57 protein-coding genes and 1 tRNA gene (2 of these 58 cut by a window edge) are annotated in these 56,155 nt (G+C 45.6%); 30 read left to right on the top strand and 28 right to left on the bottom strand.

Annotated elements, in window-relative coordinates; all coding sequences use genetic code 11:
- Positions 1 to 1,389: the 5' portion of a cytochrome c biogenesis protein ResB gene (locus WHS43_06685; protein MEJ5339324.1), read on the bottom strand. The gene continues 279 nt to the left of window position 1, outside the view; the window shows 1,389 of its 1,668 coding nt (coding positions 1-1,389); it begins with the start codon at positions 1,387 to 1,389; its stop codon lies off the left edge, out of view.
- A 33-nt stretch (positions 1,390 to 1,422) separates the two neighbouring features.
- Here WHS43_06685 and gcvPB point away from each other — a divergent pair, with 33 nt between their 5' ends.
- Positions 1,423 to 2,859 (top strand): aminomethyl-transferring glycine dehydrogenase subunit GcvPB, encoded by a 1,437-nt coding sequence (gene gcvPB, locus WHS43_06680; GenBank protein MEJ5339323.1) that lies wholly within the window; start codon positions 1,423 to 1,425, stop codon positions 2,857 to 2,859.
- Here the strand turns inward: gcvPB and dnaN are convergent.
- The gene (dnaN, locus tag WHS43_06675; GenBank protein ID MEJ5339322.1) at positions 2,840 to 3,925 is read right to left on the bottom strand and encodes a DNA polymerase III subunit beta; all 1,086 of its coding nucleotides are present in this window, start codon (positions 3,923 to 3,925) and stop codon (positions 2,840 to 2,842) included. The genes gcvPB and dnaN overlap by 20 nt on opposite strands.
- Positions 3,926 to 3,961: 36 nt before the next feature.
- Here dnaN and WHS43_06670 point away from each other — a divergent pair, with 36 nt between their 5' ends.
- Genes WHS43_06670 through hisB form a run of 5 tightly spaced genes read left to right on the top strand, consistent with a single transcriptional unit; the run spans position 3,962 to position 9,094 of the window.
- Entirely contained in the window at positions 3,962 to 4,861 is a 900-nt protein-coding gene (locus tag WHS43_06670) for a radical SAM protein (protein MEJ5339321.1), read from the top strand.
- Between the two features lie 24 nt (positions 4,862 to 4,885).
- Positions 4,886 to 6,238 carry a tRNA uridine-5-carboxymethylaminomethyl(34) synthesis GTPase MnmE gene (mnmE, locus tag WHS43_06665; protein ID MEJ5339320.1) on the top strand — a complete coding sequence of 451 codons (1,353 nt, stop codon included), beginning with the start codon at positions 4,886 to 4,888 and terminating at the stop codon, positions 6,236 to 6,238.
- A gap of 15 nt (positions 6,239 to 6,253) precedes the next feature.
- A complete protein-coding gene (gene rho / locus WHS43_06660; GenBank protein ID MEJ5339319.1) occupies positions 6,254 to 7,540 on the top strand; it encodes a transcription termination factor Rho in 1,287 nt (428 codons plus the stop codon).
- A complete protein-coding gene (holA, locus tag WHS43_06655) occupies positions 7,540 to 8,580 on the top strand; it encodes a DNA polymerase III subunit delta (protein ID MEJ5339318.1) in 1,041 nt (346 codons plus the stop codon). Before rho ends, holA begins: the two co-directional genes overlap by 1 nt.
- Positions 8,516 to 9,094: an imidazoleglycerol-phosphate dehydratase HisB gene (hisB, locus tag WHS43_06650; GenBank protein MEJ5339317.1), complete on the top strand. Its 579-nt coding sequence runs from the start codon at positions 8,516 to 8,518 to the stop codon at positions 9,092 to 9,094. Before holA ends, hisB begins: the two co-directional genes overlap by 65 nt.
- Here the strand turns inward: hisB and WHS43_06645 are convergent, their stop codons facing one another.
- The 6 genes from WHS43_06645 to malQ are packed head-to-tail and all read right to left on the bottom strand — an operon-like array spanning position 9,095 to position 16,171.
- Positions 9,095 to 10,228 carry a tetratricopeptide repeat protein gene (locus tag WHS43_06645; GenBank protein MEJ5339316.1) on the bottom strand — a complete coding sequence of 378 codons (1,134 nt, stop codon included), beginning with the start codon at positions 10,226 to 10,228 and terminating at the stop codon, positions 9,095 to 9,097.
- The gene (locus tag WHS43_06640) at positions 10,225 to 10,797 is read right to left on the bottom strand and encodes an SPOR domain-containing protein (protein MEJ5339315.1); all 573 of its coding nucleotides are present in this window, start codon (positions 10,795 to 10,797) and stop codon (positions 10,225 to 10,227) included. The genes WHS43_06645 and WHS43_06640 overlap by 4 nt, the downstream gene beginning before the upstream one ends.
- A 22-nt stretch (positions 10,798 to 10,819) precedes the next feature.
- A complete protein-coding gene (locus WHS43_06635) occupies positions 10,820 to 11,752 on the bottom strand; it encodes a UDP-glucuronic acid decarboxylase family protein (protein MEJ5339314.1) in 933 nt (310 codons plus the stop codon).
- Positions 11,749 to 13,050, bottom strand: coding sequence for a UDP-glucose/GDP-mannose dehydrogenase family protein (locus tag WHS43_06630; protein MEJ5339313.1), 1,302 nt, complete (start codon positions 13,048 to 13,050; stop codon positions 11,749 to 11,751). The genes WHS43_06635 and WHS43_06630 overlap by 4 nt, the downstream gene beginning before the upstream one ends.
- A 23-nt stretch (positions 13,051 to 13,073) precedes the next feature.
- Positions 13,074 to 14,729 (bottom strand): arginine--tRNA ligase, encoded by a 1,656-nt coding sequence (gene argS, locus WHS43_06625; protein MEJ5339312.1) that lies wholly within the window; start codon positions 14,727 to 14,729, stop codon positions 13,074 to 13,076.
- An 11-nt stretch (positions 14,730 to 14,740) separates the two neighbouring features.
- Positions 14,741 to 16,171 (bottom strand): 4-alpha-glucanotransferase, encoded by a 1,431-nt coding sequence (gene malQ / locus WHS43_06620; protein MEJ5339311.1) that lies wholly within the window; start codon positions 16,169 to 16,171, stop codon positions 14,741 to 14,743.
- A gap of 107 nt (positions 16,172 to 16,278) precedes the next feature.
- On the opposite strand from malQ, the gene WHS43_06615 reads away from it, so the two are divergent.
- From WHS43_06615 to WHS43_06605, 3 genes are read left to right on the top strand one after another with little or no spacing between them, the layout of a single operon-like run.
- Positions 16,279 to 17,691 (top strand): cytochrome C, encoded by a 1,413-nt coding sequence (locus WHS43_06615; protein ID MEJ5339310.1) that lies wholly within the window; start codon positions 16,279 to 16,281, stop codon positions 17,689 to 17,691.
- A 12-nt stretch (positions 17,692 to 17,703) separates the two neighbouring features.
- Positions 17,704 to 19,026 carry a hypothetical protein gene (locus WHS43_06610; GenBank protein MEJ5339309.1) on the top strand — a complete coding sequence of 441 codons (1,323 nt, stop codon included), beginning with the start codon at positions 17,704 to 17,706 and terminating at the stop codon, positions 19,024 to 19,026.
- 42 nt (positions 19,027 to 19,068) lie between these two features.
- Positions 19,069 to 20,100 carry a mechanosensitive ion channel family protein gene (locus tag WHS43_06605; protein MEJ5339308.1) on the top strand — a complete coding sequence of 344 codons (1,032 nt, stop codon included), beginning with the start codon at positions 19,069 to 19,071 and terminating at the stop codon, positions 20,098 to 20,100.
- Here WHS43_06605 and WHS43_06600 read toward each other — a convergent pair.
- The 6 genes from WHS43_06600 to murC form a co-directional block, all read right to left on the bottom strand.
- Positions 20,077 to 20,757 carry a YggS family pyridoxal phosphate-dependent enzyme gene (locus tag WHS43_06600; GenBank protein ID MEJ5339307.1) on the bottom strand — a complete coding sequence of 227 codons (681 nt, stop codon included), beginning with the start codon at positions 20,755 to 20,757 and terminating at the stop codon, positions 20,077 to 20,079. The two genes, WHS43_06605 and WHS43_06600, sit on opposite strands and share 24 nt — an antisense overlap.
- A 30-nt stretch (positions 20,758 to 20,787) precedes the next feature.
- A complete protein-coding gene (locus WHS43_06595) occupies positions 20,788 to 21,267 on the bottom strand; it encodes a TlpA disulfide reductase family protein (GenBank protein ID MEJ5339306.1) in 480 nt (159 codons plus the stop codon).
- A 109-nt stretch (positions 21,268 to 21,376) separates the two neighbouring features.
- Complete coding sequence (locus WHS43_06590; GenBank protein ID MEJ5339305.1) at positions 21,377 to 21,931, bottom strand: Maf family protein; 555 nt, start codon at positions 21,929 to 21,931, stop codon at positions 21,377 to 21,379.
- Positions 21,932 to 21,934: 3 nt separating this feature from the next.
- Positions 21,935 to 22,426 carry a metal-binding protein gene (locus tag WHS43_06585; protein MEJ5339304.1) on the bottom strand — a complete coding sequence of 164 codons (492 nt, stop codon included), beginning with the start codon at positions 22,424 to 22,426 and terminating at the stop codon, positions 21,935 to 21,937.
- Complete coding sequence (locus tag WHS43_06580; protein ID MEJ5339303.1) at positions 22,427 to 24,082, bottom strand: DHH family phosphoesterase; 1,656 nt, start codon at positions 24,080 to 24,082, stop codon at positions 22,427 to 22,429.
- Positions 24,049 to 25,407, bottom strand: coding sequence for a UDP-N-acetylmuramate--L-alanine ligase (gene murC, locus WHS43_06575; protein MEJ5339302.1), 1,359 nt, complete (start codon positions 25,405 to 25,407; stop codon positions 24,049 to 24,051). The genes WHS43_06580 and murC overlap by 34 nt, the downstream gene beginning before the upstream one ends.
- 22 nt (positions 25,408 to 25,429) lie before the next feature.
- On the opposite strand from murC, the gene WHS43_06570 reads away from it, so the two are divergent.
- Positions 25,430 to 25,503: transfer RNA gene (locus tag WHS43_06570), tRNA-Arg, on the top strand.
- A 1-nt stretch (position 25,504) separates the two neighbouring features.
- Here WHS43_06570 and amrS read toward each other — a convergent pair.
- Entirely contained in the window at positions 25,505 to 26,515 is a 1,011-nt protein-coding gene (amrS, locus tag WHS43_06565; protein MEJ5339301.1) for an AmmeMemoRadiSam system radical SAM enzyme, read from the bottom strand.
- 18 nt (positions 26,516 to 26,533) lie between these two features.
- Here amrS and amrB point away from each other — a divergent pair, with 18 nt between their 5' ends.
- Entirely contained in the window at positions 26,534 to 27,310 is a 777-nt protein-coding gene (gene amrB / locus WHS43_06560; GenBank protein ID MEJ5339300.1) for an AmmeMemoRadiSam system protein B, read from the top strand.
- Here amrB and sppA read toward each other — a convergent pair.
- From sppA to WHS43_06520, 8 genes are all read right to left on the bottom strand, one after another.
- Positions 27,300 to 28,145: a signal peptide peptidase SppA gene (sppA, locus tag WHS43_06555; protein MEJ5339299.1), complete on the bottom strand. Its 846-nt coding sequence runs from the start codon at positions 28,143 to 28,145 to the stop codon at positions 27,300 to 27,302. The two genes, amrB and sppA, sit on opposite strands and share 11 nt — an antisense overlap.
- Complete coding sequence (gene lgt / locus WHS43_06550) at positions 28,129 to 28,941, bottom strand: prolipoprotein diacylglyceryl transferase (GenBank protein MEJ5339298.1); 813 nt, start codon at positions 28,939 to 28,941, stop codon at positions 28,129 to 28,131. Before lgt ends, sppA begins: the two co-directional genes overlap by 17 nt.
- Positions 28,942 to 28,943: 2 nt before the next feature.
- Positions 28,944 to 29,489, bottom strand: coding sequence for a hypothetical protein (locus WHS43_06545; GenBank protein MEJ5339297.1), 546 nt, complete (start codon positions 29,487 to 29,489; stop codon positions 28,944 to 28,946).
- 2 nt (positions 29,490 to 29,491) lie between these two features.
- Entirely contained in the window at positions 29,492 to 30,772 is a 1,281-nt protein-coding gene (hisD, locus tag WHS43_06540) for a histidinol dehydrogenase (GenBank protein MEJ5339296.1), read from the bottom strand.
- Between the two features lie 24 nt (positions 30,773 to 30,796).
- On the bottom strand, positions 30,797 to 31,240 hold the full coding sequence (locus WHS43_06535) for a class I SAM-dependent methyltransferase (protein MEJ5339295.1): 444 nt from the start codon (positions 31,238 to 31,240) through the stop codon (positions 30,797 to 30,799).
- Between the two features lie 124 nt (positions 31,241 to 31,364).
- On the bottom strand, positions 31,365 to 32,528 hold the full coding sequence (locus WHS43_06530; GenBank protein ID MEJ5339294.1) for a type II secretion system F family protein: 1,164 nt from the start codon (positions 32,526 to 32,528) through the stop codon (positions 31,365 to 31,367).
- The gene (locus WHS43_06525; protein MEJ5339293.1) at positions 32,525 to 33,556 is read right to left on the bottom strand and encodes a hypothetical protein; all 1,032 of its coding nucleotides are present in this window, start codon (positions 33,554 to 33,556) and stop codon (positions 32,525 to 32,527) included. Before WHS43_06525 ends, WHS43_06530 begins: the two co-directional genes overlap by 4 nt.
- A gap of 39 nt (positions 33,557 to 33,595) precedes the next feature.
- Positions 33,596 to 34,354 carry an ABC transporter permease gene (locus WHS43_06520; protein ID MEJ5339292.1) on the bottom strand — a complete coding sequence of 253 codons (759 nt, stop codon included), beginning with the start codon at positions 34,352 to 34,354 and terminating at the stop codon, positions 33,596 to 33,598.
- Between the two features lie 102 nt (positions 34,355 to 34,456).
- On the opposite strand from WHS43_06520, the gene WHS43_06515 reads away from it, so the two are divergent.
- The 4 genes from WHS43_06515 to wbaP are packed head-to-tail and all read left to right on the top strand — an operon-like array spanning position 34,457 to position 38,899.
- Complete coding sequence (locus tag WHS43_06515) at positions 34,457 to 35,419, top strand: PIG-L family deacetylase (GenBank protein ID MEJ5339291.1); 963 nt, start codon at positions 34,457 to 34,459, stop codon at positions 35,417 to 35,419.
- The gene (locus WHS43_06510; protein ID MEJ5339290.1) at positions 35,412 to 36,350 is read left to right on the top strand and encodes a GNAT family N-acetyltransferase; all 939 of its coding nucleotides are present in this window, start codon (positions 35,412 to 35,414) and stop codon (positions 36,348 to 36,350) included. Before WHS43_06515 ends, WHS43_06510 begins: the two co-directional genes overlap by 8 nt.
- Positions 36,343 to 37,479, top strand: a complete 1,137-nt coding sequence (locus WHS43_06505; GenBank protein ID MEJ5339289.1) for a glycosyltransferase — start codon at positions 36,343 to 36,345, stop codon at positions 37,477 to 37,479. Before WHS43_06510 ends, WHS43_06505 begins: the two co-directional genes overlap by 8 nt.
- Positions 37,457 to 38,899: an undecaprenyl-phosphate galactose phosphotransferase WbaP gene (gene wbaP, locus WHS43_06500; GenBank protein MEJ5339288.1), complete on the top strand. Its 1,443-nt coding sequence runs from the start codon at positions 37,457 to 37,459 to the stop codon at positions 38,897 to 38,899. The genes WHS43_06505 and wbaP overlap by 23 nt, the downstream gene beginning before the upstream one ends.
- A gap of 4 nt (positions 38,900 to 38,903) precedes the next feature.
- On the opposite strand, the gene WHS43_06495 is transcribed toward wbaP, so the two are convergent.
- Positions 38,904 to 40,082, bottom strand: coding sequence for a polysaccharide ABC transporter ATP-binding protein (locus WHS43_06495; protein MEJ5339287.1), 1,179 nt, complete (start codon positions 40,080 to 40,082; stop codon positions 38,904 to 38,906).
- A 2-nt stretch (positions 40,083 to 40,084) separates the two neighbouring features.
- A complete protein-coding gene (gene gspG / locus WHS43_06490) occupies positions 40,085 to 40,528 on the bottom strand; it encodes a type II secretion system major pseudopilin GspG (protein MEJ5339286.1) in 444 nt (147 codons plus the stop codon).
- A 109-nt stretch (positions 40,529 to 40,637) separates the two neighbouring features.
- Between gspG (WHS43_06490) and WHS43_06485 the strand changes: the two genes are divergently transcribed.
- From WHS43_06485 to WHS43_06445, 9 genes are all read left to right on the top strand, one after another.
- Positions 40,638 to 41,639: a type II secretion system F family protein gene (locus WHS43_06485; protein MEJ5339285.1), complete on the top strand. Its 1,002-nt coding sequence runs from the start codon at positions 40,638 to 40,640 to the stop codon at positions 41,637 to 41,639.
- Positions 41,640 to 41,668: 29 nt separating this feature from the next.
- On the top strand, positions 41,669 to 42,070 hold the full coding sequence (gene gspG / locus WHS43_06480) for a type II secretion system major pseudopilin GspG (GenBank protein MEJ5339284.1): 402 nt from the start codon (positions 41,669 to 41,671) through the stop codon (positions 42,068 to 42,070).
- Positions 42,071 to 42,139: 69 nt separating this feature from the next.
- Positions 42,140 to 42,436 carry a type II secretion system protein gene (locus tag WHS43_06475; GenBank protein MEJ5339283.1) on the top strand — a complete coding sequence of 99 codons (297 nt, stop codon included), beginning with the start codon at positions 42,140 to 42,142 and terminating at the stop codon, positions 42,434 to 42,436.
- Entirely contained in the window at positions 42,433 to 42,915 is a 483-nt protein-coding gene (locus WHS43_06470) for a type II secretion system protein (GenBank protein ID MEJ5339282.1), read from the top strand. Before WHS43_06475 ends, WHS43_06470 begins: the two co-directional genes overlap by 4 nt.
- A gap of 10 nt (positions 42,916 to 42,925) precedes the next feature.
- Positions 42,926 to 43,681: a PDZ domain-containing protein gene (locus tag WHS43_06465; GenBank protein MEJ5339281.1), complete on the top strand. Its 756-nt coding sequence runs from the start codon at positions 42,926 to 42,928 to the stop codon at positions 43,679 to 43,681.
- Positions 43,678 to 45,663 carry a type II secretion system secretin GspD gene (gspD, locus tag WHS43_06460; protein MEJ5339280.1) on the top strand — a complete coding sequence of 662 codons (1,986 nt, stop codon included), beginning with the start codon at positions 43,678 to 43,680 and terminating at the stop codon, positions 45,661 to 45,663. Before WHS43_06465 ends, gspD begins: the two co-directional genes overlap by 4 nt.
- On the top strand, positions 45,644 to 46,285 hold the full coding sequence (locus WHS43_06455; GenBank protein ID MEJ5339279.1) for a hypothetical protein: 642 nt from the start codon (positions 45,644 to 45,646) through the stop codon (positions 46,283 to 46,285). The genes gspD and WHS43_06455 overlap by 20 nt, the downstream gene beginning before the upstream one ends.
- A 28-nt stretch (positions 46,286 to 46,313) precedes the next feature.
- Positions 46,314 to 46,490 (top strand): hypothetical protein, encoded by a 177-nt coding sequence (locus WHS43_06450; protein MEJ5339278.1) that lies wholly within the window; start codon positions 46,314 to 46,316, stop codon positions 46,488 to 46,490.
- Positions 46,447 to 47,427: an RluA family pseudouridine synthase gene (locus WHS43_06445; protein MEJ5339277.1), complete on the top strand. Its 981-nt coding sequence runs from the start codon at positions 46,447 to 46,449 to the stop codon at positions 47,425 to 47,427. Before WHS43_06450 ends, WHS43_06445 begins: the two co-directional genes overlap by 44 nt.
- Here WHS43_06445 and lpxB read toward each other — a convergent pair.
- A complete protein-coding gene (gene lpxB, locus WHS43_06440; GenBank protein MEJ5339276.1) occupies positions 47,389 to 48,495 on the bottom strand; it encodes a lipid-A-disaccharide synthase in 1,107 nt (368 codons plus the stop codon). The two genes, WHS43_06445 and lpxB, sit on opposite strands and share 39 nt — an antisense overlap.
- Complete coding sequence (locus tag WHS43_06435) at positions 48,492 to 48,908, bottom strand: hypothetical protein (protein ID MEJ5339275.1); 417 nt, start codon at positions 48,906 to 48,908, stop codon at positions 48,492 to 48,494. Before WHS43_06435 ends, lpxB begins: the two co-directional genes overlap by 4 nt.
- Positions 48,909 to 49,081: 173 nt before the next feature.
- Between WHS43_06435 and WHS43_06430 the strand changes: the two genes are divergently transcribed.
- Both WHS43_06430 and WHS43_06425 read left to right on the top strand, forming a co-directional pair.
- The gene (locus tag WHS43_06430) at positions 49,082 to 50,353 is read left to right on the top strand and encodes a hypothetical protein (protein MEJ5339274.1); all 1,272 of its coding nucleotides are present in this window, start codon (positions 49,082 to 49,084) and stop codon (positions 50,351 to 50,353) included.
- On the top strand, positions 50,350 to 51,678 hold the full coding sequence (locus tag WHS43_06425; GenBank protein MEJ5339273.1) for a GTP-binding protein: 1,329 nt from the start codon (positions 50,350 to 50,352) through the stop codon (positions 51,676 to 51,678). The genes WHS43_06430 and WHS43_06425 overlap by 4 nt, the downstream gene beginning before the upstream one ends.
- On the opposite strand, the gene WHS43_06420 is transcribed toward WHS43_06425, so the two are convergent.
- Positions 51,640 to 52,671, bottom strand: a complete 1,032-nt coding sequence (locus WHS43_06420) for a zinc-binding dehydrogenase (GenBank protein ID MEJ5339272.1) — start codon at positions 52,669 to 52,671, stop codon at positions 51,640 to 51,642. The genes WHS43_06425 and WHS43_06420 overlap by 39 nt on opposite strands.
- A gap of 21 nt (positions 52,672 to 52,692) precedes the next feature.
- Here WHS43_06420 and WHS43_06415 point away from each other — a divergent pair, with 21 nt between their 5' ends.
- The 4 genes in view from WHS43_06415 to WHS43_06400 are tightly spaced (at most 43 nt apart) and all read left to right on the top strand, a layout consistent with a single transcriptional unit that may run on beyond the window.
- Entirely contained in the window at positions 52,693 to 53,496 is an 804-nt protein-coding gene (locus WHS43_06415) for a methyltransferase domain-containing protein (protein ID MEJ5339271.1), read from the top strand.
- Positions 53,497 to 53,510: 14 nt separating this feature from the next.
- The gene (locus WHS43_06410) at positions 53,511 to 53,942 is read left to right on the top strand and encodes a hypothetical protein (protein MEJ5339270.1); all 432 of its coding nucleotides are present in this window, start codon (positions 53,511 to 53,513) and stop codon (positions 53,940 to 53,942) included.
- A gap of 43 nt (positions 53,943 to 53,985) precedes the next feature.
- Positions 53,986 to 54,702, top strand: coding sequence for a hypothetical protein (locus tag WHS43_06405; protein ID MEJ5339269.1), 717 nt, complete (start codon positions 53,986 to 53,988; stop codon positions 54,700 to 54,702).
- A gap of 12 nt (positions 54,703 to 54,714) precedes the next feature.
- Positions 54,715 to 56,155, top strand: the 5' portion of a protein-coding gene (locus WHS43_06400) for a choice-of-anchor D domain-containing protein (GenBank protein MEJ5339268.1). Its footprint extends 272 nt past the window's final position; the window shows 1,441 of its 1,713 coding nt (coding positions 1-1,441); it begins with the start codon at positions 54,715 to 54,717; its stop codon lies off the right edge, out of view.

Genomic DNA, 56,155 nt, shown 5'->3' with positions numbered 1-56,155 from the left:
GAAAAAAACATAGGGGAAATCTGAAAGCTCTGAAAGCTGAGACTGGGCAAAGACTGTAAGTTCAGGCGAATAGACAACGGGAACATCGTAGGCCTTTCCATCCGTTAGAACCTTTACCACAAGGGCAGGCTTTAGCTCTCCCTGAAAGCCCTTCTGCTCATCCTCTATGTTGAGGGTTGACCTGTCTATGGAAAGGAGCATGTTTCTGAACTCGGAGACTTTTCCGGCTCTGAGTTCCACATCTCCCACAAAAGCCCTTTGCGGGTCTTTTGGAGCCAGCTTTTTGTCAAAGATGGCTATCTTCGCTCTTCCCGCTTCACCAGTTAGCCCGTAAGTAGCCTGAAATATCCTGTAGGTGCCAAAGTCAAAGGGGGAGTTTACCGCGGTCATGCCGCTCGCAACCGCTTTTCCATCCTGAATTATCCTTATGTCGCTCTCAAAGCTGGCTATAGCGTCCTTGAAGGGTGTTTCTCTGGTCTTTCCCTTCCTCTGAAACTCCTCTTCATAGCTTACAATCCTGAAGTCTTTTAGTTCTATCTGAAAGGGTAGCTTTATTGCTTTTTCCTTGGCGGGTATGATAAGAGTATCGCTTCTTGAGCCCTCAGGGATTATAACAGAACCCCTTATGCCCCATATGGCATCAATAAGAGCACCTGCCATTATGACAAGAAGGCCGATATGCACCACATAGACACCAAGACGCGCATACCTTCCCTTCTCCCCGTAGAAGTAAGTCCTCCCACCTTCCTCTTCCATGAATACCCTGAAGCCCATACTGCCAAGGAGGCGGGCAACCCTTTCCTTTGAAGGGTTTACTTCCACAGATATGGGCTTGAGGTGCCTTTCCATGTGTTCGTCAAGCTTCTGGAACCTCTCTTTTGTAAAGGTCTGAATCCATACCCTTGGAAGCCTCTTAAAGGAACAGGCTATGAGGTTTATTGCAAGAAGCACTATAAAACCAATGTAATACCAGGAACGAAACACATCGGTTATCCACAGCCTCCATAGCCAGTAGCCTATATCTGCACCAAATCGGTCAAGATAGAACTCTATGGGCTGGTTCTGTTGCACGTAGGTGGAGCCCAGCATGGAAAGAATGGCAAGCACCAGCATTATAAAGATGGCGAGCCTCAGGTCCGCAAGAAAGTCAAAGAGGAAAGACCACAGGCTCCTTTTCCTTGAATACTCTTCCCTCAGAAACTTATAAACGCCCACTGCATAAGAGAACAGGGCAAAGCTAAAAAGGGCAGAGGTGCCACCAAGGAGGGCAAAATAGAAAAGTCCTCTTTCCTCAAGATGGAAAAGCCCCACAATAACAGCGGCAGTAAAGAGAAGAAAGGAAACTACCAGAAATGCATAACCCCTGAAAGCATATCCTGCATCAGTCATAGCTAATAAAAATATAAGGTGTATAATTTCTGAATGCTAATCTTTGAGCTCTCTTCAAAGGGCACAAGAGGCTACCGCCTGCCGGTGCTCGATGTGGAAGAGGTTGACCTTAGAGAGTATCTGGGTGAACACTTCAGGGAGGAACTCAGGTTTCCTGAGGTCTCACAGTTGGATGTGGTAAGGCACTACACGAGACTTTCCCAGCTCAACTATGCCATAGACACCACCATGGTGCCCCTGGGCTCATGCACAATGAAACACAACCCAAGAATAAACGAGGAGCTTGCAGGTCTTGAGGGCTTTCTTAACCTGCACCCCATGACACCAGAGGAGCACGCCCAGGGAACTCTCAGGCTCATGTATGAGCTAAAGGAGCTTCTCAAGGAAATAGGAGGTTTTAAAGAAGTATCCCTCCAGCCCGCTGCGGGAGCTCAGGGGGAGCTTCTGGGGCTTTTGATGATACTCTCTTATCACAGAGACAGGGGAAACCTTCATAAAAGGAAGGTGCTGGTCCCCGACACATCCCATGGGACAAATCCAGCAACCGCAGCTCTGTGTGGTTTTGAGGTGATAACGGTAAGGAGCAACCAAGATGGAGAGCTTGACTGGGAGGACTTTCAAAAAAAGCTGAGCGATGACGTGGCATGCCTCATGATAACAAACCCCAACACGCTGGGTATATTTGAAAGAAGAATAAGAGATATGGCAGGGGCTCTTCATGAGAAGGATGCCCTTCTCTACATGGATGGTGCCAACATGAACGCCCTTGTGGGCATGGCAAGACCGGGAGATTGGGGTGTGGATGTAATGCACTTTAACCTCCACAAAACCTTCTCAACGCCACATGGTGGCGGAGGTCCGGGGGGTGGTGCGGTAGGGGTTTCAGAAAGGCTTGAGCCATATCTTCCCGTGCCACAGGTGGTTTTTGAAGATGGAGTATACAGGCTTGACTGGGAAAGACCAAAGAGCGTGGGAAAGCTACTTGCCTTCTACGGACATGTGGGGGTCTTTGTAAGGGCTCTGGCTTACATACTCTCTTACGGCTCTGAGATAGACCAGGTGGCAAAGTATGCGGTTCTGAACGCAAGGTATCTGAGAAGCTTACTTAAAGACCTTTTTGTTGACCCCTACGGGCATGTTCCCTGTATGCACGAGTTTGTGCTTTCTGCTCAGAACCTGTTGAAGTTGGACATAAAAGCCATGGACATTGCAAAGGCGCTTTTAGACAGGGGCTATTATGCACCCACCGTATACTTCCCCCTGACGGTGAGAGAAGCCCTCATGATAGAGCCAACGGAGACAGAAAGCCCCCAGACCCTTGAAGGCTTTGCCAGGGCAATGAGAGATATAGTAGAGACTGCCCTCAAAAATCCAGAGTATCTGAAGGCTTCGCCTACCAGAACTCCAGTAAGAAGGATAAAAGAGGCTGAGGCTAACAGAAAGCCAGTTCTCAGAGCCTCATGGGCATAACAACGCAGAGATAGGGGTCTTTCTCTGCGTCATCAGATTCTATTACCACTGCGCTGTCGGGGTCCACGATCTTTACCCAGACCCTTTCTGCGTCAAAGCTGTCAAGTGCTTCTATGAGATATTTGCCATTAAAGCCCACTTCCACAGGCTCACCGCCATAATCCACATCCACCTCATCCCTTCCCTCCCCATACTCGGGGTCAGAGATCTCAAGAAGGGCAAGATGGTCTGAGAAGTTTATCTTTACAGGAAAGGCAGAGGATTCTGCTATGGCGGAGAGCCTTTTTAGGCTCTCAAGAAAGTCCTCCCTTTTCAGGAGCACCTCATGGTTGAAGCTTCTTGGTATAACCGCCATGTAGTCTGGATACTCACCTTCCAGAAGCCTTACAGAAAGGCTCCAGTCCTCGCCTGTGAAGTGGGCAAAGGACTCATCCTTGCCAGAGTAAACAGGACCGATATAGTCCTTCATGAGCCCCTGAATTACCCTGAGGCTCTTTCTTGGTATTAGAAGTTCCACAGGAAAGGGGGAGTTTCTCCAGAAAAGGGCAAGCCTGTGCCCATCTGAACCCACAAAGTGAGTTTTCCCGTTCACCTCGTGAACATAAAGACCCTGGAGCGCATACCTGGCATCATCCTTTGATATGGCGTATTCCACCTTTTCTATCGCCCTCAAAAGGTCCATGGCAGGGAGTTCTGCAGAGGTTTCTGGCTGAGGAAACTCAGGGAAATCCTCCGGGTCAAGGGTTGTAAGCCTGAAAGTGCTCCTTCCTCCCCCTAAAACCAGCTTGTCCTCTTTCAGTTCAAGGGATACGGTAGCACCTGGAAGGCTCTTAACTATACCTGTGAGCTTGTCTGCGTTGACCGCAGTCCTTCCCTCCTCATCAATTTCAGCCCGGACTTGCAGGGAAAGGAAGTTTTCAAGGTCGGTTGCCTTCAGGCTCAAAGTCTCGTTTTCTGCACTCAGGAGGAAGTTGTTGAGTATGGGCAGGGCAGACTTCTTTTCTGTGGCGTTCTTCGCCTTCTGAAGAGCGGACAGAAACTCTCCCCTGTCAATTTTTAGTTTCATGGCTTATATTATAACTCAGTTGGCACCTCAAAAAACATGAAAAGAAAACATCCCTCATACCTGAATCTGAGTGAGGAGGAATGGAAGGAGCGTATAGGTAAGGCTCTTGAAATGCTCTCCCACTGCGAAGTATGCCCTCACATGTGCGGTGTAAACAGACTGGAAAATGAAACAGGATACTGCAAAACTGGTAGGTATGTGGTGGTGGCGGACTACTTCCCCCACAGGGGCGAGGAAAAGTCCATAAGAGGAAGGAGAGGCTCCGGAACCGTGTTCTTCTCCTACTGCAACATGAGATGCGTCTACTGTCAGAACTACACCATAAGCCATCTTGGAGAGGGGGAAGAGTTAAGGCCTGAAGAGCTTGCAGAGGTATTCCTCAGTTTGCAGAGGCTTGGTTGTCATAACATAAACCTGGTAAGTCCCTCCCATGTGGTGCCCCAGATACTGGAATCCCTCTACCTGGCGGTGAAGGGCGGGCTGAGAATTCCCATAGTCTACAACACATCCTCTTACGATAGCTTAGAGAGCCTGAAGCTCCTCCATGGCATAGTGGACATATACCTTGCAGACTTCAAGTATGCAGACGACCATGCAGGTAAAAAGTATTCAAAGGTGAGAGATTACCACACAGTAGCCCTCTCCGCCATAAGGGAAATGCACAGACAGGTAGGCGACCTTCAGCTAAACGCAGAAGGCATAGCCATAAAGGGCCTCCTGATAAGACATCTCCTTCTCCCAGGCAGCATAGCGGGAACACGGAAAATAATGGAAGAGCTGAGGGCAATCTCTCCGCGCATGGCTGTCAATGTGATGGAACAGTATATGCCCTACTATCAGGCTCACAAATACCCTGAGCTTTCAAGGAGAATAGACAGAAGGGAATACGAGGAAGCCCTTGAGTATGCAGAGGGCTTGACGCTGGTTATGGACTGAATATAGTTATTCCCTGAAACCTCCATGGTCAAGCAGAGAGAACCCATAGTGGCAATAGCTACACCCTTTGGTGAAAGTGCCATAGGAGCCATAAGGCTGTCGGGTCTGGGCGTGATGGAGAGGATAAGGGACCTGCTGGTTCTGAAAGGAAAGGTAAGGCCCAGGTATGCCCATCTGGTGAAGTTAAAGGATGCGGACTCAAGCGTGCTGGATGAGGGGATTCTCATATTCTACCCTTCACCAAGGAGCTACACGGGCGAGGATATGGTGGAGCTTTTCCTGCACGGAAACCCTCTCATTCTAAAGAGAGCCCTTGAGCTTTTCCTCTCAAGAGGTATAAGGCTTGCACAGCCCGGGGAGTTTACAAAAAGGGCATTTCTAAACGGAAAGCTGGACCTCCTTCAGGCTGAGGCGGTAGGGGACCTCATAGGTGCAAGGTCTGAACTTGCACTCAAATCTGCACAGAGACAGCTTCAGGGCGAGCTATCCTCGCTCATAAATTCTCTCAGGGAAAGACTACTTGAACTCCTCGCCTACATAGAGTCAGACATAGAGTTCTCCGAGGAGGATATACCCACGCTGAGCAGAGAGCAGGTCTTAGAGCTTCTTGAAAGTTTCATGAGAGACGTGGAGCTACTTCTCTCCACGGTAAAAACGGGAGAGTATCTCAGAAAGGGCATAAACCTTGCCATTGTAGGAAAACCCAACGTGGGAAAGTCCTCCCTTTTTAACGCCCTCCTTGGCAGAGAAAGGGCAATAGTCACCGAAATTCCAGGCACAACCAGGGACTTTCTTCAGGAAACGCTTACACTGAAGGGCGTGCCGGTAAACCTTATAGACACGGCAGGCATAAGATATACAGAAGACCCGGTGGAAAGGATAGGGGTAGAGAGAAGCCTGCAAAAGCTAAAGGAGGCACATATGGTGCTCTTCGTGGTGGACGCCAGCAATTGGCTGGAAGAAGAAGATATGGAGATATACTCCATGGTAAAAGGGCTGGAGCATATGGTGGTGGCAAACAAAGTGGACAGGGGTATTAAGCACAGTGTGCTGGAGACCTTTCCCGGGGCTATAAGGGTGAGCGCACTTTCCCATCACGGAATTGAGGAGCTGAAGGAAACAATATTACAGAAACTTGGCCTTCACATAAGCAACGGTCTACAGGTTTACATAACAGTCAGACACGAAAACCTCTTGAAAAAATCCCTGGAAGTGTTAAAATCATTAGTATACAGACTGAAGAGAAAAGACATATTTCCAGAGATAATCATGCTTGATTTGAGGGAAGCCCTTAGCTACTTGGAAGAAATTCTTGGGGTTATAAGCACTGAAGATGTGCTGGGAAGTATATTTTCAAGGTTCTGTATAGGAAAATAAAGGAGGTTTTTGAGTATGGAGCAGGTGCAGGAAAAGAAGGTCTATAATCTTGAAGAGCTTAAAAAGCTGTCCCTTCAGGAACTGCAGAAAATAGGCAGAGACCTTGAGCTTTCAAGGGTAACAGGGCTCAGGAAGGAAGAGCTCATAGAGAAAATACTCACAGTGCAGGCAAAAGAGGAAGGCCTGAACTTTGTAAAGGGCGTGCTTGAAATATTGCCAGAGAGTTACGGCTTCATAAGGAGCTCAGAGAACAACTACATGCCAAGCTATACGGATGTTTATGTGGCTCCCTCACAGATAAAAAGGTTTGGCCTGAGAACCGGGGACACCATAATAGGTTTTGCAAGACCACCTCAGGAGAAAGAAAAGTATCAGGCTCTTATAAAGATTGAGTCTGTCAATGGCCTTCCGCCAGACCCTGAAGTGCTCAGGGCAAGACCTCAGTTTGAAAAGCTCACCCCTTACCATCCAACAGAAAGGTTCAACCTTGAAACATCCCCAACAGAACTCTCTACCAGAGTCATAAGCCTCATTGCCCCCATAGGCAAGGGGCAGAGGGGTATGATAGTGGCACCGCCAAAGGCGGGTAAAACCGTCCTTCTTCAGAAGGTGGCAAAGGCCCTCATAGAAAACCACCCTGAGGTGCACCTCATCATTCTTCTCATTGACGAAAGGCCAGAAGAAGTCACAGAGATGCGGAGGATAGTGGGAGAGGGTGCGGAGGTGGTTGCATCCACCTTTGACGAGCCTCCAGAGAGACACATGCAGGTGGCAGAGCTTGTGGTAGAAAAGGCAAAAAGGCTCGTGGAGCTCAAGCAGGATGTGGTCATACTCCTTGACTCTATGACGCGTTTTGGAAGGGCTTCCAACGCGGTGACTCCCCCAACAGGAAGGGTGCTCACCGGCGGTATAGAGGCCACAGCCCTTCAGAGACCCAAGAAGTTTTTTGGTGCCGCAAGGAACATAGAGGAGGGCGGGTCACTGACCATAATAGCCACCGCTCTGATAGAGACGGGGTCAAAGATGGATGATGTTATATACGAGGAGTTCAAAGGCACTGGCAACATGGAAATACACCTGGACAGAAGGCTCATGGAAAGGAGGATATTCCCAGCCATAAACATAGAAAAGTCTGGAACAAGAAAAGAGGAGCTTCTTCTGGAAGACTGGGAGCTCCAGAGGATATGGGTTCTGAGAAAGTTCCTTGCCACCATGGACCCCATAGAAGCCATGGAGTTTCTCCTTGACAAGCTCAAGAAATTCAAGACTAACAAAGACTTCCTCAAGGCAATGCACAGCTGATGAACTTGCTTGAATATCAGAAGGGGCTTGAAAAGAGGCAGATAAAGGCAGTAAACCTCATACATGGCGAAGAAGAGTATGTTGTAAAGACATTTCTTGACAGGCTCAGAGAGCTAATGCCCACAAGAATCCTGTGGGGGGATGAACTTACCCCTCAGGACCTTGTCCGCGCCGTAAGCACCTCTGGTATGTTTACGGGTGAGGAGGCCCTGTTCCTTTACAGAGCTGAGGAGCTTTTCAAGAGCATTAAGGACTACAGGACTTTTATATCTTACCTTGAGAGGGTAAGGGGTAAGAAGGTCTTTTTCTACGTGGGCTATAAACTCACGGAGAAGGACCTTCAGAAGGAGCCCTTCCTGAGCCTGTCAAAGCTAGGTGATGTTTTGTATGCAGGCAAGCTAGACAGAAGAAGGGTAAGGGAGCTCGTGAAAAACAAACTGCTGAGGGAAGGAATAGGTATAGAGGAGGAGGCCCTCGAATACCTTCTGGATGCAACCTCCTATCAGCTTATGACCCTGAAGGGCGAAACTGACAAGCTTATACTCTATGGGAAAAAACACATAACCCTTGAGGATGTTAAAGCTATAGTGCTGGCAGACTGGGAGATGGGCATATTTGACTTTGTTGACGCCGTATTTTTCAAGGATTACGAAAAAGCCCTTAACTCCCTTACCTCAATCCTGAGATCTGGAACCCACCCCCTCCAGATACTTACTCTTCTTGTCAACTACACCATAAAGCTCTACACTGCAAAGGTCCTGGTTGAAGGTGGACAGGATTTAGAAAAAGCCCTCTCTGAGGTAGATGTCAGGCACAGGTTTCAGGTTATGAACTTCAAAAAATACATTGCTGAAAATTCCTCTGAAGAGCTCCGCTCACTACTCAGAAGGCTTTACCTTCTTGACATGGGCATAAAAGTTTACTACGCGGACCCAGCACAGGCGCTGAGGGAATTTGTGATAGAATACATACTACATGAGGAAGGCCCATATTACCCGGCAGACACGGGAGACCAGAATAGAGCTGACTCTGAACCTTGACGGCTCTGGAAACTACAGGGTAGAGACGCCAATCGGCTTCCTCACTCACATGGTGGAAACCTTAGCAAGACACGGAAGGTTTGACATAGAGCTTTATGCCGAGGGCGATGTGCATGTTTCACACCATCATACAGTTGAAGACGCCGGCATTGTCCTGGGTATGGCTTTTCTGCAGGCACTTGGAGATAAGAGGGGTATAAACCGCTACGGATATGCCATAGTTCCTATGGATGAAGCCCTTGCCCTTGCAAGCATAGATATCTCCGGAAGACCTCTCTTTTTCTACGAGGATATGAACCTGAGGGGGAAGATAACTGATTTTGACTTTGAGCTCATATGGGAGTTTTTTAAAGGTTTCGCCCTGGAGAGCAAGAGCACCATCCATATAAGGGTCCTGGCTGGAAAGATACTCCACCATGTGGCGGAGGCGTGCTTTAAAGCACTTGCGCTGAGCCTGAGGCAGGCTGTCAGCCTTACTGGCAGTGGAATACCATCAACCAAGGAAAGCCTTTAACTATTCATAAACTATGAAGCCATAAAGGTTCAGACTCTGAAGTCTCTCAAGTTCTTTGAGGGCCTCCTCCCTGCTTTCAAACCTGCCATAAAAAACCTTGAATACACCCGTGCTTTCTACAATCACCACATCCTTGAGGTTTAGCTCCCTCTCAAGCCTGTCTCTCCACGTTTTTGCAGCATTGACCGAAGAAAAGGCTCCAATCTGTATTCTGTAGAATTTTCCAGTTTTCTGGGTGGACTCAGTCTCCTGAGGTTTTGGATGTGTGCCAGTCCTGTCTCTGGAAGGGGCAGGAGGTTCTGATGGCTGAGGTGGATGTGTGAGCCTTAGCTGTGTGTCACTTCTTTCCTGAATTCCTGGCATGTTCTGTCTGCCTTGCTCGGCTATGAGGACGAGACTGAGAAGTTCATATGCCCGGGACTTGAGCTGGGATGTAGTCTGCCTGTCTTCAATAACCCTTCTCACGTAATCCTTTGCAGAAGAGTAGTTCCCAAGTCTGTATTCGGCTCCCGCCATGCTCAGGTATATGGATGGGTTCCCCATTCCATTGTTTATCAGACGCTGATAAACATCTCTTGCAGAGCTGTAATCTCCCTCTCCTTCATAAAACTGTGCAAGCTCGAGCTGTGCATCAAGGAACATGGGATTGTAAGCAACAGCCTTGCGCAGGTTAACAAGATAATCTTCACGCCTTTCTGTGGCCTGATAGACCTTTGCCAGAGAATAAAAGGCCATGTGCTTCTGGGGAAAGGCTTCATCCTCTATGACTTCTCTGAGAGCTTTCAGAGCCCTTTCGTAGTCCTTCTGTCTGTAATAAAGCACTCCAAGATTTAGCCTTGCCTCCGTATAAGTCTTATCTACCTGAAGCGCTCTCAAAAAGGCGTTCTCCGCCTTCTGGTATTCCTGCACCTCCATGTAGGCAAGACCAAGGGCATTCCAGACCTTTGACTCTGTGGGTGCAAGCTGTGAAGCTCTGAAGAAGTTGGCTATTGCCTCCGAGTAATTTTTGGCAATGTAGGAAGACATGCCGAGGTCATAAAAATACTGCCACTGGCCTTTAGTGCTTTCTTCCTGCCTTGCGGCACAGGAAAAAAGGGAGAAGATAAACATAAGCAGGAGAAATACCCTTATCATTTTAGTATTGCACTGCCAAAGACTGACCTCAGCTTCCTCAATTCATCTTCTATGTTCTCCGTGCGGACTGAAAGCCTGACTTTGTAAAAATTGTCTTCTTCAACTATGTTTACCCTGTATCCCATCTTTTTTGCCTTTTCAGCCACCCTTTCTGCACCCTCCCTACCTTTAAAAGCACCTAGCTGAACCGTATAAGTTTTAGGCTTCGTGGTTGGAGATTCCCTCCTCTCAGAAGTCTTAGGCTCAGCCTTGTTCTCAGCAGGCTTCACCGTATTTCTTTCCTCCCTTATCTTCTGAGCTATAACATCCTGCTCTTTGCCTTTTGGGGGTTGTTTCCCCTCGGATTTTTGCTGAGATGTTTCCTGCTTTGCTTCCTTAGCTACAGGCGGCACTTCTTCCTTTTGAGGAACAGGTTTAGCAGTCTCCTTTTCTTGGGGCAATGGTTTAACAACCAGAGGTGGTGGTTGAACCTGTTCTTCTTTAGTCTTTAGCCACTCGTTCAGACCAAGGTAAAAAAACACAAGGGCAACAAGTATTCCAAGAAGGATTATAAACCTTTCCCTTTTCACATTTACCCTCCTTTAGAAATAATTATAATCTCATAAACCAGCTCACAGTCTTTTTCAGACCATCTTCAAGCTGGGTCCTGGGAGACCATCCCAACAGGCTCTCCGCCTTGCGCGTATCGGGACACCTCCTTGGTGGGTCATCGGGTCTGGGCGGGAGAAATTCAATCTCTGAGGTAGAACCTGACAGCTCAACGATTTTTCTGGCAAGCTCAAGAATAGAAACCTCCTCGGGCTTTCCCAGATTTACCACTTCCCCTGCAAGACCTTCCACGGTAGAAAGTCTGAAAAGACCTTCTACAAGGTCATCTATGTAGCAGAAGCTCCTTGTCTGCGAGCCGTCTCCATACACTGGCAGGGGTTCACCTTTGAGAGCCTTTTCTATGAAGGTGGGTATTACCCTCCCATCTTTCCTTCTCATCCTTGGACCGTAGGTGTTGAAGATTCTGGCAATTCTCACATCAAGCCCGTGCTCCCGATGGTATGCCATACACAGGGCTTCGGAAAACCTTTTGGCTTCGTCGTATACGCTTCTTGGTCCTACCGGGTTTACATAGCCCCAGTAATCTTCCGGCTGAGGATGGACCTGAGCAGAACCATAGACTTCGGAGGAAGAGGCAAAAACATAGCGTGACTTCTTCAACTTTGCAAGACCGAGGGTGTTCAGGGTGCCCAGAGAGTCCACCTTCATGGTGTGTATGGGATGGTTCATGTAGTCCACAGGTGAAGCGGGGCACGCCAGATGAACAACAAGGTCAACCGAACCCTCCACATACAGGTAGTTGACCACGTTGTAGTGGATAAAGTGGAAATTTCTGTTCTCAAAAAGGTGGGCTATGTTGTCGGGAGAACCCGTCAGAAAGTTGTCCATGCCTATCACGAAAAAGCCTTCCCTCAGAAACCTCTCCGCAAGGTGCGAGCCTATAAAGCCCGCAACGCCGGTTATCAGAACCCTCATCTTCCCGTGGGGTAGTATTCAAAGCCCAGGGCTCTGACCTCCTGGGGTTCGTAGATGTTCCTGCCGTCCACTATGATGGGAAGCTCCATGAGCTCCTTTACCCTTCTGAGGTCAGCCCTTACGAACTCCTCCCACTCGGTAAGGATAAGAAGCGCGCTCGCACCCTCCACCGCAGAATACATGTCTTCTGCATAGCTTATCTGCCCACCCTCTGGAAACAGAAGCCTGAAATTTTGAATGGCCTTTGGGTCGTATAGGCTTAGCCTTGCACCCTCTCTGAGGAGCATTTCCACTATCCTTATAGAGGGTGCTTCTCTTATGTCGTCGGTGTTGGGCTTGAAAGAAAGTCCCCACACAGCAAGCCTTTTGCCCCTGACGCTCCAGAGGACGCCCTTGACCTTTTCCACGAACCTTACGGGTCTTTCCTGATTGACCCTTTCCACTTCCCTCAAAAGCCCAAAGTCAAGCCCGTAATCCTGTGCCATCCTGATGAAAGCCTTCACATCCTTTGGAAAACATGAACCCCCGTAGCCTATGCCTGCGTTGAGAAAGGCTCTGCCTATCCTCCTGTCGTAGCCCATACCGTCTGCCACCAGCTTTACATCCGCACCCGCCCTCTCGCACAGGTCGGCGACCATGTTTATAAAGGATATCTTCATAGCCAGAAAGGAGTTGCTGGCATGCTTTATAAGCTCTGCGGTTGATGGGTCTGTGTAGATGATGGGACAATCAAATTCCTTGTAGAGTTCTTCAAAGACCTTCTTTGCCCTTTCGCTCTCCACTCCTACCACTATGCGGTCGGGCTTTAAAAAGTCCTCCACCGCAGAGCCCTCTCTGAGAAACTCGGGGTTTGACGCCACGTCGTAGGGAATGCCCGGGTCTCTCAAATACCTCTGGACGGTCTTTTTTATGAGCGTGTGGGTGTTTATGGGAACGGTGGACTTCTCTATGAGGAGCTTGTAAGAGGTCATGAGCTTTGCAGTCTCACGGGCAACCTCCTCCACCTGAGAGAGGTCCGCAGAGCCGTCTGGCTTTTGAGGCGTGCCAACGCATATGAATATGACTTGGGAAAACTCCAGGCCCTCCCTCAGCTCCGTGGTAAAGGCTATCCTTCCCGCCTTCAGGTTCTCCTGAAGAAGCTCCTCAAGACCGGGCTCGTAGATGGGGCATTTGCCGGCACTTAAAAGCACCACCTTCTGCGGAACCTTCTCCACCACCATTACCTCGTGCCCAAGGTGGGCAAAGCAAACCCCCGTGGTAAGCCCTACGTATCCTCCTCCAACTACAGTCAGCTTCATGGCTTATATTTTAAGGCACCTCTTCACATCTTCTCAGGAGCGGACACACCAAGCAGGTCAAGGGCGGTCTTCAGAGTAACCTCTACTCCCTTAAAGAGGGCAAGCCTTGAGAACATCAAATTCCTGTCTTCTACCATTACCCTGTTGTGGTTGTAGTAGTGGTGAAAGTCCTTTGAAAGCTCCAGCAGTGAATAGGTGATAAGGTGTGGGGAAAGGGTCTGGGCTACTGCCTCAAAGGTATCCTTCATGTAGAGGCACCTCTTGATAAGCCTGAGGTCTTCCTCAGAGCTCAGCCTCTGCACATGGGGAGTAAGCTCCTCACCGTCCGGGTCTATTCCATACCTTTCCCTAACCTCCCTGAAGACTCCCCTGATTCTTGCGTGGGCATACTGCACGTAAAAGACGGGGTTTTCTGTGGTGTTTTTCTTTGCCAGGTCTATGTCAAAATCAAGGGGTGTATCGCCTGTCTTTGTGAGGAATATGAACCTTACCGCATCCTTTCCCACCTCTTCAAGAAGCTCCTGAAGTGTTATAAACTCCCCAGTTCTCTTGGACATCCTCACCTCCTGCCCTCCGCTCATAAGCCTTACCATCTGCACAAACTCCACCCATAGCCAGTCCTCTGGAACTCCAAGGGCTTTCAGAGCCCCCATAAGTCTTTTCTCATATCCATGGTGGTCCGCACCCCAGAGGTTTATCACCCTTTCAAAGCCTCTCTGAAACTTATGGTAATGGTAGGCTATGTCGGAGGCAAAGTAGGTGTATGAACCGTCAGACTTTCTCAGAACTCTATCCTTGTCATCCCCAAAGGCTGTGCTCTTAAACCAGAGAGCCCCTTCCTGCTTGTAGGTATAGCCCTTCTCCACAAGCAGGTTTATTACCTCCTCAAGAAGACCAGTTTTGTGCAGGCTTCTTTCACTGAACCACACATCAAAACTCACACCAAGAAGGTCAAGGGTATCTTTTATATCCTCAAGGAGTCTTCTATGGGCGTATTCTCTTGTAATGTCTATTGCCCTTTCCCTTTCTATTCCAAGCAAATCTTCTCCATAAAAGGCCTTGAGGTCCTTTGCAAGTTTTGTAATATACCTGCCCCTGTAACCTTCCTTTTCAAAGGTCTCTCTAAGCTGTGGGTCCTCCTTTCCAAAAAGCTCGTAGTATCGGTAAAGCACAGAAAGCCCCAGCATGTAGACCTGATTGCCTGCGTCGTTTATGTAGTATTCGCGCACTACCCTGTGCCCCAGCCTCTTGAGGACCCTTGATAGCACATCTCCCACCACCGCACCCCTTCCGTGTCCCACGTGAAGAGGGCCTGTAGGATTTGCACTGACAAACTCCACCTGAAGAAAGATTGGTTTCTCTACAGGAGGAAAGAAGTAGTTACCTCCATCTCTCAGAAGCTTTGAAAATTCTGCCTTCAAGAACTCAGGCTTAAGGCGGAAGTTTATAAAACCTCTTACCGCCTCTGCGGTAAAATCTTTTGCCGGCAAGACGCTGACAAGCTCCTGAGCTATCTGTGCAGGGCTTTTCCTGAGCTCTCTCGCCAGTAGAAAGGCTATGTTTGTAGCATAATCTCCATGCTCCCTTTCTCTGGGTGGTTCAAGGTTACAGTGGTTTATTTCAAGAGAATAAAGACTATTTATGCTCTCCCTGAGGGCTTTTTTTAGGATTTCCTTCATACACTAATATTTTAACATCTTTCATAAATCTCACAGATGTGCCTTAAAGAATCCCACTGCCTTTCTTCTGGCATCGCTTTTAGCTTCCATTCCCAGTTTCCGTGAGAAACACCTGGCGTGTTAAGTCTTCCCTCCTCTCCGAGTCCTAAAAAATCTTGCATAGGGATGATGCAGTATTTTGCCACAGACATCAGGGCAAGCCTGACCATGGCATGGCTTATGCTATCTGGCGCATAGCTAAGGTAGTCAAGCACTCTAGCTCTCTGCCATTCGCTGAGTTCTCTAAAAAACCAGCCCTTTATGGGCATGTTGTCGTGGGTGGTGGTGTAGACTACAGAGTTTTCCCTGTGGTTGTGGGGAAGGTGAGTGGAGTTTTTCTCAAAGAAGGCAAAGGCGAGCACCTTCATGCCCGGCAGACCAAAGTGGTCTCTGAGGGCTATTACCTCCTCATCTATGGTTCCGAGGTCCTCTGCGATAAAAGGCATGTGGGGAAACTCCCTCTTTATGGCGTCAAAGAGCTCATAACCCGGCGCCTTTTCCCACCAGCCCTTTTCTGCGGTCTTTTCTCCGTAGGGCACCTGATAGAAGGCGGAAAAGCCCCTGAAGTGGTCAAGCCTGACCACGTCAAAGAGCCTAAGAGCATGCCTTATCCTAAAAAGCCACCAGTCAAAGCCCCTCTCTCTTAGCCTTTCCCAGTGGTAGACGGGGTTTCCCCAAAGCTGTCCAGTTTTTGAAAAGTAGTCAGGGGGCACGCCAGCAACCACCTGCGGAAGCCCATCTTCTCTCAGCTTGAAAAGCTCTCTGTTTGCCCACACGTCGCTACTGTCGGGTGCAGGGTATATGGGCAGGTCTCCCACAAGAAGCACCCCCTTTGAGCTGGCGTAGGCTTTGAGAGAACTCCACTGCCTGAAGAAAAGATACTGAACTGCCTTTTCTTTTCTTATGTCCTCCTCTGATATCTCCGGCATGTCCTTCCACTCCCACCAGGGCTTTCTGGTCCTTTTCTTTATGGCGGTATACCTTGCGTAATCCTCAAGCCAGAGGCGGTTTTCTTCGCAGAAGCGCTGGAAGTCTTCGTCTTCTTTAAAGTTTTCAAGAGCCTTCTGGAGCACAAACTCTTTGAGCCTGTAGACTTCTTGATAGTTTACGCGGTCTGAGGGCTCTAACTTGATGCTCTCTAGGGTGTTTCTGTCTATGAGCCCATCCTGATAGAGTAGCTCGGAGCTTATGAGGATGGGGTTTCCCGCAAAGAGGGAGCTGGAAAAGTAGGGAGAGTTCCCGTGCTCTGGCTCTGTGGGGCTGAGGGGCAGAACCTGCCAGAGGCTCTGACCTGACTGCGCAAGAAGGTCTACAAAGCGGTAAGCGGAAGGTCCGAGGTCTCCTATACCAAAGTCTGAAGGCAGAGAGCTTATGTGAAGAAGTATGCCAGCTCTTCTCTCCATCAGGTCAATTATAGCCTGTGGTCAAAAGACAGAGTTCAGGATTGACATTGAGAAAAATCATGTTATATTAATGTTAAAGTCATGTTAAAACCACAGGAGGTGCTAACATGGATGTGCTTGGTTTCCAGCCCATGTGGTATGTGCCCACAGTAGGCAGTGCCACGGTCATTGCCATCATAGCCTCTATTCATGTGCTGGCGTCCCACACCTCAGTGGGTGCGTCAATCCTGCTTGCCTACCTTGCCACCAAAGCCTACAGAGAGAACATCCCCCAGATATACGACTACATCAAGAAGTATCTTCTGGCACTGCTGGTCTTTTCCTATGTGTCTGGTTCCATAACCGGTCCTGGAATATGGTTTTCTGCCACAGTAGCAAACCCACGGGGAATCTCAGCCCTTATTCACAACTTTGTGTGGGTCTGGGCGGCGGAGTGGATATGGTTTGTGGCAGAGGTTACCCTTGTCTATATTCTGTATTACACCCTTGGAAGGATTGACCAGAGGAGCTGGCTCAGGCTTGCCTGGACCTTTGCCGTAGGCTCATGGGCGACCATGTACATTATCGTGGGCATACTCTCCTTTATGCTCTCCCCCGGACATGAAAAGTGGTTTACAACCGGCAACATCCTGGACGCTTTTTACAACAAAAACTACTTCCCCCATCTTCTGATGAGAAGCTCCTTCATGTTTGCCATAGCGGGCACCATAGGCATAGTCATCGCAAGCCTGATGAAAAAGGATATCTCAGAAAAGGTCTACAAGGATATAGTCAGGACCATGTCCTATTGGGGCATTGGTGGGCTTGTATTTGGAAGCATGTTCTTTGGATGGTATGTCTCCACACTGCCAGAAAGAAGTCTTATAATGCTTGCGGGCATAATTCCCAAGTGGTATTACGCCCTTATATTTGCCATATTGCTCGTAGTTCTTGCACACTTTGTGCTGACCTCAATAAAACCCACGCTGGCAAGACCCTACATCGCATACCCCATATATGCTCTTATCTTTTTCATGGGCGTCTACCCAGAGGAGAAGATAAGGGAAACAATCCGCAAGCCCTACGTGGCTGGTGAGTTTGTATGGGTAAACCAGATTATAGCCAGAGATGTGCCTGCAAAGGGCATACACTCTGAGATAAACACGATAAACGAAAAGGGTTTTCTGAGAGTAAACGCCTTTGTGCCGGAGGGTCTAAAGACCATCACACCGGAGAACAAAATAATGGCAGGCAAGGCGGTGGCAATACTTCAGTGTTCTGGTTGCCACAACGTGACGGGTAATACGGGTCTAAGACCTTTTGCGAAGAAGTTTGAGGGTATGACCAGCGAAGAAGCCGTCTATGGCTTCCTTTCTAACTACCTCACACCTCAGAACCACCCTGCCTACATGCCCTACTTTGTGGGTAAGGATGAGGAGCTCAGAGCTCTTTCCGCCTACATAGCGGACATGGTCTCAAAGGGCGGACGGGTTTCTGCAAAGATTGAAGTGCCAAAAATCAGTCTTGAGGCACATAGATAAGGAGGTGCTGTCATGAGTATTACGGTCTATCAAAACCTTACAAGGTGGTTTTTGCTTGGTTTGCTTGCTCTCATGCTCCTTGGTGGCAGGCTTGCCTTCGCCGGGCAGTCCCCCGCAGAGGTGGGTGCTATGCTAAAGGCGATGGCTGACCCGGCAGGAGCACCCTTTTTCCCTGTGGTGATGCAGGTTCTGCAGGTGCTCACATGGGCTCTTCACATACTCTTTGTCTGGACCTCAATAGGTGGGCTTTTCTATGCCATCTATGGCTTTACGAGAAGAGATGAAAACCACCAGAGGCTTGCGCGAGCCATGCTGGAGCTTTCCAAGGTCTCAGTTTCTCTTGCCATAGTGCTTGGTGTGGCACCGCTTCTATTCTATCAGGTCATATACGACCCCCTCTGGTATGCCTCTGCCAACCTCTCGGCAAGCTGGTATATTATGTTCATAGTTTTTCTTCTGATTGGCTACTATCTTATATGGGGTGCATACTTTACAAAGATGAAGCCTCAACTGGCTATCTTCTTTTCCATAGGTGGTGTCATCTTTCTCTTGCTTGTAGGCTTTATTATCCACGTAGTCAACTATCAGGCTCTTTATCCTGAAAAGTGGGTAGAATGGTATACTTCTGGCGGGACAACCATGAACCACTCTGGATGGAACATCTATAAGTTCAACATATTCAGATATCTTGCCTTTCTGGTTTTCCCCGCCGTGGCAGTCACAGGCGTGTTTATGATGCTCTACGCATGGTATTTTGGCAAAAGACCTGAGTTTGAAAAGAGCTATGTGGATTTCTCCGCAAGGCTGGGTGCAAAATTGGCTCTTGTGGGCGGTGCTGGCTGGATTGTTTTCCATATCCTCTACATACTTTCAATTCCTTCTGAGTGGCAGGCAAAGGGAAGCATCTTTTCATGGCTCTCGGTTCTTGGACTACTGCTCTGCGCCGGGGTAATATTTATAGCCCAGAAAAATCCTGTTGGTATGGCAATCCCTTCTCTTGTAGCAGGCACGGTGGCAACTCTTCTTATTGCAGTCTTTAGAGAATACCTGAGGGTTGCCTCCACCGCACGCTTCGGATACTCCATATACGAATACAAGGTAAACCTTGAGTGGCTCAGTCCCATGCTTTTTCTGGGAACAACCCTTACCGGTCTTATTCTCTATGCCTATGCCTGGTGGATGGCATACAGGGCAGGCAGGACTCCAAAGGGTCAGGTCTACCAGGCCAGCGAGACAGAATACCACCTTGGAGAGGCCTCTGTTTTCATAGTCATACTCTGGGCGGTCGTCTTTATCGGCACAGGCCTCATTATCATAGCCAGAAACTACGTATAAAAGCTCCGGCGGGCGTCTGCCCGCCCTGATAAAATCTAAAAGATGAACATATTCAGAGAGTATGCACCGCTCGTCCTGATACTCCTGGCTATTCCTGTTGCCGGATTCTTTGCAGAAAAGGTTTTGTTTTACAAGCTGAGAAAACTTTCCCAGAAAACACCATGGGGCTGGGATAAGGTGCTTGTGGATGCGTTAAGATTTATGCCCACCTTATGGTCTTTTCTGCTTGCTATCTATCTCCTTTCTGAAGAGGTCAGGCTGCCAAAAGGCATGATTGCCTTCAAAGATAAGTTCCTGTGGGTTATCTTCATCCTCTCCTTTGCTCTACTTCTATCAAGACTCGTAGGAGGCTTTCTGAAACTGTATATGAGTCGCTACAGGGAGGATATGCCAGCCACCTCTCTTGTGGTGCAGTTTGCCCGTGTGGTGGTTCTCCTCGTGGGTGTGCTCGTTGCTCTTGACAAGATTGGCATAGCCATAACCCCCATACTTACGGCCCTCGGTGTGGGAGGTCTGGCGGTGGCTCTGGCTCTCAGGGACACGCTGGAAAACCTCTTTGCAGGTTTTCATGTGCTTGCCACAAGGCAGATAAAGGTTGGAGACTACATAAGGCTTCAGAGTGGCGAGGAGGGTTTTGTGGAAGACATCACCTGGAGAAACACCATCCTCAGACAGCCTGCCAACAACCTCATAATAGTGCCCAACTCCAAGATATCCACCTCCATCATAACCAACTTCCACATGCCCCAGCCGGAGATGAATGTGATAGTCCCTGTGGGAGTATCTTACGAAAGTGATCTGGAGAAGGTAGAGAGAGTCACCCTAGAAGTAGCAAGAGAGGTGCAGAGAGAAGTGGAGGGTGCTGTGCCGGACTTTGAACCAAGAATTCGCTTTACTGCCTTTGGGGATTTTTCCATCAACTTTAACGTGATACTGAGGGCAAAGGACTTTGACAGCCAGCACATTCTCAGGCACGAGTTTATAAAAAGACTTAAAAGACGATACGAGGAAGAAGGTATAAAGATACCTTTCCCTGTAAGGGAGGTCTATCTAACTTCTGCCTCCAAACAGTAGTGTCCCTATCCTCACTATGGTGGCACCTTCTTCTATTGCGGTCTCAAAGTCTTGGGACATACCCATGGAGAGGTGGGGAAGTTCCAACTTAAACTCCTCCTGGAGCTGCTCTCTTAGCCTTCTGAGAAGGGCAAAGTAGATTCTGACCTCCCCAGGGTCTTCCCTGTAGGGTGGGATACACATGAGACCCAGAACCTTTATGTTCTGCATCTGAAGACAATTTTCAAAGAAAGACCTGAGGTTTTCTGGTTCAACTCCACCCTTTGTCTCTTCACCCCCCAAGTTGACCTCTATGAGAACCTCCTGAACCCTGCCAAGTTTCTCTGCCCTTTTCTGAAGCTCTTCCAGCAGGCTTTCCCTGTCCAGAGAGTGTATGAGGCTAACTTTGTCTATGATATACTTTACCTTGTTGCTCTGAAGCCTGCCTATAAAGTGCCAGTCTATGGGAAGGTCTCTAAGCTCCTGGTATTTTTTGAGAAACTCCTGAACCCTGTTTTCTCCAAAAGTCTTCAGCCCGCAGTGGAAAAACTCCCTGAGCTTTTCAGAGGGAACGCCCTTTGAGGCTCCAAGGAGGAGCACCTCTTCCCTTTTTCTACCTGCACGCTCACAGGCTCTCTCAATTCTCTCCTCTATCTCCCTCAATCTATCACAGCTCATGGCGTTAACCTAACGCCTGCTTCTTGAGCCTCAGCCAGGTTTTAGCTCGGGGACACGCTGACCTGCGAAGATATCCTCCGGAGCCTGTCCAGATATGGAGGCGAGCCTCTCGTTGAGCTCTCTGAGTTCAGACTTCACAAAAGAGTGGCTTACAAAGTCTACTTGTCCTCCCGGGTCTATGAGATAGATGGTGGGCACAATCTGCACATCATAATCAACAGATACCCAGTAGTCTGGATAGTCTACGAGCTGAGGGAAAGTCAATCCGTATTTTTTTGCAAATTCCCGCACCGCATGCTCCGGGTCCTGAGCTATGCCCCAAACTGTCACCACATGCCCGTAGAGCTTATGGAGCCTTTCTACAAAAGGCAACGTGAGCTGACAGGCAGGGCAGGTAACCTTATAGAAAACAAGAAGTTTATAGCCAACAGTTTCTGCCAGAGAATGGAAGTGGCCCTCTCTCTCTGGCAGCTCAAAATCCTTCGCCTTTTCTCCCAACTTTAGCGGCATGCGTCACCTCCTGTGCTGAATCTGTATCTGAACGCCTCCACCCACGTCCACTTTGCCCTCCTCTCTGCTTACCACCGCTGAGCAGCTCGTCAAAAACAGAATCAGAAGACTAATCCAGAACATCTTTAAGCACCCTGTAGGTTCTGCTGGCAGGAAGACCCATAACCGTGTAGAAGTCCCCCACTATCTTTTCCACAAACCTCGCACCCATGCCCTGCACCGCATAGGCACCTGCCTTGTCCATGGGTTCATCGGTGGAAATGTATTCCTCTATCTCCTCCCTTCCCATCTGTCTAAATTTGACCCATGCTGTGTCATGGAAGCTCACCCTTTTTCTGGGAGATATTATGCAGACGCCTGTTATCACCCTGTGCCATCTTCCCGAAAGGTTCACAAGCATCTGCCTTGCCTCTTCCCTGTCTCTGGGCTTCCCCATTATTCTGTTTCCAAGCACCACAAGCGTGTCTGCTCCCAGCACAGTGGCAAACTTGTAATCTTTCCATACGGTAAAAGCCTTTTTGAAGGCGAGCCTCCTTGCGGTAAGTATGGGCCTGCCCTGATGGCTCTCTTCCACATAAGAAGGTATCACCAGAAACTTAAAGCCAAGCATGCTGAGTATCTGAACCCTCCTCTTTGATTCGGAGGCAAGTATTAAAAGTCTCACCCTCTATATTTTAAACCTTTTAAAGGTGCTGGTCAAAAGGTCAAGAAGCACATGAAAAACTTCAGAGAGGACCACTCCCAGTGCAAAGTAGAAGACCTCTTCTCTATGGGCAAGCTCTGAGAAAAAGTCAAAGGGGTCAAAGCTAAGGAGAAGGTCCTTCAACTGGGGCAGATACTCAGAGGAAATACCCAGCAGGACAAAGTAAAGGAACAGAAACATGAAGGAAAAGTATGCAAGCCTTAGAAAAGTGCCCAGAAGGGGTATGTGGGATGCTCCCCTGTGCTTTGAAAGGAGCTGATAAGGTCTCCAGACAATTTTCAGAGTCTTCCACCTTTTTGATGGTTTTGAACGGGAAAGGTCAAGGTCTGGAGAGAGAAAGAAGGTTCCAAAGAGGTATCCAGCTGTGAAGGGAAGGTAGAACTCCTTTGGCAGGTAATACAGACATGCAGGGAGGGCAAGGAGGTTCACAAAGTCGTGACTTCTTCCCAGAGCCAATCAGACCTCCACATCCACCAGCAGGAGCGTGTTGGGTCTTCTCCTGTCTGGCTGATAGACTATTCTTCTTGGTTTTGCCCCGGGAAGGGGTAGTCTTCCATTTATATTGCTGTCCCAGGAAAGCAGATTGAAGCCCTCAACCCTAAACATGAGCCTCTCCCTGCTGCCACCCACAAGCCTGAGGTTCAGGGGCTCAGACAGAAATACAGGCTCAGGAAAACCTTCACCGTAGGGCTCAAGCTCTTTAATGGTCTGGTATAGCTCCTGGTCCACATGGCACAGGGGAAGGGTCATGTCTATGTATAGTTTTCCTTCCTCTGAAGAGAGTTCGGAGAAAAGAGGTATTGCCAGGCTTTCAAATTCTGGTATGTTTTCTGTTCTTATGGTGAAGCCTGCCGCAGAGGCATGTCCACCCCATTTAACAAAAAGATGGGAAAGTCTTTTGAGTATTGAGTGCACATCCATACCTTCCACTCCTCTCACGGAGGCGCTTGAATATTCCTTACCCACTGATATGACAACGGCAGGTTTTGAGAAGAGTGCCGAGAGCCTGCCAGCCACTATACCCGCAACACCTCCAGCCCAGTCCTCAAGCTTGACTATGATAACACTCTGCTGGCTCTGCTCACGAGCCTGCTGGATAGCCTTATCAAAGGCCAGATGGCTCAACTGCCTTCTGTGCTGGTTTAGCCTGTCTATCCTTTCCACCAGGACCCTTGCCTTTTCTTCCTTATCTTCGAGAAGCAGCTTGAGTGCCACATAAGGCTTGGCAACCCTGCCGGGTGCGTTCAGCCTCGGTGCAAGGGAAAAGGCAATGTCCCTTGAGCTCACTTCGTCCCTAATGCCTGACCTTTCCATCAAAAACCTTATGCCGGGTGCATGGAAGCCACCCTTCAGCACATGGTTCAGAAGTCTTATACCGTTAGAGACAAGTATCCTGTTTATCAAGTTCATGGGCATAACGTCTGCCACAGTTCCCATACAGGCAAGGTGCAGATAGTTACGCACATCCAGGTCAAGCTCCAGGCTCCTCCTCAGAAGTGCAGACATATAAAAAACAAGTCCTGAGGAGGCTATCTCTCTGAGTTCTCCCCCCTCTCCGAGCTTTGGGTTCACCATTAGAGCTCTTGGCATATCCTCAGGCAGATTGTGGTGGTCAAGCACTATAACGGGTATAGTTGAGTGGCTCAGTTCTTCCACTGCAGTGCTTCCGTTGTCCACGGTTATGAGAAGGTCCGCATACCTGCTGAGCTTGATGACAAGCTCTTTTGTAAGCCCGTAGCCCCTCTTTCTTGAAGGGAGAAGAGGCAGAACCCTTGCACCAGCTTTTTTCAGAAGGTGGTAGAGTATGGCTGTGCCCGTTATACCATCCACATCGTAATCTCCAAATATCACTATCCTCTTGCCCCTCTTTACGTAGCTACCTATGAGTTCTACAGCCTCCTGTATGTTTGGAATGCCAAAGGGTGGAAGAAGCCTACTGAGCCTGCTTTCCAGAGCCTCTTCACCGAGATTTCTGTTGGCGAGGAGTTGAGCTTTCAGAGGTCCAAGCCTTTCAGAAAGGTCCGCCTCAGGCTTTATAAACTCGCTGAGAAGAACCCATTCTTTTCCAGAAATACCTTTCATACCCTTTTCAGAGCCAGAAACTCCTCGCACCACTTTGATATGCTGCCTGCACCCATAAAGAGAAGCACATGGTTATCAGAAACCTTTTCCTCAAGGGCTTCAAAGAGTTCTTCCTTTGTAGGACAGTAAACACAGCCTGCCCTGGCTGCAATTTCTTCTGCTTTTATTCCATAGGAGTTTTTCTCACCAGCAGGGTATATGTCCGCAAGAAGGCAGAGGTCTGCCTCCTTCAGCACGCTGATAAAGTCCTCAAAAAGATGGTAAGTTCTTGAATACCTGTGAGGCTGAAAAACGAGTAAGAGACGCTTTTCAGGATGCATATCTCTTATGGCATTTATAACCGCTCTTATCTCCGTAGGGTGGTGTCCGTAGTCGTCATAAACTGGGGCCTCTCTGAAGTAGCCCTTGAATTCAAGCCTTCTCTCTGCATTCCTGAAGCCTTCAAGAGCTCTGACCACATCCTCAGAACTGAGCCCTGCCTGATGGCATACGGCAAAGCAGGCAAGGGCGTTGTAAACGTTGTGCCTGCCAGGCACACCAAGATGAACTTCACCAAGCTTTTGCCCATCGTGCCAGACCTCAAAGGCATATCTGCCATCTACGAGCCTGAGATTCTCAGCAGTGTAGTTTGCCACTGACCGAATACCAAAGCTCACCACCCTTCTATGAGTCCTCTCTGCTACCCACCTGCAGTTTTCGTCGTCCCAATTGAGCACTACAAAGCCATAAAAGGGCACAGCATCTGCAAACCTGAGAAATGCCTGCTTTATATCCTCAAGGTCTCTGTAAAAGCCTATGTGCTCCCTGTCTATGTTGGTTATGACTGCCACTGTGGGCAGAAGTTTTAGAAAACTGCCGTCGCTCTCATCCGCCTCTGAGATTATGAGATTGTCCTTACCCAGCTTTGCGTTGGAGCCAAACCTCTGAAGGACCCCGCCTATGAGAACAGTGGGGTCATGTCCGGCTTCATGATAGGCATGAGCTATCATGGAGGTGGTGGTGGTTTTCCCGTGAGAGCCGCATATGGCTATGCCCTCGCCCAGCCTGAAGAGCTCTGCGAGCATCTCACCCCTGGGTATGACGGGTATACCAAGCTCCCTAGCCCTTTTTATCTCTGGATTTTCTTCCGAAACCGCCGAGGAGTAGACTACAACCTGAGCATCTTTCAGGTTTTCTTCCGAGTGTCCTATGTAAACCTTCGCACCCTTTTTTCTTAGCAGTTCCGTGTTCTTGTTCTCCCTTATATCTGAGCCAGAGACCTCATAGCCGAGCTCAAGAAGTATCTGGGCTATACCACTCATTCCGATTCCGCCAATTCCCACAAAGTGAAAGCTTTTGACCTTTTCTCTGAACATGGGTATATTATAATTCCCCTCAGTGCCCGTAGCTCAGCTGGACAGAGCGTGGGTCTCCGGAACCCAAGGTCGGGGGTTCAAATCCCCCCGGGCACGCTCATGACCATACGCCAGGTAGTTTGTATCCACATTGAGAACAGGCTCCGTCTCTAAGGTGGTTCACTGTCCTGTAGCCAAGCCTTTCTATTACCTTTTTACCACAGCCTGGGCAGTAAGTGGACTCAAGGTCCTCATTCCAGTAGTTGCCTACATAGACGAAGTTAAGCCCCTCCTCCTTGCCAATCTCATAAGCTCTTTTCAGCTTTTCTATTGCGGTTGGGGGAACATCCAGCATCCTGTATGCGGGGAAGAACCTGGATACGTGCCAGGGTATGTCTTTAGAAAGACTTGCTATAAAACGGGCTATTTCCTTTATCTCCCTCTCAGAGTCGTTGTATCCCGGTATCAGAAGCGTGGTTATCTCAATCCATATTCCCCTCTTGAAAGCGTATTCTATGGTCTTCAGAACTGGCTTTAGCCTTGCACCGCACACTTTTCTGTAAAAATCATCTGAAAAGGACTTCAGGTCTATGTTCATGGCATCAAGGCAGGGTAAGGCTGTGTCTATTGCCTCTTCAGTTTCGTATCCGCTCGTGACAAAAACATTCCTTATACCTTTCTCCCTTGCAAGTTTCATCACATGATAGGCAAATTCAAAGAAGATTACAGGCTCATTGTAGGTGTAGGATATGGAGGGGGTTCTGTAAAGCTCTGCGAGTCTCACGATTTCTTCCGGATTCATCTCTTCACCAAAAACCTCGTAATTGTGCGTCTGGGGATACTGGGAAATTTCCCAGTTCTGGCAGAACTGACAGGAAAAGTTACAGCCCACTGTGCCTATGGAAAGGCTGTGGGTAGAAGGTAGAAAGTGATAGAGGGGCTTTTTCTCTATAGGGTCAACGTTTATGGCGGACACAAGTCCATAAACTGTCAGGTAGAGGCTATCGCCTTCCTTTACCCTCACCCCGCACTTCCCGTATTCTCCTTCTCCAAGAAGGCATCTCTGATGGCAGGCTTTACACAATATCTTTCCATCTTTCCTTTCACTGAGCCATGCAACAGCTTTCACAGGTTTAAATTTAAACCCATGATAGTCAGAAAACCAGCGGTGGCGGGCTACTTTTACCCTTCAGACCCGTATGAGTTGAAAAGAAGGGTAGAAGAGCTGATGGAAGAGACCTTAGAGCCCAGGGGTGAAGTAATGGGTCTTATAGCACCCCATGCGGGATACGATTACTCTGGAAGAACTGCAGGGAAAGTCTACTCCCTCATCAAAGACAAACTCATAAGGAGGGTGCTTCTCATCGGACCCTCTCATTTTGTAGACTTTGATGGTTATTCCTTTGGGAGCTTTGAAGCCTTTGAAACACCCCTGGGAAGGGTGTTTGTGGACAGGTTAAGCGTTGAGAAATATGCAGGGGAAAGGAGGGAATTTTTCCAGGATGAGCCGCACCTGTGGGAACACTCCCTTGAGGTTCAGCTCCCCTTCCTCCAGCTTGCCCTCGGTGAATTTCTGCTAATCCCTGTAGTTTATGGAAGGGTCAGGGCACAGGAATTAAAGAAACTTATTGAACACTTCTGCAAGGAGGATACACTCTTTGTGATAAGCTCGGACCTCAGCCATTACTATGATGAACAAACTGCAAAAAGACTTGACAGCCACTGCCATGCGTGGATTCTGTACGGGGACAAAGAGCAAAAGGGATGGTGTGAAGCCTGTGGTAAAAAGGGCATAGAGGGCGCTCTGCTTTATGCAAAGGGAAAAAATATGAGGGCAATCCTTGTGCATTACAGCACCTCAGCAAAGGCATCTGGGGACAGGAGCAGAGTTGTGGGATATGGGGGATATGCCTTTATCTCATGATGTAATAGAGCATGAAGGGGTAATGATTTAAAAAGCCCTCAAAGTCCTCCTCCATGAGCCTTCTTATAAGACCTCTTCTTTCCTCCATATAGAAGACCCTAGCCCCGGGCACCCCTGCCAGTTGTCTCGCCCTGTTTATGGCATCCTGAAGGTTTCCAGGCTCGTCCACAAGACCCAGCTCCTTTGCTACCCTGCCCGTGAAGATTCTCCCGTCTGCTATTTCCTTTAGCTTCTGTTCACTTATCTTCTTTGAGCGGTATTTAAGGATAGCCTGAAGGAACTGTTCATAGGCATCTTCTATGGTCCTCTGTAGATACTCTTTTTCCTCGGGCGTCAGTTCCCTAAAGGGGGATAGGGTGTCCTTGAACTTGCCCGTCTTTATGGCTGTGGTCTTTATTCCAAGCCTTTCAAAGAGGTCCTTGAGCTCCGTATGCTGAACTATGACTCCTATACTGCCTGTTATGGTTCCGGGGTTGGCAAATATCACGTCCGCAGGTGCAGATATGTAGTACCCACCAGAGGCGGCCACATTTCCCATGGAGACCACCAGAGGCTTTCCGGAAGTTTTAAAGTCCTCAAGGGCTCTGTATATCTCCTGAGAGGCTCCCACAGAGCCTCCCGGGCTGTCAACTCTCAGCACGAGGGCCTTGATGCTTTTGTCCTCTTTTGCCTGCTGAATTCTTGATACTATCCTGTCGGGCTCAATTATGGCACCCTTTACCTTTATGACTGCCACCCTGTCGCCGACGGGAACTCTTGAAAGCAAAGAACTCAGAAAGCCAAGCACCAGAACTATTATGCCAAAAATTAAAAGCCTTCTAAGCCACTTTTTCATGTCTTTTTTCCCTCAGAAGCCAGAGGGCGAGAACCACAGAAGCGAAGACCATAAGCAGGGCAACCACCTGATTCCACGTGAGCCCAACTCCAGGAATTGGGGGCGTTACCCCCCTGTAAAACTCAAGGGAAAACCTGAGAATACCATACAGGAGCATATAGAGGGAAAAGACAAAGCCATCAAAGGGCTTTCTCCTGTATGCCAGGAGGAGTATAAGAAAGATAAGAATCAGACCGGAGAATTCCATGAGCTGGGTGGGATAGAGGGGCATATAGGGAGGTGCAACCGCACCTGGAGGAAAGACCACGTAGAAGAAGGGAAACCTGTCAGAAATATGTATACCCGGAAGGACAGAACCATCAACTGGAAAGGGCTTACCATAACAGCACCCCGCAGAGGTGCATCCCAGTCTTCCAATGGCATGGGCTATGCTGAGGGAAACCACCGCCATATCTGCGGTCTTCCAGAAGGGCAGGCGGTATTTTAGCATTCCCACAAGCGCCCCAAGCACTCCACCCACAAGACCCCCGAAGAAGTTCATACCCCCATTCCATATGGCGAGTATGTCCTTTAGGCTCTGAACCTGCTCGGGGTGTTCTATCACATAAGAAAGCCTTCCACCCACTATGCCAAGAAGAAGGGCAAGAAGAAGCGTATTCTCCACGTGGTTTGGGTTTATGGCTTCTTTCTTTGCAAACCTGAGCATGAGCCAGTAGGCAAGGAGCGCCCCCAGGGCCACGAGAACCCCGTAGGTGTATATCTTTATGCCAAATACTTCTATCAGTACAGGATACATAGCTAAAATTTTAAACTATCCACTGTGAGGGTAAGGCTTATACCCTCTGTATGAATTCTTATGGCTCTTGCATAACCTTCCCTTGACCATTCAAGATAGCTGAGAGTAAGCTTTCTGTCTCTATTCTTATCGTAAAACTCTGCAAAGCTGAGCCTTCCATCTCTGAAGACATACCTTGACCTGAAAAGTCCCTCATCCCTCTCAAAATAGACTCCAGAGGGAGAGCAACCCATCTTCTCATCACCTCTGAGCACTCTGCCAAAGATTATGCCGTCCGGGCTGACAGGAAGGTCAACGCAGGCACCTCCCACACAGAGATTGTTGAGGGACACTTCAGCACTTTTCCCCTCACCACTTATTGTAAACCTGCCCTCAGACTTCTGAACACTTACAGGAATCCTCAGAAGTCCATACCTGAGAGAAAGAGCCGCAGTATAGGATTGTGGAGCACCATATTCAGAGTAGGCCCTTTTTACCTCCTCCCCCTCAGGGCACACAAGGGGTGCGCAGGAGGCCAGAAAGAGAAGAAACAGAACAAACAGCTTCATGGCTAAAGCTCCCTCCTTACCCTGACTGCATAGTAATGGGCATAGAGCCCCTCCGCCCTAGCAATACTCTCAGCAGGCTCTGCAACCCTTTCAAAGCCCTCTCTGGAGAGGTATATGACGGAACTCTTTTTCAGAAAGTGATAAACACCCAGCGGAGAGAAAAACCTTGCAGTTCCACCAGTTGGTAAAGTGTGATTTGGGCCAAGCAGATAGTCACCAAGGGGCTCAGTGGCGTATTTTCCAAGAAAGACAGCACCCGCATGCCTTATGTAGGGAAGGAGGGAAAAGGGGTCCTCTGTAAGCACCTCAAGATGTTCCGGGGCTATGTAGTTTGCCACTTCACATGCCTGATACAGGTCCTCAACCAGAAAGGAAGTGCCAAACCTCTCAATGGACTTTTGAGCTATCTCCTTTCTGGGGAAGTCCTCAAGGAGCCTCTCTACCCATTGAGAAACCTCCCTTGCATACTCCTCGTCTGTGGTCACCATAAAGGCACCGGCAAGCTCATCATGTTCTGCCTGAGACAGGAGGTCAGCGGCAACCCATCTCGGGTCAGCGGTCCCATCTGCAATTATGAGTATCTCAGAGGGTCCTGCTATCATATCTATGTCCACCACTCCATAAAGGAGCTTTTTGGCAAGGGCAACGTATATGTTTCCCGGCCCCACTATCTTGTCCACCTTTGGGAGGCTTTCTGTGCCAAAGGCAAGCCCTGCAACCGCCTGAGCTCCACCTATCTGATAGACCCTGCTTACCCCTGCTATAAAAGCCGCCGCAAGGGTGTAGGGGTTTGGCTTTGGGGAGACCATTATCACCTCCCCGACACCAGCCACCACCGCAGGAACTGCGTTCATGAGCACAGTGGAGGGATATGCCGCCTTACCACCCGGCACGTATATACCAACCCTATCCAGTGGCAGAACCCTGTTTCCAAGGATTATGCCCTCCTCCTCTACAAAAAAGCTTCTTTCAAGCTGTTTTTCGTGAAACCTTCTTATTCTTTCATGGGCGATCTCGAGGGCAGACCTCACATCCTCCTCTATCTCATTGTAGGCTCTCTCAAGCTCTTCGTATGGAATCTCCACAGTCTCTGGCGTGAGCCTTATGCGGTCAAACTTTTCCGTATACTCTATGATTGCAGCGTCCCCCTCCTTCTGGACTCTCTGAATTATCTCCTTCACCACTGGCTCGTATTCCTCTGTGAGGACCTGCCCTCTGTTTTTCAGGAAGTTGAGCCTCTCGTTAAACCTCCACGCAGAATGCCTTAGGTCTTCTATGCGCATATTTGAAATTATAACATTAAAGAATCATCCTGAGATAAGGGCTATTAAGCTCTCGGGATGGTCAAAAAATTCCACTTTTCCGAATGTCATAAAATCCTGCTTACTCCAGTGTGATCTGTGGTTTTCAAGAGGGTTCTCCTCAACCACCTGCGCGAAAAACTCCTTAGGTGTAGTTACAATAACTTGTCTTCCCACTCTGAATGCCTCCTTCAAAATCCACATACCGGTATCTTTGTCAAAGTGTTCAATCACATCCAGAAATAGAACCATATCATAGGATTTTGAATTAAACTTTAGAATAGCAGATTCTATATTGTCTATAATAACAAGGTCAATTTGCTCAAGAAATATTCTGCATAAAAAGCCATAAATCCCCATACCACAACCTAAGTCAAGTATTTTATAAGGATTTTCACGAAGAACTATTTCAAGAACTTTACTTATTTGAGATGGATTACTCCAGGGCATCGACTCAAATTATACCACACTTCTCAAATTGTTCAGCGTCACCTAGCTGATTGAATTTCTATCTTCTAACTTTTACTCGGTTTTATCGTTTCTTCGGAGCAATAAACAACAAAAAAAGCTTAAATTAAATACCGGAGGATATACTGAACACTGCAAGCATCATTGAAAACACTAAAAAGCCAATAAGAAGACCCATTACGATTATTATTGCAGGTTCTAAAAGGCTAATAAATTTCTTGGTCATATCTTTAAAATCGTTACTGAACTGTGTGTATAGCGTGTGAAATGCGCGGTGTAACTCACCAGTTTGTTCACCTATTGATATAATTTCTGTAAATATATCAGGGAACAACTCTTGTTTAATAATAGCCTGATTCAGGCTTGAACCTTTTAAAACTTCAGCCTTAACCTCCACTAACTTATTCCTTACAGCCAACATGTTCACAGTTCCTGTAGCTATATCTATAGCAATATTTAATGGCAAATTACTTTTCAATAAAAAATACATGCTCTGTGAAAACTTTATTAATTCAAGTTTTAATATCACATTTCCCACAAAAGGCATCTTGAGTAGAAAAATTTCTAAAGGTTGTCTATATTTCTTGATTAATATTCTCACAGAAATTAAGATTAAAAGAAAAAATATTAACGAAGAAATAACTATATAACTAAAAATATCAGATATGGCAAAAGCAATTTTAGTTAAAAATGGTAGTTTTATGTCTGCACTCTGTAGTACAACTTTGAATTTTGGTATGACGTATAAACTTATCAGCATAAAGGATAATATACTGACAATGAACAAAAAAGATGGATAAATTAATGCGTTTATTATATGTTTTCTTAATTCATTTCTTTCCTGTATTGCATAAAGTAATAGTTCCAAGATATCTTCGAGATTACCACTTTCTTCTCCAGATTTTACCATCTCAGTATAGCTTCTAGGAAATATACCAACCTTTTTTAAGGCAGTGCTGAAGGCATCACCAGCTCTAAGTGAATTCAGGATTTCATTTAGTTCTCTTCCATATTTTTTTTCTGACTTACAAAGGAACAGTATAGCTCTATCTGTGGTTAAACCAGATTTTAAGAGTTGATACAACTGTCTTGTAAATTTTTCTAAGAACTTATAATCTATGGAAGCATCTCTTGGAGCCAACTCATCTATATGAAGCACCATAATACCCTGATTTTTTAGCTGACTAACCACATCCCATTTACTTTCTCCTTCAGCAACCCCTTCTATTAATTGCCCGTTGTAGAATGCTTTATACTTGTATTCCATCATATTTTCCCCGCCTTAATGTTAATTGTATATTCATAAACATTTCCAGTCTTATTTCTTACCTGAAACTCTATATTCCTAAAGCTCTGTCTGAATTTTGATTCTAACGTTTGAGCATCAGTTGTTTCTCCCATTATACTGATTTCGCTTTTTTTGATAGATAGACCTATTATCCATGAATCTTTAGGTAACATCTTTGCCATCAATGAAATCAACTCAAGAGTTTTTATACCAGATACTTTTTCAACAATATGCTTACTAGATGAAAGCCTGTCGTTGAGCATTGTGTACTCAGCAACTAGATTTTCTGTTTCTTTTAATTTCCCTTCTACGTTAGCTATCTTATACTTCCAGTATATAAAATTTCCAACTGACACCATCAGCGTGAATAAAGTTATTGCACTTACAAAAGCAGCGTAAGCGACATGTGATTTATTGAAGATAAGCCTTCTATCCAGATAGGTCAATTTTGGAACATAGTTTCTTTTCAATACATCAATAAGTAATTTTGCTGTATCTATTTCAATTCCTTCTTCTATACCATTTCTTATAAACCAATCTATGAGTTGTCCGTGCTTAAACTTAACTACTTCGCTGTAGTTTCTTCTTTTTATCGTAAATGACTCTTCGGCATCAATCACGGGATATATGTATGCAGAAGGAGTTATCAGTTTTACTTTTTTAATCCTTCTAATGCTTTCTATCAGCGTCTTTTCCACTGCAATTATTATCACTTCTATATTGTTATCATGATCAATGATTTGATATAAAAATTCTATTTCTTCTATATTATAAGGAAAGATGTCATCAGCATTTAAAGATATGGCTTCCTTAATATTGTTTTCCGCTTCTTTAGGTAATTTCCATTTTCTAACAATTAATAAATCTCTGGCTATGGCGACTGCAGATTCTATATTAGAGTATGGAGAAACCAAGAATTCATCTATAGTTTTGAAAAAATACCTTTCTCCGCTGCTTAAAAGCACATCTAGACCTGCTTTGCTTAATTCTATGCCTGCAAATTTTCTCATGCTTTTTATTATAGCATTATACTTAGCGTTATGCAGCTCTTAGAGTACGTCTAAGAAACCCTGCCTAAGCTTTGTATATGTGACAATGCCTATTAATAACGATATAATGGATATTCCAAAACAGGTTATTAAGGTAGTAAGGGTCGCTTCTCCAGAAGCTTGGAGATAGATGCCTTTAACCATGTGAAAAAACGGATTTATGTTTATAAATATTCTTATTTTTTCTGGAATGAAAGAATATGGATACACTATTGGAACAGTATAAAACAGGAAATTCATTATGGGACCGATTACATATGGTAAATCTCTTATATACACAGCCAGAGACGAAAGTATTAGAGAAAACCCTATACATAGGAAATACCACAAAAAAATCATTGGTAGCAATTTAAAAATTATACTAATAGCCTCTGCTTTAAGTAATGGTATTGTGTATAAAAGCACGATAGGTGTATACATAAAACCTACTGTGGAGGAGGATACAACATATGTATAGGGAGGGATAGGAGTCTTCTTAATTAAATATCTATTATCCAATATAGCAATTGAGCCTTTACTAACACCTTGCAAGAAACCATTCCAAAAAGCTATACCGATTATTAGATAAGCTGCATAAGGTATATTTGCCGTTACTTCTTTTGGAAATCTGGCCTTAAGGACATGCTCAAAAATGTAGTAAAAAATGAATGTCTGGATTAGTGGAGTAATAAGAAACCAGAGCAGACCCAGTTGAGAACCAGCGAAATTAAATTTCAACTCCCTTTTTATATTGTTGAAAATTAAACTCAGGCTTAACATCCCTATTGAATTATATACTTCTTTTGATAAAATAGCTTTGCCTTGTATGAGGTATAATTAAGAGCATGATTAAAAATATAGCAGAAAAGTATCCAAAGTAAAATGATTGGCTTCAATACACCGGCAAGTTTAGACCTTGAAAAAATAAGGAAAATATTGGTGCTTGCCCCACATCCCGACGATGAGCTCTTGGGTTGCGGTGGAACCATATGCGTTCTTAAGGAAATGGGGAAAGAAATACATACAATCTTTTTATCCGTAGGAGAGAAGGCAGGAAACCCAGAAATTAGAAAGATGGAAGCACTTAAGGTAAGAGAGGAACTTGGCTATGACCGCGTGGAGTTTTGGACATATCCAGATGGGGGTCTAAAGTTCTACGAGCAAGATATAAAGGAAAAAATAAAGACTTATGCAATAAAACAAGATGTTGATTTTATATTCTCCACAGCGCCTTATGATTTTCATGAAGACCATAGGATTTTAGGAAGTTTATGTATAAAACTTCATACTGAACTACCCACCATAAAGTTTTCATTCTATTCTGTTTATAATGATATTATAGGCAATTTTAATGTAGATGTTTCAAAATATATGGACAGATTAATAAAAAGTATTTCCATGTATAAAAATAGCCTCAAGGAGCTTTATGGTATTGGAGATAAGTTCATAAGTATTAGAAAATTTAATGGTTTAATTCTTAGATACCCTAGAAGATTCTACGAAAGCTTTATACTACTGGAGGATAGTTGGGAAGTTCAAGACTTAGTAGTATACCTCCTTGGAGAATTTTTTTATCTTGATATATTAAGAAACATTAGACTTTTAGAAAATGAATTACAGAAGAAAAATGAGGAGTTGGCACACTATAAGAAGGAACTGGAGGATTTATGGCATAATTACAACTCACTTATGCATATCAAAAACAACATGGAACAAGAGCTTGCTTGTATAAAAGCTTCTAAGTTCTATAAAATTATGATGAAATACCAGAAAATTAAAGATTTTATCATGCCGAAGGGTGGGATACTCAGAAATCTTTACGATAGGTTAATGGGTAATGGGTAAACATGTTATCATAAGGGAGTATAAGCATGGCGATGAAGTGAGAATATTAAATCTTTTTCACGAGGTTTTTGGCAAGGATTTGCCTATAGAACTTTGGAAGTGGAAATATATGAACCATGGATTGGGGACTTTCGTAACAGTGGCTGAAGAAGGAGATGCTATAATAGGTCACTATGGATTGGTTCCAAGAAGGGTGAAATTTGAAAAATTAGAGGGCCTTTCTGCAGTGGTCTCCGATGTCATGGTGCATTCTTCAAAGAGAGGAGCTTTTACGAAAAGAGGGATTTTTTTCAGGCTAGTTGAGCAGTCTATAATAAAATTTTGCCCAAACTCAGACGAAAGAAAAATAATTCTCCCGTATGGCTTTCCAACGATTAGAGCCAGAGATATTGGTGTAAGACTTGGACTTTATGAAGAAGTAGAGAATTCTACTGAAGTTGAATTTATTTATGGTAACGGTCTGCTTAAATTTATTTATTCAGTTAGGAAATGCACCCTAACGGAGGAATTCATTGAGCCGTTATGGGACGTAATGAAGAAAGAAATGTATGATTTAATAATAAATTATAGAGATTACAGGACATTAGCATGGAGGTATTCTCAACCAGGTGCAAAGTTTTCTTTCTACTGCACTTTTAAGTTTCTTTCTCCCGTGTCATTTTTAGTAGTAAGGGAAGATACAGAAGTAAAAAAGATATACGATTATGTTGGTTCTATAAAATATTTAAGTGAGTCCTTAAATGCGGTGGCAAAATTATACAATACTCCGCTAAACATGAGGTTCATGCCCTGGGCTTTGGATAAACTCAGAGGATTGAAGATACTTAAAGTAATAGATGGCCCTACCCTAGTTGCAAATGCCGTAACCGGACCGAGGGCTGAAGAACTTAAAGGGAAATTTTTTTACACTTACGGTGATGAAGATGTATAAAGTATTACAGCTAGGGAAACATTATCCTCCATTTATTGGGGGCACGGAAAGATTTATAAAAGAACTAACAGTCTCTTTGAACAGGAAAGGCATAAGATGCGATGTTCTATGTGCAAATGACAGTGCGGCTTATGAGGAAATAAACTATGATGATTATAGAGTCATCAAAGTACCAACGTACTTTCGTTTAGCATCCACGAGCATAGCACCGCATATGATTACAAAACTTAAAGAAATTTCTAATCAATATCATATAATACATGTCCATATGCCCGATCCTATGGCAAATCTTGCGTTGTTCTTCTCTCAACTTAAACTTAAAGCAAAAATTATTTTACAGTGGCACATGGAAATATACAGATATAGGCTTCTTATGATATTTTATAAACCTCTTTTGGAATGGCTCTTTAATAGGGCTGAGCATATAATAGTATCATCAAATAATTTAAGAGAAGAATCAGAATTTTCTAAATTTATGCAGAATAAAACAACTGTTATACCCCTCGGAATTGACATAAATGAGTTGCATCAATATGAGGAAGACTACTATTATGCGGATTATATAAGAGAACTCTCAATGGGCAGAAAAATTGTCCTTTCTGTGGGAAGACTTGTGTATTATAAGGGCTTTGATGTACTCATTAATTCGGCCAAATTTTTACCAGAAAATGTTGTTATTCTGATTGCTGGAGATGGGCCTCTAAAAAAAAATTTAGAGGAAATGGTAGAGTTTCTTGGATTAAAGGGAAAAGTTTTTTTACTCGGAAAATTAAATCAAAAGCAACTAGTAACTTGTTACAAGAGGTGTGATGTTTTCTGCCTGCCGTCCAAATATAAAACAGAAGCTTTCGGTATAGTTCAAGTAGAAGCCATGTGTTTTGGTAAGCCAGTTGTTAGCACAAAACTAAGAGGATCAGGTGTTTGTGAAGTAAATCTGCATGGAGAAACAGGTTTATGTGTAGAACCGGGAGACAGTAAAGGTTTAGCTGAAGCAATAATAAAAATACTTGAAAATGAGGAAAACTATAATATCTACAGTAAAAAAGCTAAAGAAAGAGCTAATATCTTTAGCATTGAGAGAGTAACAAATAATTTTGTGAACATATATGAGAAAGTTTTACAATCATAAGGACATTTTATATGTTTTGGGTATGTTATTATGTGATTTAATCATCTATTATATTTCTCTTTATCTTGCCTTTGAAAGTAGATTGAGTATTGGGAATAAGTTTAAAAATATACTACCAGAATTTAATAATGATTTTGATGATGTTATTAAGATAGTTTGGATACCATTTACATTATTGCTTTTTTTATTCTATGAAAGGCTTTATTCTGAAAAATTCCCCTATCAGGAAGAATTAAGAAGAACGCTCAAAGCTGTAGTATTTTCTTTTATAACTGTATTTTTTATAGTTGGAGTGGCAAAACTTCAGCACGAAATATCAAGACTGTTGGTTTTCTTTACCTTTTCCTACCTTTTTATCTTACTTCCCATGGCCAGACTGCTGTTCAAACTATTGCTTCATAAGTTAGGAATAGGAATTAAAACTCTTTTACTTATTGGTTTTCAAGAAAGATACAGGGAAGATATAGAAAAGTTGCTTAAGGATGTGTATTTGGGATACAGACTAATAGGAATAGTAGCTGAACAGAAAGGCAATCTGGTTTTAAACGACACAAAATATAAAGTGAGAACTTATGATATCATAAGGAAATTGAATCTTTTAAAAAGAATACATACAGTTGCCATATTCTCAGAGGGCATTAGCAATGAAAAACTGTCAAGCCTTGTTATACAATGTCAGAAAGTAGCCAAAGAAGTTATTATTATACCTTCCATAAGGACATATAATGTGCTGAATTTAGAAATAATACCCATGTATTTCCCTCAGTTCCTCTTTTTAAAATTTAAAGACAATCTCAAATCAGGAGTAAATATTGCATTAAAAACTTTAATTGACTACATTTTAACTATTATTATGCTGCCAATTGCGTTAATAATAGGTATTTTTATATCCATAGGTATAAGATTAGATAGCTCAGGGCCTATTATAATAAGTCAAAATAGAATAGGAAAGGACGGTAGAGTAATAAAGGTTTATAAATTCAGAACTATGTATAAGAACGCTGAGAAGATTCTGAAAGATATTTTAGCTACAAATGAGGATTTGAGGAGTGAGTGGGAAGAAAAAAGGAAAATGACAAATGATCCAAGAGTTACCAGATTTGGAAAATTTTTAAGAAAAACCTCGCTTGATGAACTTCCTCAGCTCATAAACGTGCTTAAGGGCGAGATGAGTCTAGTAGGCCCAAGACCTGTAACAGAGGATGAACTAGAAAAATATTACAAAGAATTTTCAAATCTCTATCTTCAGGTAAAACCTGGGATAACAGGATATTGGCAGGTGAGTGGTAGAAGTAAAGTTGACTATGAGACAAGGGTTGCCATGGATGTTTTCTATATTCTAAACTGGTCCCTATGGCTTGATTTTTTTATAATCATAAAAACCGTATGGGCTGTAATAAGAGGGGAAGGGGCTTACTAGTGGCTTAGCTGGGTTTGTTTTCAATTTCAACATTGCCTCGTAATCTAAAAACACCCATGTCTAACAAATCACTTTTTTGCACGTTTAAAGGCAAAGTTTTTACATCGTATATCACACTACCTGTTTCGTCCAATAAATATATCTCTATGTTGTATAGTCCATGGAGTATTGGAAAATCTGGAAACGAAAAATACACTGTAGCTTTTTTAATCATATTAACCAGCTTATTTTCATGTTTGGTGCTATAAACCGATACCCACAATCCATCATTTCTCTTAAAGACAACTCCTATATGCAATTTGGTATGGTTCTTAGAGCTAATTTCTACCCTTATCTGAAGACTTTCACCTGGCTTTATTATTTCCTTATTAGTTGCTACATATGAAATCCAAGCAGGAGCAGATGCAGGGCTTTCAAATTGAACGTTTTGATTTATTGTATTATCCCCTATTTTATTTTTTTCTCTCATATAATCCTCATATTCTTTGACCACATGAAGTGGGTCACCCTCCATTACTACTTCCCCATGTCTAAGCCAAATTACTCTATCGCATATGTTGGTAACCTGGTAAGAAGAATGGCTAGTGAAGATGATAGCTCCTCCTTTTTCTCTGTATTCTCTGAGTGCATTAAAAGATTTGTATTGAAAGTGTATATCACCTACCGCAAGGGCCTCATCCACTATAAATATTGAAGGTTCAACTGCAAGCACAGTTGAAAAGGCTAACCTCACGACCATACCAGTAGAATATGTTTTTATCGGCTTATCTAGAAAGCCCCTTAGTTCTGAGAAATCTTCTATAAAATCCATTTTCTTCTTGATTTCACTTCCAGACATGCCGATGAGTTTAGCATACATAAATACATTATCATAACCCGATAAGTCTGGGTGGAATCCTGCACCTAACTCTAATATTGCGGCTATCTTCCCATTTACTCTAACTATACCTCTGGTAGGAGGGAGAACTCCTGCCAGTATTGAAAGTAAGGTGCTTTTCCCCGCTCCATTTTCACCTATAATACCAAGAACTTCCCCCTTTTTTAACTTTAACGAAACATTATTCAACGCCACGTGTTCCTGATGATACTTTTTACCTGTAATTATTTCTTTTAATCTATCCGCTGGCTTTCTGTATATCTTGTATATCTTGGTTAAACCAATTGCCTCTAAGACATAAGACATACTCAATCTAAATTAGATATATCCTTGCTTTCACCACTACCTCCTTCTTTACCGTCTGCTCCATAGGATATTATTATATAATCCACGCCTTTCTCAATCGCCCGAGGGTCTTCTGGACCATAATAAACATAGGAATGTCCCCATGGATCTAGAGGTAATTTATTTTGCCTTAAATAGGGACCTTTCCATCTATCTACGGGAACGGATTCTGGCCTCTTAATTAGAGCTTCCAATCCCTCTTGAGTACTTGGATACCTGCCCACATCAGCTCTATAAAGGTCCAAAGCAGTAGAAAGCATAGCTATCTGTTGCCTTGCTATTTTTTCTTTCGACTCTGTAAGTTTGCCTACGAGTCTTGGCGCTACCAATGCTGCAAGTAAGCCTATAATAATAACGACTATTAGTATCTCTATCAGTGTGAATCCTAAACTGTTTCGCTTTTCCATGAGTAATAATTATATAGTAACAATGGATGTAATTGACGACATTCTTCAATTTCTAAAGAAACATAGAAGGACAGGAAATACACTTATCGAAAGTTACACGCCACAGGAAATGTCTTATATACTCCTTGAAATATCCATGCTTTTAGCTGGAGGTCTCAACCTTCTGAAAGCCCTAGAAGTAGTCTCCTCAGAGACTGAAAACAGAACTATAAAGCAGGCTCTCCTCAGGGTCAGGGAAGCCATAGAGAAGGGTATGAGCATACACAAGGCTTTCTCTCAGGCAGGCGTATTCCCCCAGTTTTTCCTTGAGATGCTAAAGACCGCAGAGCGGGGGGAAAACCTCCAGCAGGTTCTCAGGATTGCTGGCGAATACCTGCAAAAGACTGCAGAAACAAGGGCAAAGCTCCTGACTGCCCTTGCCTATCCCCTTTTTGTCATATGCGCAAGCTTGCTGGCTGTGCTGGTGGTGGTCAGGGTGGTGGTGCCAAAGATTGCCAGCGTCCTTCAGGGGCTTGGAAAGGAGCTTCCTCTCATCACAAAGGCTCTGGTGCTTTTTGCAGAGGGGCTCTCGTATGGGCTTTACCTTCTGCCTTTCCTTTTGCTCGCCTATGTCTTCCGTCACAAATTTATAAGAAGGGAGGTCTGGGACAGATACCTTCTCGGGCTTCCCCTTTTTGGGAGGCTATCTCTATACTATAACCTTTCTCGCCTTGCGGGCACTATGCTTATGGCACTCTCTTCTGGCATTCCCCTCACAAGGGCAATAAGCCTGAGCGTGGGCAGTCTTTCCAACGCATACCTGAGAAAATCCTTAGAAGGTCTGGAGCTTGAGGTTTCAAGAGGCAGAAGCCTGAGTGCATCTCTGAGAGATAGGGGGGTGCTTCCTGAGACCTTTGTAAACCTTCTTTCAATGGGTGAGCGTAGTGGTGAGCTGGAAAGGAGCCTTCAGATGCTTACAGAGCTATACGAGCGTCAGGCGGAGAGGACCATATCCTTCTGGCTCAGGTTTGCAGAACCCATTGCCATGCTGGTGGTGGGAGCTCTGGTGGCGGTGGTGGTCCTCAGCGTTGTCCTACCCCTTTCGGAGATATCGGCGGGGGTCAGAAGGTAGCACGAGGACAAGTCAGATATAATTTTCCTATGAGACAGAAAGGTTTTACGCTTATAGAGCTTCTGGTGGTTATCATAATCCTCGGCATTCTTGCCGCAATTGTGGTTCCGCGCATTACCGGAAGGGTGGACGAGGCAAAAGTAGAAGCCACAAGGGTTCAGCTAAAGGCAGTAAAGGATGCCCTCGAGCAGTATAAGCTGGACAACGGCTTTTATCCCACCACGGAGCAGGGGCTAAGAGCCCTTGTGGAAAAGCCTGCCACCCCTCCCGTGCCCACCCGCTGGAGGCAGTATCTGGATAAGGTGCCAAAGGATGCATGGGACAGGGATTTTATTTACATGTCTCCGGGCATTGGAAGACCCTTTGAGCTTAGGTCTGTGGGTCCTGACGGAAAAGAAGGCACAGAGGACGACATAGATGTTTGGAAGTAATATACAGATGTTTGAAAGAACAGTGGCAGTGGCAAACCTTGAGAAAAGAATGGATAGAGAGGCTTTTTGATGTTCCAGAGGGTGAAGAAAAGTAAGGGCTTTACCCTACTTGAGCTTATGGTTGCCATCGTGGTCCTTGCGGTGGGCTTTTCTGTGGTCTTTGAGACCATTTCAGGGGCAAGGCTTGATTACGCTCAGGCGCAGGAGCTTGAGAGGGATATGCTGGAACTCAACAACGCCCTGGTGGAGGGAAAAACTGAGGGACTTCAAATAGAGAGGAAAACCCTTGAGGACTACCCGGAGATAGAGGAGGTCTCCTACAAACTGGGTTCTGCACAGATACTTGTCTATCAGCTCAGAAGATGAAAAGGGGCTTTACTCTTCTTGAGGTATTGTTGGTTATTACCCTGATAGGGGTTTTCTTTGGTGTGCTCTCTTACAGCTTCTACTCCTCTGTCAGAAACTCTTACCTTCTTCTTGAATCTGCAGAACTCACAAAGGAAGAAGCTCTTCTCTTCTGGAATCTCCAGAAAAAGCTTGTGGGTGCGGTGGACCTGTATATGAGGAAGGATGCCCTTTTTGTGATAACATCCTCCGGGGACTACTATGAGGGTGTGGTAAAGTGTGCATACCTGTATAAGGATGGCTGGCTCTACTACTATGAGTTTCCATATCCTTATGGGGAAATAACCTTTTATGAAGAGGACAGACTGATAAAGCTGGGGAGATTTGATGAGTTTTCTTTCAGGGTTTATGCCAACGGGCAGTATCTGGAAGAGTTCAGGGGCATTCCCCAGTGGGTGGAGGTAAGGTTGGGGGGCAGAAGTTTAAAGCTAAGTTTATAATATCTTCCCGATGCTGACGATTTATCCAGCCCTACTGTTTTCCTTTGGTGTGCTTTTGCTCCTTTATACATTCTTATTAAATGGTATAAAACTCACCCCACCACAGCTCCACAGGGAGGAGGTTCAGCCTCAGACTCTTTTTGCAAAGTTTGATAGCCTTTATCCAAAAGAAGAGAAGAAAGAAGAAGAAAAAATGCCCTCAATAACCCTTCTTGCCACCGCCACCGGCTCAGCCCGCCTTGCCCTTGCGGTGGTGGATGGGCAGACAAAAACCCTCCGCATAGGCTCTCAGGTGGGTGGCTACAGGGTTGTAAATATAGAGAGGAACTATCTTTTGCTCTCAAAGGGTGAGCAGAAGGTGGCTATTGGCTTCAGGTTTGGTCCAGAGCCCCTTCCTCAGGCGTCTGCACCATCCCCCACCCTCCCCTCCCCACAGGCTTCAAGAAGCCTTCAGGCAAGCATTCCAAAGGGAGAACTTGAACGCATAACCGCTGACCCGGGAATAATGTTTCGGATGATAAGGCTTGTGCCCTTTGTGCAGGATGGTAGGACAAGGGGCTTTCTCTTTGAGTGGGTGGAGCCGGGAAGCGTTTTTGAAAGGTCTGGAATAAGACCCGGGGATGTGCTCCTTTCCATAAACAACCAGGAAATAAAGAGCGGTGAGGACGCCTTCAGGATTCTTCAGGTGCTACGCAACGAAAGCAGTATAAAATTGAACCTGCAGAGAGGAAATGAACTCATAGACCTTTCCCTGAGGGTGGAATGATGAGAAGGTTTGTGGCTTTTCTTTTGCTGATATTTCTGTTGGCGCCTGCCGGCAGGGCTCAGGATGCAGAGCAGTTGCAAAAACAGGCTCAGGAGCAGAAAAGGACTGGGAGGGTCTTCCTTAACTTCAACAACGCTGACATATCCCTTGTGGTCAAGTTCATGTCAGAGCTCACGGGCAAAAACATAGTGCTCGACCCCAATGTGAAGGGTAATATTACCATTAGCTCCGCAAAGCCTGTAAGCCTCCAGCAGGCATGGGAGCTCTTTGTCATATCTCTCACCCTTCAGGGCTATGGAGTGGTGGAGGACAGAAATTTCGTTCGCATAGTTCCTATTGCTCAGGCAGTCCCCCTTGCAGAACCCAGAAAGCCCACAACGGGTGCGGACATAGTGATATACCTATTTACCGCAGAGAACACACAGGCGGTTCAGCTCCAGCAGGCTATTCAGCCTTTCCTTTCTCCCTTTGCCAAGATAGGCATCCATCCCCAGTCCAACACCATAATAATCGCCGACATAGCAAGGAACATAGAAAAGATAAAGGGGATTCTCAGAGAGCTTGACTCTCCCCAGAAGACCCTGAGGGTAAAGCTATATCCCCTGCAGAGGGCAAAGGCTGAGAACGTGCTTCAGAGCGTGCAGGGTGTTATAACTGCCCTTCAACAGCAGACAGGAGTTCCGGGCATAGCCACCATAAGCAAGGATGCCAACGCCATTATAGTGGTTGCCCGCGAGGATGTGCAGGCAGTGGTGGAGGAGGTCATAAAGACCATAGACCAGTCCACGCAGGTCATCGAAGACAGGAGCTTTTATGTTCTGCCCCTAAAGTTCATCTCCGCAGAGGAGCTTCAGAGGAGCCTCCAGAGCCTTCTGTCCGGTGTAAGTCCGGCGGTGGCACAGCCATCCCCCGCACCCCAGCCCCAGCCTCAGGAGATAAGAGGTCTTGAAACTCCCCTGAGAAGGGAGCAAACCCAACAACCCAGACAGCCCCAGCCCATACCTGCCATACAAACAAAAGAAGGACTGCGTATAGGCTTTGACAGAGGAACGAATTCAGTGCTTATTTACGCCACCCCTCAGGAGTTTGAAGGGCTCAAGTCGCTGATTGAAAGGCTTGATGTCCGCAGAAGGCAGGTGCTTATCGCCGCCTCTGTTGTAGAGATGTCCACAAGCAGAGCTCTTGAGCTGGGTGTTCGCTGGCAGGCAATAGGCTCAAAGGGTGGCGGTGGCTTTGGTGTTGGGAGCGTTCAGGACCTCTACAGCTCCATACTTGCGGGGAACTTCGTTCTGGGCTTTATCAACAACGTGGGAAGGACCATCACCATAGGAGGGTCCACCCTCTTTTTCCCTGACCTTGTGCTCCTCTTTTCTCTTCTTGAGAAGGGCTCGGGCTTTAACCTCATCTCAAACCCCAAGGTGCTGACCCTTGATAACCAGACTGCTGAGATAAAGGTAGGTCAGGTGGTGCCCTTCGCATCGGGCGTTAAGTTTGACATAAACGGACAGCCTGTCATAACCTATGACTATAAAGAGGTGGGGCTTGACCTCAAAATCACCCCCACCATAGCGGAGAACAACCTCAGGCTTATGATAGGGCTTCAGGTGCAGGAAATTGTGGACTTTATAAGACCTCAGGTGGGTCAGCTAAGCTATGCGGTGCCGGTAACATCCAACAGGCAGGTAAACTCCGACGTGGTGGTGGAAAACGGTCAGACCATAATAATAGGTGGGCTTGTAAGCACAAGGAGTATAAACAGTCAGGAGGGAGTGCCTGGGCTCAAGGATGTCCCCCTTTTTGGAAGACTTTTTAGGAGAGACTCGCAGACAGAAGACAAGGTCTCTCTCTTTATATTCCTGACTCCCTATGTGGTGGAGAGCCCAGAGGAACTCAGCAAGATAACCGAGGAACATCAGAAAATTGCTGAAGAACTTAGAAGGCTTATGGAGAGCCAGAGAAAGAATGAAAAGACCAGGCCCTAAATCCTTCCTGCTCTATGTTATTCTCGTCTTTGTCTTCTTTGTTCTCCTGACCTTTCTTACTTTTCCAAAGTTTCTCTTTCTTGACAAAAAGCTATCAGAAAGTGGTCTGTATCTCACTGCAAACAGCGTGCATGAGGGTTATCTGAACTTGAACCTCAGAGGCGTGAACATCTACGACCAGACATCAAGGCTTTTGCGCTTTGACGCGTTAAACATATCCGCTGGTTTTTTAAAGCTGAACTTCTACGGTTTATGCGAAGGAAAGACACTGAAAGGGGAATTGTCTCCATGGGCAATCAAGCTAAGAGCTCAGGATTTTACGTGTTTCTCTAGTGCTGATAGCACCACTGCAGACATAACCCTCAGAGAGGGTATATACGGCACTCTCCTTATGAACGGTTTAAAACTTCAGGATGCGAAGCTAGACCAGCTTTCCCTTGAAATGAGGGGGAGAGTTTTCACCGCAAGGGCTAAATTTATGGGTTTTGAACTTGTGGGTGATGGGCAAATAGTTTATAAACCTTCAGACCCGCTAAAATCCCAGATAAACGGTCGTGTATCAGGTGGGGGTATGAGCCTCACCATATCCGGCACCCTTGAAAGACTTCAGCTAAGGCAGTAGAATTTATACTGTGTCAGATAGTGCCAAGATGCAGGTAAAAATTCTCATAAATGGCAAGGAAGTCAGACTCAAAGATTTTCCAAAGAGGGTCCTTTACAACCTTCTCCTTGGCTACGTAAACAGCCTGAACCTTGAGGAACAACCAGAGGAAATACAGGTTTATGTCAGACTTTCAGAAGAAAATTCAGGAAAGCCTGAGCTTTGAAGTTCAGGAAGAGCAGGAAGGACTCAGGCTTGACCAGTTTCTGGCACAGGTATATCCAGAGCTTTCAAGGAGCTACCTTCAGAGGCTGGTAGAAGAGGGCTATGTTTTCCTTGATGGGAGGGAGGTCAGAAAGCCCTCAAAGAAACTGAAACCACAACAGAATATCACCCTTCATATCCCAGAACCTGAGCCTCTTGAAGTTTTGCCAGAAGACATCCCTCTGGAAATAGTTTATGAAGATGAGCACCTACTAGTTCTCATAAAGCCCTGTGGGCTCGTGGTGCACCCTTCTCCGGGCTATACTTCCGGAACTCTTGTGAACGCCCTTCTGTATCATGTAAAGGAGCTTTCCTCCATAGGAGGCGTGGAAAGGCCCGGCATAGTTCATCGCCTTGACAGGAATACAATGGGGCTCATGGTGGTGGCAAAGACGGACACGGCACACAGAAGGCTGGCAGAGCAGTTCAAGGAAAGAAGGGTTGAAAAGCTATACAGGGCAATAGTGAAAGGTCTTCCAGACTGGGACTACAGGTTCGTAGAAGCACCCATAGGCAGGCATGAAGCAGACAGGAAGAAGTTTTCCATAAAAGATGATGGAAAGCCAGCAAAGAGTGAAATCTGGGTTCTGGAGAGGTTCTTCCGTCAGGGTATAAGCCTGCTGAAGGTGAAGATTCACACTGGCAGGACTCACCAGATAAGAGTTCACCTCTCATCTCTGGGCTTTCCCGTCCTTGGTGATACCACCTACGGTTTCAGGAGAAACTCTGTGGACAGAAGAGTCCTTCAGGCAATGGGCGATTGCCATATGCTTCTGAGCTACCACCTTTCCTTTGAACACCCCGCCACTGGAGAGAAAATGAGCTTTCAGATAGAGGACCAAGAGCCTTTCAAAAGCACCTTAGCCCTCGTAAAGAAGCTGGAGGAGGAGGTTTCTTAGCCTGTGGATGGCTCCCTCACCGCCCAGCAACTCTCTGAGCCTTTTAAATTCTTCCCTCATTGAGCTTCTCAGCCCCCCATCTCTTAGATAATCCTGTGCAACTCTGCAGAGCTCTGAAGGACTCTTCTGCACAAGCTCAGGCACCACTTCCTTCTGTAGTATGAGGTTGGTAAGAGCTATATTCCTAACCCTAACCAGGAGTCTCCCCAAAAAATAGGTGATGGGGTTTACCCTGTAAAAGACTACGTGGGGAGAAGAGAGAAGACTTGCTTCGAGCTCTGCAGTTCCGCTGGCAAGGAGGGTAAGCTCTGCATAAGCCATGGCGTTGTAAGAGGGCTTTTCCATATCCCGCTGAGTTATTACCTTTACGGAATAGTCTTTGAACTCTTCTGTAAGGTAAGCCCTGAAGTTTTGAAAGGTGGGTATGAGTATAGGCATCTGGGGTCTGAGACAGCGGAGAACCTCTTTCAGGCATGGTGTGTGCCTTCTTATCTCACTCCAGCGGCTGCCCGGCAGGAGAGCAATGTAGCTTTCAGAGCCTGCAAAGGACTTTACCTCCACTTCTTTCAGGCTTGGCTTTGCCATGTCCACGAGGGGGTGACCTACAAAGTGCACCCTGAATCCATCCCTCCGATATTTTTTGTAAAAGTCCACCTCAAAGGGAAGGATGACCACCAGGTGGTCCACAAGCTCTGAAATAAGTCTTGCTCTCCCTTCCTTCCACGCCCAGACCTGTGGGGAAATAAAGTAGATTATCTTCTTAACCTTTCCCCTTGCCCTTTTTAGAAGTGGAAGGTTAAAAGCTGGAGCATCGCACAGAATAAGGGCATCCATCTGTGGAAGTATGTTTTCTATTCTCTTCCAGAGACTCAGGACCTGAGGGATTTTTGGCAGTGCTTCCACTATACCCACCACTGAAAGGTCCTCTATACGGGCAATGCTCTTGAAGCCTATGGCTTCCAGCCTTTCATCCGTTATGCCCGTGAAGTGTATACCCTCTACATCCCTGAATATCTCATACACGTAGTTGCTGGCTGACCTCTCACCAATAGATACAAAAACATTCATTCAGACTGGGCAAACACGCTGAAGATGCCTTCTCCCTTCTTTTCAATCCTTACCCTAATACCCTCAAGCTCCATAAATAAGGCATGAGAGAGTTCCACTCTGCCGGAGCTCCAGATGTTCACATATCTCTCCGAATAACATCCCTCTAAAGAATTTCTGAAAGTAGCCTTCAGATAAGCCCCGTCGTGATGCTCCATGACTTCTGTAAAAACCACCTCCATGTAGTTGTTTTCTTCCACCGCCAGCCTCCAGAGCTCCTCCAGCTCCGGTGCCTCCAGCTCAAGCCTTACGCCAAACTCAAGGTCTTCTGGGTCAACTTCCTCAATCAGGCTCTTTAGCCTGCTTTTCAGCTCACCACATAGATTTTCAAGCCTCTCAAGAGCCACCTGCCTGTAGCTTTCCTGTATGGGCATTTAAATATTATAATATAAACATTTTAAAGGTCAATTATCTAAAGAAAATTATTTATACAAATATTTTGAATTTACTATATAATACAAGGTTTAGGTCCTATAATCAAAAATTATTGACATTACATACATAATTATGTATACTTCAATTCACAAAATTCCAGGAGGTAAAAAGCATGGTTACTAGAAGACAGCTTTTGGTGACAGCAGGTTTCAGCGGTGCCTATCTCTTACTCAGTATTAACGCTGTATCATGTGGGGGCAATGGAGGCGGAAAACTTCCAGTTTTTGCATTAAGGGGAGATGGTAAAGTTGTAGTTATTGACCCAGATATTGATGAAATCATAAGAGTCATAGAAACTAATGGTGCTGGTGGCACGTTGGGTTCTGTATCAAAGGATAGTAAGTTTTTATATGTAGCAAACAATTCACCTAGCAATAGAACCGTCAGTATTATAGATACAGAAAGACTTCAATTAATTTCAAACGTGGAAACAGGCAACAGACCAAAACATCCTGTTGTGTCCCCGGACGGAGCTTTAGTTGCTGTAAATCACTCTGGTCTGGACGGTAATGCTACGAGGGTAGTCTTTATAAGAACTTCCGATAATAGGATTGTGAGAACTGTAGACCTACCAGTTCAAAATACGACTCATACTGGCGATTTTACAATGCATGGTTCCTGGTCACCAGACGGTGCAGTATACGCTATCGGCAACTACGCAGATAATAAGTTTTATCTTATCAGCAGAAATGGGGATGTTCTTGCAGAGGTTAACGTAGCAGGAAATCCACACTACTTTGACTGGAGAGGAAAGGAGCTCTGGGTCACTGTTGAGTTTAACGAGCCTAAGGTTACAACGTCTGTCCCCTATGTATATATTTTCAACGTAACGAATTATGCATCACCATCTCTGTTAACCATACTTGCTCCATCCTTAAGTCCACCAGAGACAGAAAATATCCAGAGGATAGAGGGACATCATGGCAATTTTACAAACGATGGAAAGCTATTTATTCTGTGCAATAGAGGGGCAAGTCCCTTTGAAGGTACAACAATAGCTATATATGACTCCGATACGAGACTGGAACTTGCGAAAATAAACTCGGCTGTAAAAGGTGTGGGACATGCTTACGTGACACCGAATAACAGGTATGCTGTTATAACACAGTATGGAGATACTAAGTTTGAGGTTATTGATTTGAATCAGAGGAGAACAGTTAAAGTTGTGGATACTGGTGTTGGCAGGCACATGGGGCATGCTGTTTTTGTTGGAAACAAAATGTATATAACGAACAGATTGGCTGACAGCGTATTTGTAGTAGATACAATTAACTGGGAAATAATCAAAAGGATTCAGACTGCTGCATCTGGACAGGCTCAGGGGCAGGTGGTGAGAGACTTTTATCAAGTATTTGAAAGGGTAGCGAGAGCCTTCTTAATATGAATGCTTCTGCCTTCTTAGTAACAGGGTTTTTAGGTAGTGGTAAAACCACATTCATACTTAACAGTTTATTGGCTCAGTATAAGGACAGAAAACCTGCTATCATAGTAAACGACTTTGGGGATGTTAGTTACGACAGGATAAGATTCTATCTGGAAAGCCTCCCAGTAATGGGGATTGAGGGTAAGTGTTTTTGTTGTGATGGTTCTGGAGAGCTACTTGAAGCTCTGTATAGAGTAAGAAATACTGCGGAGGCACTCATAATTGAAACATCTGGGCTTTCTGACCCTTTCCCTGTTATGGAAGCTATGGAGTTATCGGGCTTTAATTCCTACATAGTTATATGTGTGGTACCTGCAGATAATTGGTGCGATTTACGAAACGAGCCCGTATTTACAGCACAGCTTCAGTATGCAGACTGCATAGTTATAACTAAATGTGATACGGTAACTAACAGGGAACTAAAAGAGCTCATGGAAGCTCTTGACGAAAAACCAGCTTTCCTGTGCTGCGAGGGTGTAGTGGAAGACAACTTTTTTAACTTTGTTGAAGCAATACCCATGAGAAGAACCGATAAATTCAAGAATAGGCTGTCAGAAAGTGCCAGAAATAGGTTTTCTCAGACAACATTATACCTGAGCGGATATTATTCCATGTACGATATTGAGGTTTTTTTGAATAAACTCCCAAGAAATGTAATAAGGGCTAAAGGTTTCCTCAAGGTAGTTGAAAGTCCGTTTCCTGTAGGCATAAACTGGACCAGAAATCATATGAGTTGGAGTGCTGTAGAATACGTTTCACAGAACTTTATAACCTTTATAGGATACGGTAGCCTTTTACTACCACCCTTTCCCGAGAAAAAGGATCTGGATTGGCAAAAAATGCTCCCCCTAGGGGAGTTTGACAGAAGATACGGCATAGCCTACCTGGATGGAAATCCTGTTCCAGAAATTACTGCGGTTGAGTGGTTGATTACACAAGATCTGAGCGATTCTGTGCTGATTACCTCAAGTTGTAGTTTAGAATGTCCGATTAACTTCAAATCCTCTCTAATAGTTCAGCTTAACTTTGAGGATATATATAGTCTGGTAAATTTATTGAAAAATATTAATACAGAAAATATCATTTTATGGGATATACCAGATGGCTTTGCCTCTTACATCATAAAGAAATTGCCAGATAAAACTGTGTTTCACGTGGGTAGGTACTTCGTTCTTTCAAAAGCGAAAATCTCACTCAGAATAGATGCCGCTCGTGTAAACGCCTTAAAGGCTATAATTAGGAACCCATCACTCCACTCTCAGCACCACCTTTCCAAAGTGCTTTGACTCCTCCAAGTATCTGTGGGCCTCCTGAGACTCCTCAAGCTTAAAAACCCTGCTAACAACGGGCTTTAAAAGACCCCTTTCAAAGAGCTCCGTTATTTTAAAAAGGTCAGCCCTTGGTCCCATGTATACTCCGAGAAGCTCAATCTCCCTGACAAAGATATGTCTTATATCTATACGAGCCTCTGAGCCGGTAGTGGTTCCAAAAAAGACAAGCCTTCCACCCCTTCTGAGGCACTCCACGCTCTTCCAGAAGGTCTTGCTCCCCACGTGGTCCATAACTATGTCCACACCTTCTTTGAAGAGCTCCCTGACCCTTCTGACCACATCCTCTTCATAGTGATTTATGACCACATCCGCTCCAAGCTCTCTGCACCTTCTTGCCTTCTCCTCTGAGCCTGCGGTGGCTATAACAAAGGCACCAAAGAGCTTTGCAAGCTGGATGCCCGCCACCCCCACGCCAGAAGAGCCTCCCCATATTAAAACTCTGTGGTAAGGCTTTATCCGTGCCTTGTTCACAAAGGCATTCCAAACAGTGAGGAATGTAAGGGGATAAGAGCTTGCCTCCTCAAAGCTCAGGTTTGAGGGCTTTTTTATCACATTCCTTGCAGGCACGCTCACATACTGGGCGTAGCCTCCTCTGGACTTCAGACCAAGAATGTCGTAGTGCCTGCAGTGGTTGTCGTGCCCTGACTGGCACTCGTAACACACCCCACAGGAAAGACCTGGAGCCACTACCACCTCATCCCCCTCCTTTATGTCCCTTACGAGGCTTCCCACCTTTTCCACCACACCGCTCACATCAGAGCCGAGTATGTGCGGAAGCTCTGGCTTCACCGCAAGGGCTCCAGTTCTGACCCATATGTCAAGGTGATTGAGGGCTACAGCCTCTACCCTTATGAGGACTTCATCTTCCCTTATATGTGGTTCTGGAAAATCCTCAACATATTTAAGATTTTCATGACCCCCAAAGTTTTCAATTATAACTGCACGCATGTGCTTTATTATAATGCTATCATGTTCAAGAGATTAAAGATGCTTTTTGGCAGGAAAGGTTCAGAGAAGGCTTACCGGCTGCTTGAATTCCCGTTTAATTTCTATGCTCTACTTCTCAGTAAGTATGGAGAGGTTAGATACCTGCATTATGGTTTCTGGGATAGTGATTCAGACATATCTATACTTACCGCCCAGGAACGATTGGCGGAAAGGCTATATGGCTTAATACCACAGGGGGTTCATAGCATACTTGACGTTGGATGTGGTCTGGGAACAAGCGTATGCGAGCTTCTGCACAGGGGATACGACCCAGAGGGCATATCACCAGATGAAGGTCTTGTAAACTACGCTAAGGCTACACACAAAAAATGTGCAGACAGATTTTACATAACCACATTTGAAGAATATAAGAGGGAAAAACAATATGACCTCTTGCTCTTCTGTGAATCTGCTCAGTACATAAAAGATAAACAAGTTCTCTTTAGCAGAGCCAAAAACTTGTTAAGGCTTGGAGGATATACACTCCTGTGTGATGAGTTTTTAAAGAGGTTCGACGAAAGAGCAAATTTTCATATCGTATCAGATTTTATTGGCTATGCGGAAAGAGAAGGTTTTGAGATTATGGTCCTGCAGGAAATAACTCAAAATGTGATAAAAACAAGGTATGTTTTCTACGATGCCTTGGCTGCTCAGTATGATAAAGTCATTAAACATATTCATGAGGACACTTTAAAAGAATTCATATACAGATGGAGGATTCATAGTAACATGTATGAGGATGGAACTATTGGCTACTTCATTGTTCTTATGCGACTTAGGGATTGAGTTATAATTTTTGTATGAGGGCTTTCATTGCCTGCCTACTGATTAGTTTTCATGGCTTTGCATCTGTTCAGGCCATACTTGAAAACTATCCCTTTTCTCCACAGAGAAGGTATCCTCCTACACAGATAAAAGGCGATAAACCTCAGATTGATAAGGTGCAAATACTGGGATACGTGAGTTCAGAAAATGAGCTTTACGTATTGGTGAGAGAGGAGGGCAAGGTAAAGAGGTTAAGAAGAGGTGATGAGTTCATGGGTATGAAAATACTGGGGGTGCAGAGGGGTTTTATCCTTGCTAGGGATGAGGAAGGCGTAAAGAGGATTAAAATTAGCTGGGAGAAAGGTCAAGGTGTCGCCAAACCTGCGGAAGCTCCAGCAGGAAGAGGTGACGAGCCCATAAGACAACCACCGAAAAAACTCATGGAACTCTTGCAGGAGGGGAAATAATGGTTTATGATTATAATAACTATAACAATGCAAGGAGGGGAATATGAATAGGCTCTTGCTTCCAGTTGGACTCATAGTAATGGCACTGGCGGGATGTGGAGGAGGAGGTGGCGGTTCAAGCATAGGCGGGGTCTATGGAAGCACTTTAGTTTATGTTTTGGGTTTTGAGACCAGAACGGGCTCTGCTTTACAGAGCGATATTTTCTTTCTCACATGCAGTAATGGGAGAGATGTATACAACTTTCAGACTGACACAGTCCTTATAAAGTTTAAAGCGGAGACCATAAAAGATGCTCTGGGCAACCCAGTAACTCAAAATCCCTCGCCTGTAGCCTTTACCCGCTATAAAGTATCATTTCTTTCCGCCTCCCCCACAAACAACTGCGAGAGATATCCGGACTGCAGACAGTTAATGGCAGGTGGTTATGAGGGACTCGTGGGTTTTAGCGTTCATCCGGAATCTCCGGAAGGCAGATTTGAAAGACAATACGCAAACGGTGATGAGGTCAGGATAGAGATCAAGAAAGGAGAGTCAATTCAGGAAATCACGGTTGTCCCCTCTTCATGGAAATCTAACACTCTGGTCAACTACTGCACCACTGTACTGGACAACTGCCTGTACAACGGTGTGATAGAATTCTACGGAAGGGAGCTTTACAGTGGAAAAGAGAAAGTTGTCAGGGTGCCCTTTACAGTGCAATTTGCAGATTTCCCTAAGGGTAGTCCTTATGGTTCCTTTACAGATACACCATGTCAGTAAGGAGGGGTTGATATGAAAGTGAAAGGCATTATTCTGACAACGTCAATTCTGAGCTCTGCGGTTTTTTCCGCTCCACAAATAAGGGTTTTCCCTTCAAGCCCCTACGATTTCAGAACTGTGACCATAGATTCCACCAGTCAGGCGGAGTTTGCCATAACCAATGTGGGTGATGCAGTGTTGAGGATATGTTCTGTTAATGTAAGCTCCGGCTACCCGGACTTTGATATCATATCCAACTCCTGCAACAGCACAAGCCTCAACTATGGACAGGACTGCAGGTTTACCGTCAGGTTTACTCCAAGGTTCAAGCAGAACTATTCGGGAAATATCGCCATAGTTTACGACGATGATGGAGACGGAACAGTCTGCAACACCCAGAAAACCTATGTGCAGCAATTGATAGGAAGTGGGACCGCGCTGAGGGTCGTCAGAATAGATACAAACCCATATCAGACAGGCTTTGCCTTTGAGTTTCCATCAACAGCCTACTACGAGCAGAGAAACATGACCCTTCGCATATGCAATGCCAGCGGTGACCCCCTCAGGTTTTCCTCCCCTGCAGTAATTCTTTCACAGGACAGTCCAGACTACGCCTCTTTTGGAATAACTGCAACCACCTGCAACGATGCAGTGCTTCAGTATGCCACGGATAACGCTGACTGCTCTAAAAACTTCTGCCAGATAAGCGTCTCTTTCTCTCCACAGGGAGGTATAGGCGGTCCAGAAAAAGAACTCTACTACGGTTATTTGAGGTTAAGAGACCTTAACAGTGGTCCAGGAGGTGGACCTTCCAATGCAACGATTTATCTTAGCGGAAGGTCTCAGCTGGGGCAGTATATATACGCTCCAGTGGGTGGGCAAGCTCAAGAGGCGGTCAGGGTAACCTTTACTTGTCCAGATGACCCCGCTACTGTTCCACCTAACCCCCAGAATGGAACTATTCAAATAGGAACTCCCTCGGTTGTGGGAACATACTTCAGGCTGATAAACTACTCATGCCCCGACACCTGCAGGGAAAATACGACCGTTGACTGCACTGCCATAATTGGTTTTGCTCCACAGACGCCCGGCGTCTTTCCCGGTAGTATTATAATACCCATAATAGGAGCAGAGCCTGTCCGGAGGTCTTTCGTAGGCGTGGCTGGTTCTCTTACAGGAAACTACATATACGTGAGCCCCACATACATAGATTTTGGAGCTGTAAAAAGGCTCAACACCTATGCCCAGACACTCATTATCAGAAACACCAGCGGTTCAGACCTTGAGTTTAACCTCTCAGTCGCAGGCAGTGGGCTGGTGCTGAAGTCCATAAGCTGCACGTGTAATACTGGTTATGTGACAGCACCAGGCGGTGGACCGTGTGTTCCACCATATGAAAATTTATTGCGTGATCCCAGCTTTCCAACTCTTACGCCTCTACCTATACCAACCTCCAGCCGTGCCTACCGTCTAA

Source organism: Aquificaceae bacterium (assembly GCA_037481935.1).
In the GTDB taxonomy this organism is placed as follows: Bacteria; Aquificota; Aquificia; order Aquificales; family Aquificaceae; genus Pampinifervens.
This window is presented reverse-complemented; position numbering and strand designations above follow the sequence as displayed.

Excerpts from the sequence above, each read along its gene's own strand:
- gcvPB (MEJ5339323.1), top strand. The coding sequence starts at position 1,423 with ATGCTAATCTTTGAGCTCTCTTCAAAGGGCACAAGAGGCTACCGCCTG.
- dnaN (MEJ5339322.1), bottom strand. The coding sequence starts at position 3,925 with ATGAAACTAAAAATTGACAGGGGAGAGTTTCTGTCCGCTCTTCAGAAG.
- WHS43_06670 (MEJ5339321.1), top strand. The coding sequence starts at position 3,962 with ATGAAAAGAAAACATCCCTCATACCTGAATCTGAGTGAGGAGGAATGG.
- mnmE (MEJ5339320.1), top strand. The coding sequence starts at position 4,886 with ATGGTCAAGCAGAGAGAACCCATAGTGGCAATAGCTACACCCTTTGGT.
- rho (MEJ5339319.1), top strand. The coding sequence starts at position 6,254 with ATGGAGCAGGTGCAGGAAAAGAAGGTCTATAATCTTGAAGAGCTTAAA.
- holA (MEJ5339318.1), top strand. The coding sequence starts at position 7,540 with ATGAACTTGCTTGAATATCAGAAGGGGCTTGAAAAGAGGCAGATAAAG.
- hisB (MEJ5339317.1), top strand. The coding sequence starts at position 8,516 with ATGAGGAAGGCCCATATTACCCGGCAGACACGGGAGACCAGAATAGAG.
- WHS43_06645 (MEJ5339316.1), bottom strand. The coding sequence starts at position 10,228 with ATGATAAGGGTATTTCTCCTGCTTATGTTTATCTTCTCCCTTTTTTCC.
- WHS43_06635 (MEJ5339314.1), bottom strand. The coding sequence starts at position 11,752 with ATGAGGGTTCTGATAACCGGCGTTGCGGGCTTTATAGGCTCGCACCTT.
- WHS43_06630 (MEJ5339313.1), bottom strand. The coding sequence starts at position 13,050 with ATGAAGCTGACTGTAGTTGGAGGAGGATACGTAGGGCTTACCACGGGG.
- argS (MEJ5339312.1), bottom strand. The coding sequence starts at position 14,729 with ATGAAGGAAATCCTAAAAAAAGCCCTCAGGGAGAGCATAAATAGTCTT.
- malQ (MEJ5339311.1), bottom strand. The coding sequence starts at position 16,171 with ATGGAGAGAAGAGCTGGCATACTTCTTCACATAAGCTCTCTGCCTTCA.
- WHS43_06615 (MEJ5339310.1), top strand. The coding sequence starts at position 16,279 with ATGGATGTGCTTGGTTTCCAGCCCATGTGGTATGTGCCCACAGTAGGC.
- WHS43_06610 (MEJ5339309.1), top strand. The coding sequence starts at position 17,704 with ATGAGTATTACGGTCTATCAAAACCTTACAAGGTGGTTTTTGCTTGGT.
- WHS43_06605 (MEJ5339308.1), top strand. The coding sequence starts at position 19,069 with ATGAACATATTCAGAGAGTATGCACCGCTCGTCCTGATACTCCTGGCT.
- WHS43_06600 (MEJ5339307.1), bottom strand. The coding sequence starts at position 20,757 with ATGAGCTGTGATAGATTGAGGGAGATAGAGGAGAGAATTGAGAGAGCC.
- WHS43_06595 (MEJ5339306.1), bottom strand. The coding sequence starts at position 21,267 with ATGCCGCTAAAGTTGGGAGAAAAGGCGAAGGATTTTGAGCTGCCAGAG.
- murC (MEJ5339302.1), bottom strand. The coding sequence starts at position 25,407 with ATGTTCAGAGAAAAGGTCAAAAGCTTTCACTTTGTGGGAATTGGCGGA.
- amrB (MEJ5339300.1), top strand. The coding sequence starts at position 26,534 with ATGATAGTCAGAAAACCAGCGGTGGCGGGCTACTTTTACCCTTCAGAC.
- sppA (MEJ5339299.1), bottom strand. The coding sequence starts at position 28,145 with ATGAAAAAGTGGCTTAGAAGGCTTTTAATTTTTGGCATAATAGTTCTG.
- lgt (MEJ5339298.1), bottom strand. The coding sequence starts at position 28,941 with ATGTATCCTGTACTGATAGAAGTATTTGGCATAAAGATATACACCTAC.
- WHS43_06545 (MEJ5339297.1), bottom strand. The coding sequence starts at position 29,489 with ATGAAGCTGTTTGTTCTGTTTCTTCTCTTTCTGGCCTCCTGCGCACCC.
- hisD (MEJ5339296.1), bottom strand. The coding sequence starts at position 30,772 with ATGCGCATAGAAGACCTAAGGCATTCTGCGTGGAGGTTTAACGAGAGG.
- WHS43_06535 (MEJ5339295.1), bottom strand. The coding sequence starts at position 31,240 with ATGCCCTGGAGTAATCCATCTCAAATAAGTAAAGTTCTTGAAATAGTT.
- WHS43_06530 (MEJ5339294.1), bottom strand. The coding sequence starts at position 32,528 with ATGATGGAATACAAGTATAAAGCATTCTACAACGGGCAATTAATAGAA.
- WHS43_06525 (MEJ5339293.1), bottom strand. The coding sequence starts at position 33,556 with ATGAGAAAATTTGCAGGCATAGAATTAAGCAAAGCAGGTCTAGATGTG.
- WHS43_06520 (MEJ5339292.1), bottom strand. The coding sequence starts at position 34,354 with ATGTTAAGCCTGAGTTTAATTTTCAACAATATAAAAAGGGAGTTGAAA.
- WHS43_06515 (MEJ5339291.1), top strand. The coding sequence starts at position 34,457 with ATGATTGGCTTCAATACACCGGCAAGTTTAGACCTTGAAAAAATAAGG.
- WHS43_06510 (MEJ5339290.1), top strand. The coding sequence starts at position 35,412 with ATGGGTAAACATGTTATCATAAGGGAGTATAAGCATGGCGATGAAGTG.
- WHS43_06505 (MEJ5339289.1), top strand. The coding sequence starts at position 36,343 with ATGTATAAAGTATTACAGCTAGGGAAACATTATCCTCCATTTATTGGG.
- wbaP (MEJ5339288.1), top strand. The coding sequence starts at position 37,457 with ATGAGAAAGTTTTACAATCATAAGGACATTTTATATGTTTTGGGTATG.
- WHS43_06495 (MEJ5339287.1), bottom strand. The coding sequence starts at position 40,082 with ATGTCTTATGTCTTAGAGGCAATTGGTTTAACCAAGATATACAAGATA.
- gspG (MEJ5339286.1), bottom strand. The coding sequence starts at position 40,528 with ATGGAAAAGCGAAACAGTTTAGGATTCACACTGATAGAGATACTAATA.
- WHS43_06485 (MEJ5339285.1), top strand. The coding sequence starts at position 40,638 with ATGTCTTATATACTCCTTGAAATATCCATGCTTTTAGCTGGAGGTCTC.
- gspG (MEJ5339284.1), top strand. The coding sequence starts at position 41,669 with ATGAGACAGAAAGGTTTTACGCTTATAGAGCTTCTGGTGGTTATCATA.
- WHS43_06475 (MEJ5339283.1), top strand. The coding sequence starts at position 42,140 with ATGTTCCAGAGGGTGAAGAAAAGTAAGGGCTTTACCCTACTTGAGCTT.
- WHS43_06470 (MEJ5339282.1), top strand. The coding sequence starts at position 42,433 with ATGAAAAGGGGCTTTACTCTTCTTGAGGTATTGTTGGTTATTACCCTG.
- WHS43_06465 (MEJ5339281.1), top strand. The coding sequence starts at position 42,926 with ATGCTGACGATTTATCCAGCCCTACTGTTTTCCTTTGGTGTGCTTTTG.
- gspD (MEJ5339280.1), top strand. The coding sequence starts at position 43,678 with ATGATGAGAAGGTTTGTGGCTTTTCTTTTGCTGATATTTCTGTTGGCG.
- WHS43_06455 (MEJ5339279.1), top strand. The coding sequence starts at position 45,644 with ATGAAAAGACCAGGCCCTAAATCCTTCCTGCTCTATGTTATTCTCGTC.
- WHS43_06450 (MEJ5339278.1), top strand. The coding sequence starts at position 46,314 with ATGCAGGTAAAAATTCTCATAAATGGCAAGGAAGTCAGACTCAAAGAT.
- WHS43_06445 (MEJ5339277.1), top strand. The coding sequence starts at position 46,447 with ATGTCAGACTTTCAGAAGAAAATTCAGGAAAGCCTGAGCTTTGAAGTT.
- lpxB (MEJ5339276.1), bottom strand. The coding sequence starts at position 48,495 with ATGAATGTTTTTGTATCTATTGGTGAGAGGTCAGCCAGCAACTACGTG.
- WHS43_06435 (MEJ5339275.1), bottom strand. The coding sequence starts at position 48,908 with ATGCCCATACAGGAAAGCTACAGGCAGGTGGCTCTTGAGAGGCTTGAA.
- WHS43_06430 (MEJ5339274.1), top strand. The coding sequence starts at position 49,082 with ATGGTTACTAGAAGACAGCTTTTGGTGACAGCAGGTTTCAGCGGTGCC.
- WHS43_06425 (MEJ5339273.1), top strand. The coding sequence starts at position 50,350 with ATGAATGCTTCTGCCTTCTTAGTAACAGGGTTTTTAGGTAGTGGTAAA.
- WHS43_06420 (MEJ5339272.1), bottom strand. The coding sequence starts at position 52,671 with ATGCGTGCAGTTATAATTGAAAACTTTGGGGGTCATGAAAATCTTAAA.
- WHS43_06415 (MEJ5339271.1), top strand. The coding sequence starts at position 52,693 with ATGTTCAAGAGATTAAAGATGCTTTTTGGCAGGAAAGGTTCAGAGAAG.
- WHS43_06410 (MEJ5339270.1), top strand. The coding sequence starts at position 53,511 with ATGAGGGCTTTCATTGCCTGCCTACTGATTAGTTTTCATGGCTTTGCA.
- WHS43_06405 (MEJ5339269.1), top strand. The coding sequence starts at position 53,986 with ATGAATAGGCTCTTGCTTCCAGTTGGACTCATAGTAATGGCACTGGCG.